Source organism: Peribacillus sp. FSL E2-0218 (genome assembly GCF_037992945.1).
Lineage (GTDB): Bacteria > Bacillota > Bacilli > Bacillales > DSM-1321 > Peribacillus > Peribacillus simplex_B.
This window is the reverse complement of record NZ_CP150304.1, coordinates 3,375,670-3,432,797: the sequence shown is the minus strand read 5'-3', so window position 1 is coordinate 3,432,797 and position 57,128 is coordinate 3,375,670. Positions and strand designations below refer to the sequence as shown.

At 44.5% G+C, this 57,128-nt stretch carries 60 protein-coding genes and 1 pseudogene; 50 read left to right on the top strand and 11 right to left on the bottom strand.

Translation table 11 applies throughout. The features are described from left to right. Positions 1 to 696: 696 nt before the first annotated feature. The 3 genes from MHI53_RS16560 (at position 697) to MHI53_RS16550 (ending at position 1,663) form a co-directional block, all read left to right on the top strand. The gene (locus MHI53_RS16560) at positions 697 to 834 is read left to right on the top strand and encodes a hypothetical protein (protein WP_155645548.1); all 138 of its coding nucleotides are present in this window, start codon (positions 697 to 699) and stop codon (positions 832 to 834) included. Between the two features lie 215 nt (positions 835 to 1,049). Continuing rightward, positions 1,050 to 1,178 carry a hypothetical protein gene (locus MHI53_RS16555; protein ID WP_260320309.1) on the top strand — a complete coding sequence of 43 codons (129 nt, stop codon included), beginning with the start codon at positions 1,050 to 1,052 and terminating at the stop codon, positions 1,176 to 1,178. After that, on the top strand, positions 1,175 to 1,663 hold the full coding sequence (locus tag MHI53_RS16550; protein WP_081092519.1) for a VanZ family protein: 489 nt from the start codon (positions 1,175 to 1,177) through the stop codon (positions 1,661 to 1,663). The genes MHI53_RS16555 and MHI53_RS16550 overlap by 4 nt, the downstream gene beginning before the upstream one ends. Before the next feature lie 571 nt (positions 1,664 to 2,234). On the opposite strand, the gene MHI53_RS16545 is transcribed toward MHI53_RS16550, so the two are convergent. After that, positions 2,235 to 3,164 carry a LytR family transcriptional regulator gene (locus MHI53_RS16545; RefSeq protein WP_061143669.1) on the bottom strand — a complete coding sequence of 310 codons (930 nt, stop codon included), beginning with the start codon at positions 3,162 to 3,164 and terminating at the stop codon, positions 2,235 to 2,237. Positions 3,165 to 3,548: 384 nt separating this feature from the next. On the opposite strand from MHI53_RS16545, the gene MHI53_RS16540 reads away from it, so the two are divergent. From MHI53_RS16540 to MHI53_RS16530, 3 genes are all read left to right on the top strand, one after another. Further along, entirely contained in the window at positions 3,549 to 4,838 is a 1,290-nt protein-coding gene (locus MHI53_RS16540) for a hypothetical protein (protein WP_340371753.1), read from the top strand. A 365-nt stretch (positions 4,839 to 5,203) separates the two neighbouring features. After that, on the top strand, positions 5,204 to 6,187 hold the full coding sequence (locus MHI53_RS16535; protein WP_061143666.1) for a hypothetical protein: 984 nt from the start codon (positions 5,204 to 5,206) through the stop codon (positions 6,185 to 6,187). Positions 6,188 to 6,517: 330 nt separating this feature from the next. Beyond that, positions 6,518 to 6,652, top strand: a complete 135-nt coding sequence (locus tag MHI53_RS16530) for a hypothetical protein (protein ID WP_340371752.1) — start codon at positions 6,518 to 6,520, stop codon at positions 6,650 to 6,652. A 60-nt stretch (positions 6,653 to 6,712) separates the two neighbouring features. On the opposite strand, the gene MHI53_RS16525 is transcribed toward MHI53_RS16530, so the two are convergent. Together MHI53_RS16525 and MHI53_RS16520 are read right to left on the bottom strand one after the other, a co-directional pair. Next, a complete protein-coding gene (locus MHI53_RS16525; RefSeq protein WP_340371751.1) occupies positions 6,713 to 7,984 on the bottom strand; it encodes a replication-associated recombination protein A in 1,272 nt (423 codons plus the stop codon). A 552-nt stretch (positions 7,985 to 8,536) separates the two neighbouring features. Continuing rightward, a complete protein-coding gene (locus MHI53_RS16520) occupies positions 8,537 to 8,962 on the bottom strand; it encodes a nuclease-related domain-containing protein (protein ID WP_340371750.1) in 426 nt (141 codons plus the stop codon). 529 nt (positions 8,963 to 9,491) lie between these two features. Between MHI53_RS16520 and MHI53_RS16515 the strand changes: the two genes are divergently transcribed. The 14 genes from MHI53_RS16515 to MHI53_RS16450 all read left to right on the top strand — a co-directional run bounded on the left by MHI53_RS16515 (position 9,492) and on the right by MHI53_RS16450 (position 23,086). Then, a complete protein-coding gene (locus tag MHI53_RS16515) occupies positions 9,492 to 9,911 on the top strand; it encodes an Rrf2 family transcriptional regulator (protein ID WP_057911634.1) in 420 nt (139 codons plus the stop codon). Positions 9,912 to 9,971: 60 nt separating this feature from the next. Further along, positions 9,972 to 11,117 carry a cysteine desulfurase family protein gene (locus MHI53_RS16510; protein ID WP_340371749.1) on the top strand — a complete coding sequence of 382 codons (1,146 nt, stop codon included), beginning with the start codon at positions 9,972 to 9,974 and terminating at the stop codon, positions 11,115 to 11,117. Between the two features lie 30 nt (positions 11,118 to 11,147). Then, positions 11,148 to 12,263, top strand: a complete 1,116-nt coding sequence (gene mnmA / locus MHI53_RS16505) for a tRNA 2-thiouridine(34) synthase MnmA (RefSeq protein ID WP_061143662.1) — start codon at positions 11,148 to 11,150, stop codon at positions 12,261 to 12,263. A 124-nt stretch (positions 12,264 to 12,387) separates the two neighbouring features. Next, the gene (locus tag MHI53_RS16500; protein ID WP_061143729.1) at positions 12,388 to 13,053 is read left to right on the top strand and encodes a tetratricopeptide repeat protein; all 666 of its coding nucleotides are present in this window, start codon (positions 12,388 to 12,390) and stop codon (positions 13,051 to 13,053) included. A gap of 37 nt (positions 13,054 to 13,090) precedes the next feature. Continuing rightward, positions 13,091 to 15,499 carry an ATP-dependent RecD-like DNA helicase gene (locus MHI53_RS16495; protein ID WP_340371748.1) on the top strand — a complete coding sequence of 803 codons (2,409 nt, stop codon included), beginning with the start codon at positions 13,091 to 13,093 and terminating at the stop codon, positions 15,497 to 15,499. Positions 15,500 to 15,601: 102 nt separating this feature from the next. Then, positions 15,602 to 16,168 carry a LemA family protein gene (locus MHI53_RS16490; protein WP_340371747.1) on the top strand — a complete coding sequence of 189 codons (567 nt, stop codon included), beginning with the start codon at positions 15,602 to 15,604 and terminating at the stop codon, positions 16,166 to 16,168. Continuing rightward, on the top strand, positions 16,168 to 16,938 hold the full coding sequence (locus MHI53_RS16485) for a TPM domain-containing protein (RefSeq protein ID WP_340371746.1): 771 nt from the start codon (positions 16,168 to 16,170) through the stop codon (positions 16,936 to 16,938). The genes MHI53_RS16490 and MHI53_RS16485 overlap by 1 nt, the downstream gene beginning before the upstream one ends. A gap of 163 nt (positions 16,939 to 17,101) precedes the next feature. Beyond that, complete coding sequence (locus tag MHI53_RS16480; protein ID WP_185113133.1) at positions 17,102 to 17,560, top strand: PRC-barrel domain-containing protein; 459 nt, start codon at positions 17,102 to 17,104, stop codon at positions 17,558 to 17,560. After that, the gene (locus MHI53_RS16475) at positions 17,550 to 17,765 is read left to right on the top strand and encodes a hypothetical protein (RefSeq protein ID WP_061143657.1); all 216 of its coding nucleotides are present in this window, start codon (positions 17,550 to 17,552) and stop codon (positions 17,763 to 17,765) included. Before MHI53_RS16480 ends, MHI53_RS16475 begins: the two co-directional genes overlap by 11 nt. A gap of 229 nt (positions 17,766 to 17,994) precedes the next feature. Then, complete coding sequence (locus tag MHI53_RS16470) at positions 17,995 to 19,071, top strand: AI-2E family transporter (RefSeq protein WP_061143656.1); 1,077 nt, start codon at positions 17,995 to 17,997, stop codon at positions 19,069 to 19,071. Between the two features lie 312 nt (positions 19,072 to 19,383). Next, a complete protein-coding gene (gene alaS / locus MHI53_RS16465) occupies positions 19,384 to 22,020 on the top strand; it encodes an alanine--tRNA ligase (RefSeq protein ID WP_340371745.1) in 2,637 nt (878 codons plus the stop codon). Between the two features lie 66 nt (positions 22,021 to 22,086). After that, the gene (locus MHI53_RS16460; RefSeq protein WP_057911835.1) at positions 22,087 to 22,356 is read left to right on the top strand and encodes an IreB family regulatory phosphoprotein; all 270 of its coding nucleotides are present in this window, start codon (positions 22,087 to 22,089) and stop codon (positions 22,354 to 22,356) included. Then, positions 22,356 to 22,781, top strand: a complete 426-nt coding sequence (gene ruvX / locus MHI53_RS16455) for a Holliday junction resolvase RuvX (protein ID WP_064463555.1) — start codon at positions 22,356 to 22,358, stop codon at positions 22,779 to 22,781. Before MHI53_RS16460 ends, ruvX begins: the two co-directional genes overlap by 1 nt. Before the next feature lie 11 nt (positions 22,782 to 22,792). Next, a complete protein-coding gene (locus MHI53_RS16450; RefSeq protein WP_061143654.1) occupies positions 22,793 to 23,086 on the top strand; it encodes a DUF1292 domain-containing protein in 294 nt (97 codons plus the stop codon). Positions 23,087 to 23,477: 391 nt separating this feature from the next. On the opposite strand, the gene MHI53_RS16445 is transcribed toward MHI53_RS16450, so the two are convergent. Then, positions 23,478 to 23,663 (bottom strand): hypothetical protein, encoded by a 186-nt coding sequence (locus MHI53_RS16445; protein WP_100532127.1) that lies wholly within the window; start codon positions 23,661 to 23,663, stop codon positions 23,478 to 23,480. A gap of 295 nt (positions 23,664 to 23,958) precedes the next feature. On the opposite strand from MHI53_RS16445, the gene mltG reads away from it, so the two are divergent. The 8 genes from mltG (at position 23,959) to MHI53_RS16405 (ending at position 32,290) form a co-directional block, all read left to right on the top strand. Then, entirely contained in the window at positions 23,959 to 25,101 is a 1,143-nt protein-coding gene (gene mltG, locus MHI53_RS16440; protein ID WP_100532128.1) for an endolytic transglycosylase MltG, read from the top strand. A gap of 255 nt (positions 25,102 to 25,356) precedes the next feature. Next, a complete protein-coding gene (locus tag MHI53_RS16435; protein ID WP_061143728.1) occupies positions 25,357 to 26,025 on the top strand; it encodes an O-methyltransferase in 669 nt (222 codons plus the stop codon). Continuing rightward, the gene (locus MHI53_RS16430; protein WP_061143651.1) at positions 26,012 to 26,941 is read left to right on the top strand and encodes a peptidase U32 family protein; all 930 of its coding nucleotides are present in this window, start codon (positions 26,012 to 26,014) and stop codon (positions 26,939 to 26,941) included. Before MHI53_RS16435 ends, MHI53_RS16430 begins: the two co-directional genes overlap by 14 nt. Positions 26,942 to 26,972: 31 nt before the next feature. Beyond that, a complete protein-coding gene (locus MHI53_RS16425; RefSeq protein ID WP_340371744.1) occupies positions 26,973 to 28,244 on the top strand; it encodes a U32 family peptidase in 1,272 nt (423 codons plus the stop codon). A gap of 1 nt (position 28,245) precedes the next feature. Then, the gene (udk, locus tag MHI53_RS16420) at positions 28,246 to 28,884 is read left to right on the top strand and encodes a uridine kinase (protein ID WP_061143649.1); all 639 of its coding nucleotides are present in this window, start codon (positions 28,246 to 28,248) and stop codon (positions 28,882 to 28,884) included. A 290-nt stretch (positions 28,885 to 29,174) separates the two neighbouring features. Next, positions 29,175 to 29,651 carry a transcription elongation factor GreA gene (gene greA, locus MHI53_RS16415; protein WP_061143648.1) on the top strand — a complete coding sequence of 159 codons (477 nt, stop codon included), beginning with the start codon at positions 29,175 to 29,177 and terminating at the stop codon, positions 29,649 to 29,651. A 129-nt stretch (positions 29,652 to 29,780) separates the two neighbouring features. Beyond that, positions 29,781 to 31,520 (top strand): penicillin-binding transpeptidase domain-containing protein, encoded by a 1,740-nt coding sequence (locus tag MHI53_RS16410; protein ID WP_340371743.1) that lies wholly within the window; start codon positions 29,781 to 29,783, stop codon positions 31,518 to 31,520. A 101-nt stretch (positions 31,521 to 31,621) separates the two neighbouring features. After that, a complete protein-coding gene (locus tag MHI53_RS16405; protein ID WP_340371742.1) occupies positions 31,622 to 32,290 on the top strand; it encodes a YrrS family protein in 669 nt (222 codons plus the stop codon). A gap of 55 nt (positions 32,291 to 32,345) precedes the next feature. Here the strand turns inward: MHI53_RS16405 and MHI53_RS16400 are convergent, their stop codons facing one another. Further along, positions 32,346 to 32,558, bottom strand: a complete 213-nt coding sequence (locus MHI53_RS16400) for a DUF2536 family protein (protein WP_057911652.1) — start codon at positions 32,556 to 32,558, stop codon at positions 32,346 to 32,348. A 269-nt stretch (positions 32,559 to 32,827) separates the two neighbouring features. On the opposite strand from MHI53_RS16400, the gene MHI53_RS16395 reads away from it, so the two are divergent. From MHI53_RS16395 to MHI53_RS16370, 6 genes are all read left to right on the top strand, one after another. Next, complete coding sequence (locus MHI53_RS16395) at positions 32,828 to 33,466, top strand: class I SAM-dependent methyltransferase (RefSeq protein WP_340371741.1); 639 nt, start codon at positions 32,828 to 32,830, stop codon at positions 33,464 to 33,466. A 17-nt stretch (positions 33,467 to 33,483) separates the two neighbouring features. Then, on the top strand, positions 33,484 to 34,179 hold the full coding sequence (mtnN, locus tag MHI53_RS16390) for a 5'-methylthioadenosine/S-adenosylhomocysteine nucleosidase (RefSeq protein ID WP_340371740.1): 696 nt from the start codon (positions 33,484 to 33,486) through the stop codon (positions 34,177 to 34,179). Between the two features lie 93 nt (positions 34,180 to 34,272). Next, positions 34,273 to 35,196: a cysteine synthase family protein gene (locus MHI53_RS16385; RefSeq protein WP_061143643.1), complete on the top strand. Its 924-nt coding sequence runs from the start codon at positions 34,273 to 34,275 to the stop codon at positions 35,194 to 35,196. A gap of 1 nt (position 35,197) precedes the next feature. After that, entirely contained in the window at positions 35,198 to 36,334 is a 1,137-nt protein-coding gene (locus MHI53_RS16380; RefSeq protein WP_340371739.1) for a bifunctional cystathionine gamma-lyase/homocysteine desulfhydrase, read from the top strand. Positions 36,335 to 36,449: 115 nt separating this feature from the next. After that, on the top strand, positions 36,450 to 36,716 hold the full coding sequence (locus tag MHI53_RS16375) for a YrhC family protein (RefSeq protein ID WP_061143641.1): 267 nt from the start codon (positions 36,450 to 36,452) through the stop codon (positions 36,714 to 36,716). Between the two features lie 1,007 nt (positions 36,717 to 37,723). Then, positions 37,724 to 37,864: a YrzI family small protein gene (locus MHI53_RS16370; protein ID WP_081092517.1), complete on the top strand. Its 141-nt coding sequence runs from the start codon at positions 37,724 to 37,726 to the stop codon at positions 37,862 to 37,864. A 209-nt stretch (positions 37,865 to 38,073) separates the two neighbouring features. Here MHI53_RS16370 and MHI53_RS16365 read toward each other — a convergent pair whose 3' ends face one another. After that, entirely contained in the window at positions 38,074 to 38,256 is a 183-nt protein-coding gene (locus MHI53_RS16365) for a hypothetical protein (protein ID WP_081092516.1), read from the bottom strand. A 191-nt stretch (positions 38,257 to 38,447) separates the two neighbouring features. On the opposite strand from MHI53_RS16365, the gene sigK reads away from it, so the two are divergent. Further along, a complete protein-coding gene (gene sigK / locus MHI53_RS16360) occupies positions 38,448 to 39,170 on the top strand; it encodes an RNA polymerase sporulation sigma factor SigK (protein WP_034308596.1) in 723 nt (240 codons plus the stop codon). A 309-nt stretch (positions 39,171 to 39,479) separates the two neighbouring features. On the opposite strand, the gene MHI53_RS16355 is transcribed toward sigK, so the two are convergent. Continuing rightward, the gene (locus tag MHI53_RS16355) at positions 39,480 to 39,782 is read right to left on the bottom strand and encodes a hypothetical protein (RefSeq protein ID WP_340371738.1); all 303 of its coding nucleotides are present in this window, start codon (positions 39,780 to 39,782) and stop codon (positions 39,480 to 39,482) included. A 156-nt stretch (positions 39,783 to 39,938) separates the two neighbouring features. Between MHI53_RS16355 and MHI53_RS16350 the strand changes: the two genes are divergently transcribed. Then, complete coding sequence (locus MHI53_RS16350; RefSeq protein ID WP_061143637.1) at positions 39,939 to 41,729, top strand: M3 family oligoendopeptidase; 1,791 nt, start codon at positions 39,939 to 39,941, stop codon at positions 41,727 to 41,729. Positions 41,730 to 42,059: 330 nt separating this feature from the next. Continuing rightward, positions 42,060 to 43,428: pseudogene (locus MHI53_RS16345) on the top strand (IS1182 family transposase). Positions 43,429 to 43,572: 144 nt separating this feature from the next. Here the strand turns inward: MHI53_RS16345 and pssA are convergent. Next, on the bottom strand, positions 43,573 to 44,112 hold the full coding sequence (gene pssA, locus MHI53_RS16340; RefSeq protein ID WP_061144528.1) for a CDP-diacylglycerol--serine O-phosphatidyltransferase: 540 nt from the start codon (positions 44,110 to 44,112) through the stop codon (positions 43,573 to 43,575). A gap of 136 nt (positions 44,113 to 44,248) precedes the next feature. On the opposite strand from pssA, the gene MHI53_RS16335 reads away from it, so the two are divergent. Then, the gene (locus tag MHI53_RS16335; protein ID WP_340371737.1) at positions 44,249 to 45,034 is read left to right on the top strand and encodes a phosphatidylserine decarboxylase; all 786 of its coding nucleotides are present in this window, start codon (positions 44,249 to 44,251) and stop codon (positions 45,032 to 45,034) included. A gap of 48 nt (positions 45,035 to 45,082) precedes the next feature. Here the strand turns inward: MHI53_RS16335 and MHI53_RS16330 are convergent, their stop codons facing one another. Beyond that, a complete protein-coding gene (locus MHI53_RS16330) occupies positions 45,083 to 45,223 on the bottom strand; it encodes a sporulation histidine kinase inhibitor Sda (protein ID WP_061144530.1) in 141 nt (46 codons plus the stop codon). A gap of 454 nt (positions 45,224 to 45,677) precedes the next feature. Here MHI53_RS16330 and MHI53_RS16325 point away from each other — a divergent pair, with 454 nt between their 5' ends. From MHI53_RS16325 to MHI53_RS16290, 8 genes are read left to right on the top strand one after another with little or no spacing between them, the layout of a single operon-like run. Then, positions 45,678 to 46,199 carry a YqeG family HAD IIIA-type phosphatase gene (locus MHI53_RS16325; RefSeq protein ID WP_061144531.1) on the top strand — a complete coding sequence of 174 codons (522 nt, stop codon included), beginning with the start codon at positions 45,678 to 45,680 and terminating at the stop codon, positions 46,197 to 46,199. Next, positions 46,181 to 47,305 carry a ribosome biogenesis GTPase YqeH gene (yqeH, locus tag MHI53_RS16320; protein WP_061144532.1) on the top strand — a complete coding sequence of 375 codons (1,125 nt, stop codon included), beginning with the start codon at positions 46,181 to 46,183 and terminating at the stop codon, positions 47,303 to 47,305. Before MHI53_RS16325 ends, yqeH begins: the two co-directional genes overlap by 19 nt. Before the next feature lie 20 nt (positions 47,306 to 47,325). Then, on the top strand, positions 47,326 to 48,168 hold the full coding sequence (gene aroE / locus MHI53_RS16315) for a shikimate dehydrogenase (RefSeq protein WP_061144533.1): 843 nt from the start codon (positions 47,326 to 47,328) through the stop codon (positions 48,166 to 48,168). Then, positions 48,162 to 48,452 carry a ribosome assembly RNA-binding protein YhbY gene (yhbY, locus tag MHI53_RS16310; protein ID WP_061144534.1) on the top strand — a complete coding sequence of 97 codons (291 nt, stop codon included), beginning with the start codon at positions 48,162 to 48,164 and terminating at the stop codon, positions 48,450 to 48,452. The genes aroE and yhbY overlap by 7 nt, the downstream gene beginning before the upstream one ends. A gap of 12 nt (positions 48,453 to 48,464) precedes the next feature. After that, a complete protein-coding gene (locus MHI53_RS16305) occupies positions 48,465 to 49,034 on the top strand; it encodes a nicotinate-nucleotide adenylyltransferase (protein ID WP_061144535.1) in 570 nt (189 codons plus the stop codon). Next, positions 49,024 to 49,596, top strand: coding sequence for a bis(5'-nucleosyl)-tetraphosphatase (symmetrical) YqeK (gene yqeK / locus MHI53_RS16300; protein WP_061144536.1), 573 nt, complete (start codon positions 49,024 to 49,026; stop codon positions 49,594 to 49,596). Before MHI53_RS16305 ends, yqeK begins: the two co-directional genes overlap by 11 nt. Then, positions 49,596 to 49,952, top strand: a complete 357-nt coding sequence (gene rsfS, locus MHI53_RS16295; protein WP_061144537.1) for a ribosome silencing factor — start codon at positions 49,596 to 49,598, stop codon at positions 49,950 to 49,952. Before yqeK ends, rsfS begins: the two co-directional genes overlap by 1 nt. After that, positions 49,949 to 50,692: a class I SAM-dependent methyltransferase gene (locus tag MHI53_RS16290; RefSeq protein WP_061144538.1), complete on the top strand. Its 744-nt coding sequence runs from the start codon at positions 49,949 to 49,951 to the stop codon at positions 50,690 to 50,692. Before rsfS ends, MHI53_RS16290 begins: the two co-directional genes overlap by 4 nt. Before the next feature lie 93 nt (positions 50,693 to 50,785). On the opposite strand, the gene comER is transcribed toward MHI53_RS16290, so the two are convergent. Further along, the gene (comER, locus tag MHI53_RS16285) at positions 50,786 to 51,616 is read right to left on the bottom strand and encodes a late competence protein ComER (protein WP_340371736.1); all 831 of its coding nucleotides are present in this window, start codon (positions 51,614 to 51,616) and stop codon (positions 50,786 to 50,788) included. Between the two features lie 112 nt (positions 51,617 to 51,728). On the opposite strand from comER, the gene MHI53_RS16280 reads away from it, so the two are divergent. From MHI53_RS16280 to MHI53_RS16270, 3 genes are all read left to right on the top strand, one after another. After that, positions 51,729 to 52,349, top strand: coding sequence for a helix-hairpin-helix domain-containing protein (locus MHI53_RS16280; protein WP_061144539.1), 621 nt, complete (start codon positions 51,729 to 51,731; stop codon positions 52,347 to 52,349). 81 nt (positions 52,350 to 52,430) lie between these two features. Then, positions 52,431 to 52,991 (top strand): ComE operon protein 2, encoded by a 561-nt coding sequence (locus MHI53_RS16275; protein ID WP_061144540.1) that lies wholly within the window; start codon positions 52,431 to 52,433, stop codon positions 52,989 to 52,991. A 16-nt stretch (positions 52,992 to 53,007) separates the two neighbouring features. Next, the gene (locus MHI53_RS16270) at positions 53,008 to 55,314 is read left to right on the top strand and encodes a DNA internalization-related competence protein ComEC/Rec2 (protein WP_340371735.1); all 2,307 of its coding nucleotides are present in this window, start codon (positions 53,008 to 53,010) and stop codon (positions 55,312 to 55,314) included. Positions 55,315 to 55,383: 69 nt separating this feature from the next. Here the strand turns inward: MHI53_RS16270 and MHI53_RS16265 are convergent, their stop codons facing one another. After that, a complete protein-coding gene (locus MHI53_RS16265) occupies positions 55,384 to 55,518 on the bottom strand; it encodes a YqzM family protein (protein WP_034308559.1) in 135 nt (44 codons plus the stop codon). A 342-nt stretch (positions 55,519 to 55,860) separates the two neighbouring features. Between MHI53_RS16265 and holA the strand changes: the two genes are divergently transcribed. Continuing rightward, positions 55,861 to 56,868, top strand: coding sequence for a DNA polymerase III subunit delta (holA, locus tag MHI53_RS16260; RefSeq protein WP_061144542.1), 1,008 nt, complete (start codon positions 55,861 to 55,863; stop codon positions 56,866 to 56,868). Positions 56,869 to 57,128 lie beyond the last annotated feature (260 nt).

The following is a 57,128-nucleotide window of genomic DNA, read 5'->3' as shown; positions in this document are numbered from 1 at the left end:
GGTAATATAATTATTTAAGAAAAAGTAATAAATAAAACAATAAAATGAAATCGCTTACAAAAAAGAGTAGAGAAAGAGAAATTAAATCTGAGATGTACTTTCACAATAACACGTTTACAAACGGAACAACAGGGAACCAATAAAAATAAAAATCCTAAAATAAATGAGGGATAATTATTATGATTGATGTCAGAAATGTTGTTTTGGGAATGATTTGGGGAACGCTTTTAAGTATACCTTTATGGTTATCGTTTTTTGGATGGGTGAAAATACTTTTTAGCTTTTTCTCATAAATTATTTGGTTTATGTTGTTTGAATTTTATTCTTAGGCATATAAAATGGTTCAAAGTAAGTCTCCTTTTCCTCAAAACCAGTTAGATTCTTCGTATACCTCCTAAATATCAGAAATAAAATAAATCATTTAAACATCCATTTCTTTTATTACATACCAATAATAGATTTTTAGGATTAATTACAGATGGAATAAGTAATATAGAAATTTCTATAGTTTGTATTGAATTAATGAAAAGTATATTAACAAACTGTTTTATGAAATTTTACTTATCCAAAAAAAATAGGTAATAATACCTTAAAATTTTTTCGCCGTGTGCCGATACTATATATATAGATTAAGCAAAGGGACTTCGCGGAGGGCGATGTCAGTTAGCTGCCATCAAAATTAAAGGAGATTATTTGATGACAAAAAACAAATTCATTACGTTCGAGGAAGTTTATGAAAAGAAACAGAGAAGAAAGAAGCTGTTTATCGGGTCTTATGTTGCTATTATGTTGGTTTTAATTTCAGTCATGACTTATTTTCTAGGTCAATCATAATTGGGGAATGTTGGGGCTGAGGAATCGGTCCTTTTTTTGTTTTGAATATACTAGAGGAAATAGTTAATAATGGAATATTTACAGTAATTTAACTTGCCATAACCCACCAAATATGTGATTATCAAATAAATGAGCTATATTCCTTATATTTCAATAATAGGAATGGGGAAACAGTAGGAGACGGCGGCTCGACTATATGGGAGTGGGAGTTTGGAATGGAATTTTTAGAAATCTTAAAGGATACATACGCAAAAGGGGAGTTTGGCGAGGATATTACCATAACGGAGCTGGTGGAGGAGCTTAAGGGAAAATTAAGTGCAATCATCGAGGATTCTGATCGTTGATAATCCAAAAATACCTATTCCCCATCCTGTTCGTGCTTTGGGCGATGGTGATTTTCTTTTTTTCGTCGCAGACGTATGAGGAGCAGAGCATTACGCCTTTTTTGGCGCAGTTCAATACGCCGTATTGGTATGATCGGTTGGAGGGCCTATCATTCATGTATGGCGGGGTTGAGGTGAGTGCCCATACGGCGGGGGTTAATGGGTTTCTGGAGTTTTTCATTCGGAAGGGGGCCCATCTTTTTATCTTTTTCGTGTTTGGGTTGTTGACGTTGGGTGTTTGGCGCAGTTTTGTAAAGCATGCTGTTCTGGCGTTTGCAGGGGCTTTGGTTTGTGTCCTGCTTTATGCGAGTGCCGATGAGCTGCATCAAATGCTTACGGGCGGGCGCACTCCTTTGCTGCAGGATGTGGTGCTTGATACATTTGGCGGTTTGCTGGGCATTTTTTGCTTTCTAATGTTTAACCGTTGGAGAAGGCGTCGAACGTGAAGAAATATGTCTGATACCGATACATATAGGGAAGGAGCATGTCCAACCACATGCTTCTTTTTTTGTCATGTAGCTGAAAATGGCGAATGGCGTTAGCGGTTTGAATGGGATGCCTCTCCTTTTTCTGGCATCAGAGCATGTTCATTGAAAAAAGAGAGGGGATGCCTATGGGGAAGGATGGCGATTCATTCCTCATGAGACATATTTCATTCTCGAGCGATCACTGATGGCTTTCAGAATGAACATTTTGTCCTGTTTGCTTAGCATAGCCCAGCTGCCTGCTTTGATTTTCATACGATTACACTCCTTTTGTTTGGGATCATTTATCATAGGCAATGAATGGCGGTTGATGGGTTCCGGGTCCAGAGATTAATAGAGTCGTTTGGTGAAAGGGGCAGGGGGAAGTTGGTTTTTTATTGGCTCATACTAGATTATACCGTCTTTTACCGTCTAATAAACAACAAAAATTCCAACAAATCTCTACAATTGACGTCCATTTTTTGTCAGAATATTGGACAGGCAAAAAGAAAAAGCTGTCAGAATGCGGGTTCCGGCAGCTCTTTCTTTTTGCTTATTTGATGTCCAATTGTTCTTTTAATTCAGATCGGACCATTTCTTTTTCTTCATCCGACACGATATTATAGTAGATTCCGTCGATTTTCTTTCCATCGCCAGGAATGGTTGATTGGGTAATGCTTTTGCTTGCGTCCCGGTAGTGCTTCTGGATATCCATCATGTCATCGAACGTCAGATTCGTCTGGATGTTTTTGCTTAGGGCATCGAAGACATCATCATATTTTGTCAAAGATGAGACGCTTGCGCCTTCTTTAATGACGGCTTCGATGATGGCACGTTGTCTCGATTGACGGCCATAGTCGCCATTCGGATCGTCATGTCTCATTCGTGCATAGGCCAGCGCTTCTTTTCCATTAAGGTTGATGCTTCCCTTCGCGAAATGGACGCCCTCGTATGTGAAGTCCAAATCGTTTTGTACCGTTACGCCGCCGACGGCATCAACGATATCCTTGAAGCCTTCCATATTGATCTTCATATAATAGTCGATCGGGATGTCGAGGAAGTTCTCGACGGTATCCATCGACATTTTTGCGCCGCCGAATGCAAAGGCGTGATTGATTTTATCCTGTGTTCCATGGCCGACGATCTCGGTCCGTGTATCACGGGGGATGCTTAGCATTTTAACGGATTTTTTCTGAGGATTGACGGTCAAAACGATCATCGTATCCGAGCGGCCTTTGTCGCCATCACGTTCATCGACCCCAAGCATGAGCATCGAGAAAGGCTCCCGATCGGATAGGGCAAGGTCCTTCGTTCGTTTGTCCGTATTGCGGTCTATGGGCGTATGCATCGAATCAACGGTTTTATTTAGGGAATTCCAGACGGAGTAGGCAAAAGCGCCTCCTGCTAATATGAAAAGTAGGACAATTATCCCGACTACCTTCAGCCAAGTCCGTTTCTTTTTTTTCTTTTTTTCGTGTCTCATAGATTACTTCCTTCCTCTTTTTGTTGCCACATTCTCTATTATATTTAATTTTTCGCGAAAATAATAGTATAATTTACTATTTTATCATAGATTTTCCATTTTTTGGTGTATCGGTGTGCGAGATGAATAGAACGGTAGTGAAGAAGGTGGAATGTGAAATTGTTTAAAGGTTTAGTCCAAAAGGAGTGGTTGGTGGGAATATCGACGCTGTTTCCAATGTTTCTTCTAAAACGGCAGGTCGGTCTATTGATTTTCATGCACTGCAGTGATTTGGAGTTTTTTCACGTTGAAACAAAAAAAGCTTGATGAGGTGAACGGTGTGTAGGAATATATAACTAGTGATATTATACTATCGTTTTTAAAATGAAGGGGTAAGGTGTGCGAATGAGAGAGCTGAGAAATGGTGTAGGGGTGTTCATTCTTCTCCTGACATGGGGTGTCGGTGCTGAGGTTCAAGGCTCTACCTTGAATGAAGGCGCAACTATTAAAGTAAATGCAATCAACAAAGGAGCATTAGCCAGCAGTACGGACAAGAAGGTCTATAAGGCTGCATTGCCGGAGGCTGGAGTTGTGACGTTATCGATCAAGCGTAATGCCAAGGCTTCCTGGGAAGGTATCATCCAAAACGGTAAAGGATTCAACTATACATACATGTATACGAGCAGTCAAAAGGGCAGTTCGGATTTCGAGGAGGTGCAAGTCGGGCTTCCGAAAGGGACGTATTATATCACGATTGGTGATAATGGGGGGGCTTCCAGGGTTCCGTTTCAATTTTCGGTAAAGTACACGAAGGATCATCATTTTGAAAAAGAGGCGAATGATACGGTAGCCGCAGCTAATGGCATTCACTTGAATGAGACATACAAAGGGGTGATCAGTACATCCGATGATCATGATGCATTCAAGTTCACCGTTCCGCAAAGCGGCAATGTGGTAATGTCAGTTAAACAAAGAGCGGGGACGAATTGGCACGGTGTGATTCAGGATCGATCAGGTAAGAAGGTGGGTGAGATATATACGAGCGAAAAGCAGGCCGTCACCTCTTACTTGAAAAAGGGCAGCTATTCCTTAATCATGGACAACGCTGAAGAAACGATCGATGTTCCATACGCGTTCGCGATTTCGGATACCTCGCCTTCATTAAGGTCAGTCCAGATCGGAGTGTCCAATGAAGCGGGAAAGACGGATGTTATGAAGCTGAGCGGTCTGAAAAAGGGAACCATCATCAAAGTGTATGACGCGAAGAGCAGAGGGAAAGTGTTAGTGAAGGCGACAGCAACGGAAGCGTCATTGAAGGTAAAGGTGAAGCAGCTTGGGAAGAAAGCGGGGAATGTCTACGTTTCGGCCACACAGCCGCCATTGAGGGAAAGCGACCTTGTCGCTCGATCCTATCAAGGTGAAATCTCGCCTTCCTTGAAAAAAAGCCAGGTTAAGGTAACGAATGGTAAAGGAAAAGCCGACCTCGTTAAAGTGGGCAGCCTGACTAAAGGGGATGTCATCAAGATTTACAGTGTCAATGGAGCCGTTTTGGCTAAGACCACCTCCAAAGGGAAACGGGCGAATGTGTCGATGAAGCAGCTTGGAAAAAAAGCAGGCAAGTTTTCTGTGACGGTGACCAAGCATCGGCAAAGGGAAAGCGCCCGTGTGGCAATAACGTTCGGTAAGGAAAAATGATTCAATGAATGATGGATGAAATATTGAGATTTTCATGGTTTGGACTTAGTCCGTTGTTTTCCATTCAGCTTAAAAAACGATTTCGCCTATGATGGATGATAGGGATTTTGTATAAGCAAGAAATGGCGCTTATATCCATACACAGGACTCCGGGAGAAAAATCCCGGAGTTTTTCCGTAAAAAGAAGGGCGCTTTTTAGAATGATGAATAGACTGGAAAAAGGGATGCTTCATATGATATTTCTGGGCGTTCGACGATTTACTGCAAAATGGGTGATTGGAAGAGTCCGTAATAGAAACAAGGCGCATATATATGCAGTACGGATATCACTAAAGTATAAATAACTATTGGAGGCTAAAGGAAAAATGGCAGAGACTGTTAGTTTACCGTACCTTGAAGCTTTAAAGGGAAAATTTGTGAGGGTATATAAAGGCGGCCCAGAATCTAGAGAAGGCAGGCTTGTAGAAGTCCGGAGTGATTACATCGTTCTTCATACGGAAGAAAATCAACTCGTATATTACGCCATTGAGCATTTGAAGATCGTCGTCGAAAATGCGAAGAAGGCGCTTGATTTATGTCCGATCAATGATGGGGAAATTGTATATCCGGGAACTTTTTTAGGGGCACTGGAAACATTAAGGGATAGCTGCATCCAAGTGAATGGCGGCGGTCCGACTTCAAAAGTTGGCCGGGTTGTCGATGTGAAAGAAGAATTCTTGGTTCTATCCACGGAGAAAGAAGGGTTGGTTTTATTCCCGATTTCCCATATCAAAAGTGTAACGGTCGTGGAATTTGCGTGCCGTGAGATCCCATCTCAAGACCTATATGACGGTATCGATTCACTTAATGGCATTCTTTCAAGATTGATCCACAACTGGGTATCCGTAAGTGCAGGCGGCCCTGAGCGGGTTGAGGGAATCCTGATTGAAGTGGCTGAAGCGTACATCGTTGTTGTGCATAATGAAGAATTATTTTATGTGACAACGGAACATATCCAATTCATCGCTTTATCGGTTAGGATAGTTGAAACATGTTGTGAAAGCTCAAGCAGTTCTTCTTGTGAGAGCTCATCCAGCAGCTCATCATGTGAGAGCTCATCAAGCAGCTCATCATGTGAAAGCTCATCAAGCAGCTCATCATGTGAAAGCTCATCAAGCAGTATCGTTTTTGAGAGCTCATCCAGCAGCTCATCAGATGAAAGTTCATCCAGCAGTTCGTCAGAAGAGAGCTCATCCAGCAGCTCATCCAATGAGAGCTCAGGCAGAGGTCAGAGACGTGTCCGCTCAAATGCATTCAAGCAAATATGGCTTGAGAATTTGATTAAAGCAGCTAATCAAAACACCAAGTAAAAGGGAAGACCAAACAGGCACAGCAACCAAATGGAGTTGTTGTGCCTTCTTATTGCAATTGGACACGCTCTTTTTTGAGTTGTTTGATTTTCTGGAAACGAGCTCGGACTTCATCATCCTGCATACAGGAAAGCTCTAGGCGAAAGGGATGCTTGTTGAAATACTGCTCAAAAAATATGGTTTGTGGCTTCATGGGATTGATGAACAACTATCTCATCTGTTACTCACCTGTTTGTAAAACGATGTTCATCCTGAAGGAGCTATGAAGTGGTTTCGGTTTGTAATGACCATTCTGCTTATAAATATTGAGATCGCACATTGGGGGAAAAGGTGAAAAAGATTTCCAATCAAATGGTGGCGGCAGGCTTGTGGCTCCATCCGAAACATATTGGATTTTCAAGGGCGGTCAAAGGTAAGCTCATCGAAATGATGGCGGCCGAGGGGGAGGCGTTTTTGTCGATATGAGGTATGTATATGGCTTTCACTTTCCAATGAAAGAACTCCGGGTCTAAGACTGATCCGGAGTCATTTCTTTTTCTCGATATTTTCATAGACGGAGGCAAGGGCTTGTTCGAATTTCCCGCTCTTTTTCGGCTTGTAATATTTCTTGCTGCGCAGTTTGTTTGGCAAGTATTGCTGCTTCACCCAGCCATTTTCGTAGTCATGCGGATAAAGGTAACCGATGCCGCGACCGAGCTCAGCGGCCCCTTTGTAATGGGCATCCTTAAGGTGATCAGGTACATCTCCGCTATGACCGCTGCGGATGTCGGAAAGAGCCGAATCGATCGCGGTGATGGCCGTGTTCGATTTGGGTGAAAGGCATAGCTCGATCACCGAGTTGGCAAGCGGAATACGGGCTTCAGGAAACCCGAGCCGTTCTGCGGCTTCGACTGCCGCGAGGGCCCTGGGACCAGCCTGAGGATTGGCAAGACCGATGTCTTCGTAGGCTATGACAACCATTCGGCGGGCAATGCTGACAAGATCGCCGGCTTCGACCAAGCGCCCCAAATAATGTAGAGCTGCATTCACATCACTGCCGCGAATCGATTTTTGGAAAGCTGACAGGACGTCATAATGAGCATCTCCATCCTTATCATGTGAGAAGCTTTTTTTCTGCATGCACTCCTCGGCAATATGTACATCTATCTTGATCGTACCGGATTCATCAGGTTCGGTGGAAATGACGGCAAGCTCCAGAGCATTTAGCGCACTTCGCACATCTCCGTTCGAAGCAGTTGCGAAATGGGTAAGGGCTTCAAGGCCGACTTCCGTATTATATGTACCGAGCCCGCGCTCCTCATCATGAAGTGCCCGTTCCAAGGCTTTGATTAAATCAACGGTCTCCAACGATTTTAATTCGAAAATCTGACACCGGCTGCGGATTGCCGGATTGATGGCATGATAAGGGTTGCTCGTCGTTGCACCAATCAAGGTGATCATGCCGTTTTCCAGATAAGGCAAAAGGAAATCCTGTTTCGCCTTATCGAGCCGATGAACCTCATCCAGCAGCAGGATCACCTTGCCGGACATTTTTGCCTCAGCTGCGACAATCTCCATATCTTTCTTGTTATTGGTCACGGCATTAAGCGTCCGGAAGGCAAACTTCGTACTCCCGGCAATCGCGCTTGCAATCGATGTCTTCCCAATTCCCGGAGGACCATACAGGATCATCGAGGAAAGCTGCTTGGCTTTAACCATTCTCGCGATTATTTTCCCTTCACCAACCAGATGCTCCTGCCCGATGATCTCATCAATCGATCGAGGCCGCATCCTGTAAGCCAGCGGTTTAATATTCATTGCGCACCTCTCCTTTTTATATAAGGTATCACAAGTCATGGGTGAAATGCGCTGATTATGCTGTTCGTGACAGTAAAAATCATATTTAATCCTCCCATTACGAAGGCTGATTCGTCCCAAGTAGGAAAAAATCGACCATCCAGCGCGCTAATTCGTCCCAGTCAGGGATAAATCGACCAACCAGCGCGCTAATTCGTCCTTGCCAGAAATAAAACGGCCTTCCAGAAAAACTTAATTTGTCCTAGCCTTCTATAAGAGAATGTAATAGATAAACTCTGCCTTTGGTATGTCCGGAATGTTTCAGTTTCAATGAAGTTAGTAAATTTTTTGCGCTTGATGGAGAATGGAGTTGAAGGAAGTTTCGAAATTCGCTGTTGGTAATGGAAGGTTTTACGAGATATACATAATCTAAAAGTGCGGAAATATGAGCATCATGGGAAGTATCCAGACAAGTACGGCAAATCCACTTTCCATGCCGCTCCATGGAATATGCCTGACAATTTTGACAGAAGACACCAGTTTGAAGGGCGGAACTTGGTATTCCATACGTTTTTAAAGTTTAGGAATAAAAGCAGTATGCCCATCAAGCCATACATTCGATAAACGTTTTATAGCTCTTCTTGAAAGGATCTCTTCGGTATGCGTATTATTTAATTCCGCAATTTGCAGAAGAATACGATCCTTGCGTATTACTTTTCCACTAATCTCTTTATTGGCCGCACGAATGATAGTTGAAGAATTGGCACTGACTACGAGGGTTTCAACTGGAAGGTTATTGATCTTTCTTGTTTTTAACCAATCTAACAGGTGCTTGCGCTGCATGCTCACCTGCAATATTGGATCGTCAAAAGCTTCGGTTGTTCCATCTGGATTTGTACGGATAAGTTGATTGAATGTGTTGTCAAAAAACATTTCACCAGCGATGTTTTTAACTTCAACGATCAAGAGGAAGAAGGGTGTGAGGATGAGGATGTCCATTTGGAACGGAAAAAAGGTGAACCGCTTAGTCGGAGGTCATGAAAGAGTAAATAGTCTTTTTGAGGAAGGGCTTTGAGTAAATTGAAGACTCTGTATTCGCCTTTGTAGCCTGCCCGGATTTTTTTGATGTCTTCGTTTATTGCTGGCTGCCTTTCATGCCCAGGAGGTAAACGCCTCATCAGGGATTCTAGCATGTTGATCTTTAAAGGCATTTTGCAATCTTTAATGATCATTGTAATCACTCCTTTTAGTTTTAAGTAAAGTATTCTCCATTAATAAATGAGTTTCCTGTAATCTGGAGAAATAAATGAATCATAAAATCAAACTTCCCTTTAATCCGTCCGTCCCAAGGAAAATCCGACCCAGCGAGCGGGAAATTCGTCTGTCGTGATAATTGGTCCTTTCTCTTTTCCGACCTTTCCAATTAGGATAATTTGTAAAATTGGAGGTGGTTGAATGCATTTCTGGCGGGAATATGCTATAATTTCATAAGAATTTAGAAACGGATAAATAATTTGAGGTGTATTATATGAAGATATCTACAAAAGGTCGTTATGGTTTAACGATCATGATCGAGCTTGCGAAACATTATGGAGAAGGTCCGAAGAGTTTGAAATCGATTGCGCAGACGCATAATTTGTCCGAGCATTACTTGGAGCAGCTGATTGCGCCGCTTCGTAATGCGGGGTTGGTGAAGAGTGTGCGTGGTGCTTATGGCGGGTATGTCTTGTCTAAGGACCCTCAGGAGATTACTTCGGGTGATGTTATACGCGTATTGGAAGGGCCGATCACTCCGGTTGAAGGAATCGAGGAGGAAGAGCCGGTGAAGCGCCAGCTTTGGATTCGCATCAGGGATGCCGTGAAGGATGTATTGGATAATACGACGCTGATGGATTTGGCGAATTACAAGGATACGGGTGAAATCGATTCTTATATGTACTATATTTAAGTGATCAGCGATGCGCCTATTTTGTAGGCGCTTGCGTTTTTTAATGGAGGGGACAAGAAAGTGGAGAGAATATACTTAGATCATGCGGCGACTTCACCGATGCATCCAAATGTAATCGATAGGATGATGACCGTCATGAGCCATGACTTTGGTAATCCTTCGAGCATTCATGCTTTCGGTCGGGAGGCGCGTCATGTTTTGGATGAGGCACGTTCAAGCATTGCCAAAAGCATCGGTGCCGGACGGAATGAAATCATTTTCACGAGCGGTGGAACAGAGGCGGATAATACGGCCATCCTTGGGGTTGCGAACGCCTATAAAGAAAAAGGGAAGCACATCATCACGACGGAAATTGAGCATCATGCGGTTTTGCATACTTGCCAATATCTTGAGAAGTCTGGCTTTGAACTCACTTATTTGCCTGTGAATGAAGCGGGGCTTATTTCCGTTGCCGATTTAAAGGCGGCTTTGCGCGAGGATACGATTTTGGTTTCGATCATGTTTGGCAACAATGAGGTCGGATCGGTCCAGCCGATTGCCGAAATCGGGCAGCTGCTTAAAGGACATCCGGCCATTTATCATACGGATGCGGTTCAAGCATATGGTTTGATGTCCATTGACGTTCATGAGTTGGGCGTGGATTTACTGAGTGTATCAGCTCATAAGATTAACGGTCCGAAGGGAATCGGCTTTCTATATATCCGTGAAGGGTTGAAGCTGAGTCCGCATCTTTATGGCGGGGAGCAAGAACGCAAACGCCGGGCGGGGACGGAGAGTGTGCCGGCCATTGCTGGTTTTTCAGAAGCCGTGTTGATCGCACAAAATACGATGGAACGTAAGTCTGCGGAATATAGGCGCTTTAAAGACGTATTGCTTGCCGTCTTAGATGGGGCAGATGTACAATATGAAATTAACGGATCTAGCGAACATTCGCTGCCGCATGTGCTGAATCTAAGTTTTCCCGGCACGAATGTTGAATCGATGCTCGTCAACCTGGACTTGGCAGGTGTTGCGGTGTCGAGCGGATCCGCTTGTACGGCAGGGTCCATCGAGCCCTCGCATGTACTTGTCGCAATGTTCGGCAAGGATTCTGAGCGGACGAAAAATTCGATTCGCTTCAGCTTCGGTTTGCACAACACGGAACACGTTGTCAGGTCTGCGGCCGAAACGACCGTGAAAATCATTAACAGATTAGTGGGAAGGTAATCCTTCCTTTAAAATAAAAGAGGTGACAGGATGAATAAAGCACCACAGGATACCCGCGTCGTCGTAGGTATGTCAGGAGGCGTGGATTCCTCTGTGTCAGCCCTGCTGTTGAAGAATCAAGGCTATGATGTGGTCGGGATCTTCATGAAGAATTGGGATGATACGGATGAAAACGGAGTTTGTACGGCAACGGAGGATTACAATGACGTCATTGCCGTTTGTAATCAAATCGGCATCCCCTATTACGCAGTCAATTTCGAAAAGCAATATTGGGACAAAGTGTTCACTTATTTCTTGGATGAATATAAAGCGGGCCGTACCCCGAATCCGGATGTCATGTGCAATAAGGAAATCAAGTTCAAGGCATTTCTTGAGCATGCGGTAAGCCTTGGAGCGGACTATGTGGCCACAGGGCATTATGCGCAGGTCGAATATCGTGACGGAGAATACAAAATGCTTCGCGGTGTCGATAATAATAAAGATCAAACGTACTTCTTGAATCAGCTTACGCAAGAACAATTGCAAAAAGTCATGTTTCCACTCGGGCATATCGATAAAAAAGAAGTCCGTGAAATGGCGAAAGAAGCGGGGCTTGCAACGGCAACGAAAAAAGATTCGACTGGGATATGTTTCATCGGCGAACGCAATTTCAAGGAGTTTTTAGGCAATTACCTTCCTGCCCAACCAGGTGATATGGTCACGATGGACGGCAAGGTCATGGGCAAGCATGATGGGTTGATGTATTACACGATCGGTCAGCGTCACGGCCTTGGGATCGGCGGCAGCGGCGATCCTTGGTTTGTTGCGGGAAAAGACTTGAAGCGTAACGTTTTATATGTGTGCCAAGGCTTTGATAATGATGTGCTGTATTCCAATTCTCTTCTTGCGGTGAACGTCAGCTGGGTGGCTCAGCATATTCCTGCAGGGGAATTTACCTGTACGGCAAAATTCAGGTACCGTCAAGAGGATAGCGGTGTAAAAGTGAAGGTCTTGGAAAATGGTGATGTCGAGGTCATCTTTGACGAGCCTGTCCGTGCAATCACACCAGGACAAGCGGTCGTATTTTATGATGGTGAAGTATGCCTTGGCGGCGGTACGATCGATGAAGTATTTAAAAAAGGTGAAAAGCTGACTTACGTAGGGTAAAATAAGCATGTCCCCAGCTGTGTTTGCGGTTGGGGACTTCTTTTGGATTGCGGGGGTGGCCCGCCTGAAATGGACCGCTGGCTTATGCTATACTTTTTATTATGAAAATGGAGTGTGAATGAATATGGATAAAAATCAACAAGGCATCGAATTTATGCAACAAGGAAAATACGAAGAAGCGGCGAAGGTCTTCAATGAGGCCATCGAGGAAAATCCGAATGAGCCTGTTGCCTACATAAACTTTGGAAATGTACTGACTGCAGTGGGTGAAACGGATAAAGCGGTCAAGTTTTACAAAAAGGCGATAGAGCTGGATGAAAACGCAGCTGCAGCATATTATTCATTAGGGAACTTATATTATGAAACCGATTCTAAATTAGTTGAGGCGAAGGACATGTTTGAGAAAGCAATTCGATTGGGATTGGATAACAGTGATGCATACTTCATGCTTGGATTGACTTTGATGGCATTGGAACAGCCTAAATTGGCAATGCCTTATTTACAGAGAACGGTGGAGCTGAGCCCGGAGGATGTTGATGCGAGATTCCAATATGCGCTATGCCTTGCGAATGCTGAACTGTATGATGAATTGATCAATCAGCTGAATATAGTAGTGGAACAGGATCCAGGCCATGCCGATGCGTATTATAATTTGGGTGTCGCGTTTGCCGGATATAAGGAAGATGCGCAGGCGGCGATCGCTTACTTTGATAAGGCGCTGGAAGCACAGCCTGACCATATGCTGGCAGGGCACGGTAAAAAACTGATGGAAGAAATGAATGCCGAGTAAATAGAAGGCATATGCATGGAAAAGGTGGGGAGTAGCGTTGAGCCAGCAAGATTCGTTGGATTTGTTTGCAGAAGAGAAAATGTTCATGAAGGGTAGCCATTTGGTGACGATCTTTCATAATGAAGAAAATATGTACTCGGTTATAAGAATTCGCGTGCATGAAACGAATCTAAGTTATGAAGAGAAGGAAGCTGTCGTAACCGGTTATTTTCCAAGGATGCATGAGGATGAGATTTATATTTTTTATGGGGCCTTGAAGGAACATCCGCGTTTTGGGCTTCAATTTCATGTTGAGCATTTTCGCAAGGATTTGCCTCAATCCAAGGAAGGCATCGTCAGTTATTTGTCCGGTGACCTGTTTAAAGGGATTGGGAAAAAAACAGCCGAAAGCATTGTTGATACGCTAGGGGAAAAGGCAATTTCCAAGATTCTGGCTCAGCCATCGTTACTTGATGATATTCCGAAGCTATCTGGTGAAAAAGCGAAAGGCCTCTATGATACGTTAGTTGAGCATCAAGGCCTGGAGCAGGTGATGATTGCCCTGAATCAATATGGCTTCGGTCCGCAGCTCTCGATGAAGATTTATCAAATGTATAAGCAGGATACGATTTCCATGGTCCAGGGCAATCCGTATAAGCTTGTGGAGGATATTGAAGGGATTGGTTTTGGTCGGGCGGATGAACTTGGGCATCAGCTTGGCATTTCCGGCAGCCACCCCGATCGGATCAAGGCTGCTTGCTTGTATACGCTGGAATCCCAGTGCCTTCAGGACGGAAATATCTACATAGAAGCCGAGCAGCTATTGGAAGCGGTAAAAAAGCTGCTGGAGGAAAATAAGCGGGATCGGATCGAGTTCACGAACATTTCCTCGGAAATAATCGAATTGACGGAAGAAGGCAAAATCGTTGTCGAAGATCAACGGATTTATCCGCCATCCTTATTTTATTCCGAAAAGGGAATCGTGATGAACATCAAGCGGCTTCTCGACCAAACCGAGTATGAAGACCAATTTCCGGAATCGGAATTTTTGCTTGCACTTGGCGAGCTGGAGGAGCGGCTTGGTGTCTCCTATGCTTCAGCCCAAAAGGAAGCGATTCAGACAGCCCTGCAATCACCCATGTTAATCTTGACGGGGGGTCCGGGTACCGGTAAGACGACGGTCATCAAGGGAATCGTCGAGCTTTATGCCGAGCTGCATGGGGTATCAATGGACTTGAATGATTATAAAAAAGAAGGAAGCGATCCATTCCCATTCGTCCTTGCGGCTCCCACTGGGCGTGCGGCGAAGCGTATGGCTGAATCGACCGGTCTTCCCGCCGTCACGATTCACCGTTTGCTGGGATGGAATGGGAGTGAAGGCTTTTCGCATGATGAGGATAATCAGCTGGACGGGCGGATCGTGATCATAGATGAGGTATCCATGGTGGATACGTGGCTCGCCCATCAATTATTCAAAGCTCTGCCGGAAAATGTCCAGGTGATATTGGTTGGCGATGAAGATCAACTGCCATCAGTCGGTCCTGGACAGGTTCTGAAGGACTTGCTTGCATCGAATTGTGTACCTACTGTCAGTCTTGAACATATTTATCGTCAAGCGGATGGCTCTTCGATCATTGAATTGGCTCATGATATCAAAAAAGGAAGGCTGCCAGATGATGTGACGAAGCAGCAAGAAGATCGCTCGTTCATTCGCTGCCAGACGGGCCAAATCGCCCAGGTTATCGAGAAGGTGGTCGCAAATGCCCGGACGAAGGGCTTCACGGCCAAGGATATACAGGTGTTGGCACCCATGTACAGAGGACCTGCCGGCATCGATGCCTTGAATAAAATGCTTCAGGAAGTGTTCAATGGCAATACTGATGAAAAACGGCGGGAAATCAAATTTGGCGATGTGATTTACAGGACGGGAGATAAGGTGCTGCAGCTGGTGAACCAGCCTGAGGAAGGGGTCTTTAACGGCGATATGGGAGAAATCGTATCGATATTGTTCGCTAAGGAAAATACCGATCATGTCGATAAAGTCATCATATCGTTCGAGGGGATCGAAGTGACCTACACGAAGCAGGATCTGAATCAGATTACACATGCGTATTGCTGCTCCATCCATAAGTCGCAGGGAAGTGAGTTTCCCATCGTCATTTTGCCAGTGGTGAAAAGCTATTATCGGATGCTCCGACGCAATTTATTGTATACCGCGATCACCCGCAGCAAGAATTTCCTGATTCTTTGCGGGGAAGAAGAAGCATTCCGTCTCGGGATCGAACGGAATGATGAAATGCGCCGGAAAACGACACTGCGTGAAAAGCTGCGCGAGGTTTTGAGCGAAGAGGATGCTCCGGTTGAAAAGGGCATGGTGCGTGAGCAGGAGGCAAGCTATCTGGATATCCTCATGCATGCCGACCCGATGATCGGGATGGAGAATGTTACTCCTTATGATTTTATGTAACATGTTTTGTTCATCAAATTGCTGAATTTTGTTTTATGATCATAGTTTTGGTGGAATGACTATAAAATATAACTTGTATATGAAAGAGCAGGGGGGATCAGATTGAAAAAAGGATGGATAATAGGGATAGTCGTTGTCGTTTTACTAGTGATATATGGGGCAACCTCATACAACGGCCTTGTCAGTGCCAATGAAGACGTCGACAATAAGTGGTCACAGGTGGATAATCAATTGAAGCGGAGAGCGGATTTGATTCCGAACCTCGTCGAAACGGTAAAGGGATATGCGAAGCACGAAACGGAAGCCATTAAAGCGGTGAGTGATGCCCGCTCCAAGCTGGCAGGTGCCAATTCCACGGAAGGTGCGATCCAAGCCGATCAGGAGCTGAGCGGGGCTTTAAGCCGCCTTTTAGTTGTTGTCGAGAATTATCCGGATTTAAAGGCCAATGAGAACTTCAAAGGACTCATGGACAGCCTGGAGGGGACGGAGAATCGTCTGACGGTGGCCCGTAAAGACTATAATGATGAAGTCACCACTTATAATAAGACGATTAAACGCTTTCCGAAGAATTTGATGGCGGGCGCGTTCGGTTTCGAGACAAAGCCGTATTTTGAAGTGACCGATCAAGAAAAAGAAACGCCAAAGGTTGATTTCGGGAGCGATAAATAATGAAAAGACTCGCTGTGTTTGCGCTATTCTTCATTTTCACATTACAATTTGCAAACGTAGTCGCAGCACAACCGAACATCCCGAAACCAGTTGGGGATATCTATGTCCAGGATTTTGCCGGAGTGCTGGATGATCAGGAAAAATCGGAACTGATCGAACTTGGGAAACGCTTGGATGACGCTACGAAAGCACAGATTGCCGTATTGACCGTGGATTCGATGGAAGGATCCGAAATCGAGGAGTACTCGGTCGACGCATTTAGATCATTCAAGCTTGGCGATGCCGAGCTGAACAACGGCGTCCTCATCGTGCTTGCCAAGGAAGAACAGAAAATCCGCATCGAAGTGGGGTACGGTCTGGAAGGGGCCATAACCGATATAAGAACGGGACAGATTTTGGATAATGTTGCCATTCCGGAGCTGAAAAAAGGGAATTATGATGCTGCACTGACTGAAACGTATAAGGCCGTCTATAACGATGTCACGAAAGAATATCAATTGGGCGAAGAGTTTCATCAAGATCTTTCCGTCCAGCCGGAGCCAGATACCTTTCAGCCATCCGGTTTACAGATAGTTCTCTTTATCATCGTCATCATCATCGTTTTCATTCTCGATGCCAAATTTTTTAAAGGATTTTTCCTTCAAACGCTCCTTAATATCCTCTTGATATTCATCAGCCGCGGAGGCGGTGGCGGAGGAGGCCGCGGCGGCGGCCCACGCGGAGGAGGCGGAGGGAGTTCCGGTGGCGGAGGCTCGAGCAGAGGGTGGTAAAATGAAATGACCGGGTCTAGCGACACCCCGAACAATTTGGGGTGCTTTTTTTTATGCCGTGGCATCAACGGTATGTGTAACGAATCGACAATGGAAAACCTTTCAGCACATCTATTTTCATGATGAAAGAAATAATAAAAATGTTCGGAAAGGCGGGATGACCTTGCGGACGTTTTCTTTATTGAAAGGGATGCCGGTTTTTACGCTTAGAGGAGAACGTATCGGCACCGTCCATGATTTAACGATTTCAGAATCGGGTCAGGTAACCGGCATGGTCATTCATCAGCAAGCATTGTTCAAGAGGGCCTTCCACTTGCAATTGGCCGATATATCATCTTATGGACAAGACGGGATCGTCATCAAGCTCAACGATACAACCACGAGGAAAATGCCTGCGGATTCCATTTGCCTGACAAAGGACGAACTATTGGGGCGGATGCTTTTTTCGGAAATGGGTGAGGAGCTTGGTTTACTGCAGGATGTATATTTCAAGGAACAAATGGGCACGATTATAGCGTATGAAACAACGGATGGGTTTTTCTCGGAGTCGACAGTGATCCAATCAAAACAGCCGCCTACGTTTGGGAAGGATACCATCATTGTTTCAGTTAATGAACAGTGAGGTGTCCATTTTGGAAATTAAATGCCCGAATTGCCGCAGTAAAGATGTAGGGAAAATTGGCGTAAACCAATATTATTGTTGGAATTGTTTTATTGAGATGACCTTATCCGAAGGGATCATTAATACGCACCAGGTCGAGGAAGATGGAAGTTTAAGCTCATTGGACGATTTGTTTGAAGAAAATGACCGCCGCTTCAGTATGTGATAATCGGAAGAGGTGTTTGAAATGGCTAGACGTTCACGCAATAGTGTTATGAACTTCGGTTCGGACATGTTGAATTCAAAGAGGCTCAAACGGAGCATGAAGAAAATCCGTAAAAGATTAAAGTCAATATTATAACGTGTGGCTTTAGTGTCCTTTTCACAGGACACTCTTTTTTATGTATGAAAACCGGCTGCCTTTCGAAGAATAAACGAGCGGGAGGTGTTCGGAAGTGAGTATTCGTGTAAAATGGTTTTATCGCCTCGGGTTTTTATTGCTTTTATTCTTCGTCATATATATCTTCATGAAACTCCAACCCTTGTGGGGACCGGTTGTCACTGTATGCGTGACAGTCCTGATCCCTTTTTTGATCGGTGCGTTCATCAGTTACTTGCTGCATCCGGTAGTCGAATATTTAAATGAGAAAGGGATGCGCCGCTGGCTTTCGATTACGATCATCTATTTAGTATTTTTCGGGGGAATCGGCTTTGCCGTGTATAAAGGAATACCGGTGATTGTCAGTCAGGTACGGGAACTTTCGGAAAGCGTGCCGGAATTGGTCGAACAATACCGGAGCCGGATCGACAAGCTCAATCACCAAACCGCAGCCTGGCCGTTCGGAATTCATGAAAGGGTGGAAGAAGGCATCCTTCTATTCGAGGGCTGGTTGAAGCGTATGCCTGAAAAAGCGATGGGGTATGCCGTGAAAATGATCGACTTCATTGTCCTGATTGCCTTGATTCCATTCATCGCCTTTTATATCCTGAAGGATTTCACCGCATTGAAAAAAATGGCCTGGTATATGACCCCGAAAAAATGGCGCAAGCAGGGGCGGGCCTTCGTCCGTGATGTCGATGCATCGCTTGGCAGTTACATTCGCGGGCAAATCATCGTCTGTGCCGTGATCGGCTTGTTATCCTCGCTGCTTTTTTGGATCGTCGGAATGGATTATCCGCTGCTATTGGGCGCAATCATCGGGATAACGAACGTCATACCGTACTTCGGTCCGATCATCGGCGCCATTCCCGCCGTGATCATCGCTGCGACGATATCGGTGAAAATGGTGGTGATTATTGCGGTCATCGTACTCGTCCTTCAATTTCTCGAGGGAAATGTCCTGTCCCCGCTAATTGTCGGAAAAAGCCTGCATATGCATCCGCTTTTCATCATGCTGGCATTATTGGCCGGTGGCGAAATCGGCGGCATCACGGGGATGGTCCTGTCCATTCCGATTCTGGCTGTGCTGAAAGTTTTTGTATTGCACGCGCGCGTTCACTTTAGAAAGAAGCCGCCGCTTATTGACAAATAAAAGTCTTGTGAATATAATCCATTACATAAGATAATTCGTTGAAGGATGAAGTATGCTGAAGTCCACCAAAAAGAGAGGGGTCCCCTAGGCTGAGAGGGATTGCCAGGTGAAGAGCGGCAGAAAGCTAGTCCCGAGAGCAGCTAATACCTGCCGTCATGCCGCGTTAAGGCTTTTATGAAGGTGATGGGCATAGGATTTTCCTGCGTCCGTAATCAGGGTGGTACCGCGAGTTGACTCTCGTCCCTGTTTTTGGGATGGGGGTTTTTTGTGTGCTCAAAAATTACATAATCATTTTTAAAGGAGGATATATATATGAAGTATTTAACTGGTGCTCAAATCCGCCAAATGTATTTAGATTTTTTTAGTGAAAAAGGCCATAACATCGAACCGAGTGCGTCTTTGGTTCCTCATGAAGATCCATCCTTGCTTTGGATCAACTCCGGGGTTGCGACGTTAAAGAAATATTTCGATGGACGGGTGATTCCCGAAAATCCGCGGATCACGAATGCACAAAAGGCGATTCGTACAAACGATATTGAAAACGTCGGGAAGACGGCACGTCACCATACGTTTTTCGAAATGCTGGGCAACTTCTCGATTGGGGAATACTTCAAAGAAGAAGCCATCACATGGGCATGGGAGTTTTTGACTGATGAAAAATGGATTGGGTTCGACAAAGATAAATTAGCCGTGACCATCCATCCTGAAGATGATGAAGCATTTGAACTTTGGAATAAAAAAATCGGTGTTCCTGCTGAAAGGATCATTCGCCTTGAAGAAAACTTCTGGGATATCGGTGAAGGTCCAAGCGGTCCCAACACAGAAATTTTCTACGATCGCGGACCTGCATACGGGGATGATCCGAATGATCCTGAATTATATCCTGGCGGGGAAAACGAACGTCATCTAGAAGTCTGGAATCTTGTGTTTTCTCAATTCAACCATAATCCGGACGGTTCTTATACACCGCTTCCGAAGAAAAACATCGATACGGGCATGGGTCTCGAGCGTATGGCTTCCGTCGTTCAAGATGTGGCCACGAACTATGATACCGATCTATTTATGCCAATCATCCGCGCTGTGGAAGAAATCGCGGATGTGAAATATGGTGTCGACACAGAAAAGGATGTTGCCTTCAAGGTCATCGCCGATCATATCCGTACGGTGGCATTCGCAGTTGGTGACGGAGCTCTTCCATCCAACGAAGGCCGTGGATATGTATTGCGCCGCTTGCTCCGCAGGGCAGTTCGATATGCGAAGCAAATCAACATCAATCGTCCATTCATGTTCGAGCTGGTGACTGTCGTTGGTGAAATCATGAAAGACTTCTACCCTGAGGTCCTCAATAATAAGGATTTCATTGCAAAAGTAATCAAGAATGAAGAGGAACGCTTCCATGAAACCCTTCATGATGGATTGGCCATCCTTTCCGAGGTCATTAAAAAGGAAAAGGAAAAGGGGAACTCGACCATTCCTGGCAGTGATGCTTTCCGTCTATATGACACATACGGCTTCCCGATCGAGTTAACGGAAGAATATGCCGAGGAAGAGGGCATGACGGTCGATCAAGCTGGATTCGAAAAAGAAATGGATGCCCAGCGTGAACGTGCACGGTCAGCACGCCAAGATGTGGATTCGATGCAAATCCAAGGCGGAGTGTTGGGAGATATTAAGGTCGAAAGTGAATTTGTCGGTTATGATCAAGTTGCGGTCGATGCCAAGGTTGCGGCCATCATAAAAAATGGCGAACTTGTAACAGAGGCACAGGAAGGTGAGGACGTGCAGGTCATTCTGGACAAAACTCCTTTCTACGCGGAAAGCGGCGGACAAATAGCGGATAAAGGCACGATGGCAAGTGAATCCGTGAAAGTGGAAGTCCATGATGTTCAAAAGGCGCCAAATGGTCAAAACCTGCACCGGGTAACGGTCGTTGCCGGCACTTTACTGACCGATTCCGATATCGTAGCTGCGGTCAATCAAGAAAACCGCATCCATATCACTAAAAACCATACAGCGACACATCTGTTGCATCAGGCATTAAAAGACGTTCTCGGTACACATGTCAATCAGGCTGGTTCACTCGTACAAGCTGAGCGCCTTCGCTTCGACTTCTCTCATTTCGGACAGATAACGGCCGAAGAAATAGAGCGCATCGAAACGATTGTAAATGAAAAGATCTGGCAAAGCCTGCAAGTGAATACCGACTACAAAAATATTGAAGAAGCAAAAGCGATGGGCGCGATGGCCTTGTTTGGCGAAAAATACGGCAAGATTGTCCGTGTCGTTCAAATCGGCGATTATAGCCTTGAGCTATGCGGGGGTGTACATGTCCCGAATACCGCTGTTATCGGGCTGTTCAAAATCGTTTCCGAAAGCGGAATCGGTGCAGGCACGCGCCGGATCGAAGCGGTGACGGGTGCCGGTGCATACCAATTGATGACTGATCAAATCGGCATCTTGAAAGAGGCATCAGCTAAATTGAAAACGAATTTGAAGGATGTGCCTTCAAGAATTGAAACGGTCTTGGCTGAGGTGAAGGACCTTCAACGTGAAAATGAAAGCTTGACTGCCAAATTAAGCAATATTGAAGCAGGAAGCCTCGTTTCTAACGTGAAAGAAATCAATGGGGTACAAGTATTGGTGGCCAAGGTTCAAGCTACGGACATGAATAACCTGCGGGCCATGGCGGATGATTTGAAACAAAAGCTTGATTCTGTCATTATCGTATTGGGATCGGCCCAAGGTGATAAAGTAAATTTGATTGCAGGTGTCACGAAAGATTATATCGATCGCGGTTTCCATGCAGGCAAATTGATCAAAGAAGTGGCTTCCCGCTGCGGCGGCGGCGGCGGCGGACGTCCGGATATGGCCCAAGCCGGCGGAAAAGACCCGGAAAAATTGGATGCAGCACTTAATTTTGTTGAAGAATGGGTCTTAACGATTTCATAATCCATGAAAAGTGTTGTACAATGTAGGTAATAGTGGATTCTGGACGCTGAGGAGAGGTGCATGTCAATGAGTTCGTTTGATAAAACGATGAAATTTAATTTTCCCGAAGAACCATTCGAAAGAGATGTACAAGAAGTATTGTCTCAAGTGTATGTTGCACTTCAGGAAAAAGGGTATAATCCGATCAACCAAATCGTCGGTTATCTATTATCTGGTGACCCGGCTTACATCCCGCGCCATATGGATGCTCGAAACATCATCCGTAAGCTTGAACGCGACGAAATCATCGAAGAATTGGTCAAGTCGTATCTTAAGAAACATCGAGAGGAATACTAATGCGCACAATGGGGCTTGACTTAGGTTCAAAAACCATCGGCGTCGCCGTAAGCGACGCGATGGGCTGGACTGCACAAGGTTTGGAAACGATCAAAATTAACGAAGCTGGAAATGACTTCGGCTTTAAACGTCTCAATGAAATTATAAAAGAGCATGAAGTTTCTAAAATCGTCCTCGGTTTACCTAAAAATATGAACGGGACTGTAGGACCGCGAGGCGAGATCAGCCAAGATTTCGCTAAGCGATTAGAAAAAAAATTCAAGCTGCCGGTGTTTCTCTGGGATGAACGGTTGACAACTATGGCGGCTGAACGTGTCCTTCTTGAGGCGGACGTGAGCCGAAGCAAACGTAAGAAAGTCATTGATAAAATGGCTGCTGTCATGATCCTGCAAGGTTTCTTGGACAGACAAACAAATTCAATATGAGGTGAATGCAAATGGAACACGGCGAAAACAACATTACAGTAGTAGATGAAAACGGAAACGAGCAGCTTTGCGAAATCCTTTTCACATTCGATTCAGATAAATTCAACAAATCTTATGTCCTTTACTATCCGATGTCTGCAGAAGATGAAGAGGAAGAGATTGAAATCCACGCTTCTTCATTCGTACCGAGCGAAGATAATAAAGATGGTGAGCTTACTCCGATCGAAACCGAAGAAGAGTGGGATCTAGTCGAAGAAATGTTAAATACATTCCTTGACCAGGAAGAAGCCGAAGAAGAAGAATAAACAAACGAAAAAACTGACCTGGTTTTTTAATGTATCCCTTGTAAAGGACCATTAAATAAAACCAGGACCTGAAGGAGATGCTGCCTGTATGTTACAGGCGGCATCTTTTTTTTGCGGTTTTCTGGTGTGGTTGATTTCCCCTCCAGGTCTTGGCGCTGAGCCCCTGGCAAGAGCTTTTCCTTGATAAAATGGGTGATAGTATCATGACTTCGCGTTTTCACAGCTTTCATGCCAGTATATAAAGTAACCTTATCGGATGCTACATAGGCAAATAGGCAGCTGTTTTCTGGGAGGTTATGCACTTGACCCGCGAGTTTGGTGCTCGACTCGCCAAATCGGCAACACAATCATATTGGTTTTAATGCTTTTTCATTTATGTACCAATGAAGCTTTATCTTTTCTCAGCGAACAAAAGGATAAAAGTCGCTAAAGGACCTAAAAATAAAGAGAGCAAGAACCAATTCAACGCCGTTCTATTTTTACCTTGAGCGAGTCCTGCATTTATGAGTGCCAACGTCCCCCACCCGACAAAATAAGAATTATCCAATTCCTTTACACCGCCTTCCCTTTCATTCAAATATGATCCTATCTAAGATTATTCCGTTTCGGGGATGATATGTCTACCATAAAAGTGGAAATTCGTATAACCCTCATTCAAATGGAGCTGGAATCATATCACTATTTTCCTGGTTAAAAACTCCCGGGATTGACAAAACTAGTGCGATTTTGCCATAAATAGATGAATTATGAAGGTAGTTTCACAAAAAACATGTAATTTTTTGTTGGTTTTAGTATAATGTTCGAAGCAAAGTCTAATTAGAGAAAGCATCATCTAGAAGCCATTCTGTAGTTGGTGTGAGTTTGCAGGGGGAATGAAAATGGATGAAAAAGATCATAATTTATCTAAAAAGGAACATATTCAAATGAAATTGTTGGAACGGCAAGGAGAAGCCAGGCTTGTTCGTAAGATCATCATGATTACGATAGCTTCGCTTATTTTACTAATCGGGATTGTTGGTCTCGTGGGCTTCTTATATATTAATTCGGCCATGAAACCCGTCGACCCTGACGATGATACCATCAAGAAAGTGAAAATCCCGATCGGTTCTTCCGTGAACGGAATTTCTACATTGCTTGAAGAGCAGGGAATCATCAAGGACGCACGCGTATTCAAATACTATATTAAATTCCGCAATGAATCCGGATTCCAGGCAGGTGAGTATAAATTATCACCTTCCATGCCGATTGAAGATATCGTCACAAGCATCAAAACCGGGAAACTGATGAAAGAAGCGGCATTGAAGATTACGATCCCTGAAGGGAAGCAGCTCGTCCAAATTGCCGATATCATTGCCGTAAAGACGGGACAAGAACCAAAAAAAGTCTTTAAGGAATTGAATGATAAGAAATTCGTTAAGTCCATGCAGGAACAATTCCCGGAGCTATTGACTTCGGAAATCGAAAATGAAAAGGTTTTATATCCGCTCGAAGGGTATCTTTTCCCGGCAACCTATGATTTCTATGAGGAAAAACCAAACTTGGAATCGATCGTCGTCGAGATGCTGAAAAAAACCGATGAAACGCTTCAGGCATATAAACCGCAGATGGAAAAAGATGATTATTCCGTGCACCAGATGCTGACCTTCGCTTCGCTTGTGGAAGAAGAAGCGACGGCGCAAGTCGATCGGGGAAAAATTGCCTCCGTCTTCTACAACCGTATCAAGGAGGATATGCCGCTTCAAACGGATCCTACCGTGCTGTATGCAAAGGGGTCCCATAAAAGCCGGGTGTATTATAAAGACCTGGATGTGAAGTCCCCATATAATACGTATAAGAATAAAGGGCTGCCGCCAGGACCGATTGCCAATGCTGGAACGACATCGATCGAAGCGGCATTGAAACCCGAAAAAACGGATTTCCTATACTTCTTGGCCACACCGGAAGGAGAAGTCCTATACTCCAAAAACCTGGAGGACCATAATCTTAAAAAGGCAGAGCATATTTCCAATAAATAAAAGCACAGCAACGAAGGGGGAGAGATATTACTTTCCCCTTGTTTTTATGATAGAATAGTACAAGTGAATTTTCGGATCCGTTTTAGCGGTGATCAGTGACTCGGCGAATGCCGGGTTTTATTTTGAAAGATAAGGAAATGCAGCTCATCAAGCATATTTGCTTCAGCCCATGGTGATAACTTGCAGGCATTCGAACCTGGCTTGTACGGCATGGACTGGCTAAGTGCTTTCGTTTTTCTTATCATTGGAGGAAACATCTTGAACGGAAAAATAGAACAATATCTTCATTCCTTGATTCCGGAGCGTACGGGGCTGATCAAGGAGATGGAAGATTTCGCATTGGAAAATAATGTGCCGATCATGGAGCCGGAAGGCATTGAGGTACTGCTTCAGATATTAAGGCTCCATCAGCCGCAGGCAATATTGGAGGTCGGATCGGCAATCGGCTATTCCGCCATAAGGATGGCCGAAACGCTGCCAGGAGCCAAAATCGTGACGCTTGAACGCAATGAAGCTCGTATTGGGCAGGCAAGGGCCAACATCGAGAAAGCTGGACTGAATAATAGAATCGCCCTCATTGAAGGGGATGCGCTTGAGGCAGGGCCGAAAGTAGCCGAACACGGACCATTCGATATCATCTTCGTTGATGCCGCCAAGGGGCAGTATAAGCGATTCTTTGAACTGTTTGAACCATTCCTTGCCGAAGCTGGAGTAATCATTACTGATAATGTATTATTTAAAGGCTTGGTCGCAGAAAACATCGAAGACATGGAAATGACGAGACGTAAGCGAGCTCTCATCAAAAAAATCAGGGACTTTAACATGTGGTTGCATGACCATCCTCATTTCGATACCGTAATATTGCCGATTGGCGATGGTGTAGCCATAAGTAAACATAGAGGTGACAAAAATGAAAAAGCCTGAATTACTCGTGACCCCGACAAGTGTCAATCACATCGCGGAGCTTATTGAAGCTGGCGCTGACGCATTCGTCATTGGCGAGCAGCGTTACGCTCTTAGGCTGGCAGGGGAATTCACAGTTGAGGATGTCAAGAAAGCGATAGAGATGGCCCATGCTGCAGGCAAGAAGGTGTATGTGTCCATGAACGCCATCTTTCATAATGAAAAGGTGGACGAGCTTGAAGACTACGTCACCTTCCTTAAAGAAGCCGGTGCAGACCGGATCGTGTTCGGTGATCCGGCAGTCTTGATGGCAGTCCGTGCCGTTGCCCCCGATATGCCGTTGCACTGGAATACGGAGATGACGGTGACGAACTGGTACACTTGTAATTATTGGGGGAAACGCGGTGCAGTCCGTGCCCTCGCTGCCCGTGAAATAAGCTTGGACGAGATAATCGAAATGAAGGAAAATGCCGAGGTAGAACTTGAAGTGCAGGTACACGGCATGACTTGCATATTCCAGTCCAAGCGTACGCTTCTCGGAAATTACTTTGAATACCAAGGCAAGGAATTGGCAGTGGAAAACCGTCAGGAAAGCAGAAATATGTTCTTGCATGATAAGGAACGAGAAAACAAATATCCGATTTATGAAGATGAAAATGGTACACATATCATGAGCCCGAACGATATGTGCATGATTGATGAACTGCAGGAATTGATTGAGGCGGAAATCGATTCATTAAAAATCGAAGGATTGCTGCAAACCCCTGAATATATTACGGAAATGACAAAGTTATACCGGGAAGCGATAGACTTATGTGCAGAGGAGCCCGACCGGTATGAAGAGTTGAAAATGGATCTTTACGAAAAAGTCAAAGCGATCCAGCCGGTTAGCCGGGAGTTGGATACAGGATTCTTCTTCAAAGAGTCGGTTTATTAAGAAAAGGGTACGAGAAAGAGGAGGAATAGCCTTGAATGCTATTGCTGATAAAATTTCCAAGATCGTGGATGGAAAAAGAGTCATTGTAAAAAAACCTGAATTGCTGGCCCCGGCTGGCAACTTGGAAAAGCTAAAAATAGCGGTCCATTATGGCGCAGATGCCGTTTTCATTGGCGGACAGGAATATGGCCTTCGTTCCAATGCCGGGAATTTTACGTTCGAGGAAATGACCGAAGGCGTCGAGTTCGCGAAGAAGTATGGTGCGAAAGTATATGTAACGACTAATATCTTCGCGCATAATGAAAATATCGATGGTCTTGAAGAATACTTGGAAGGCCTTCAGGAGGCTGGCGTTCATGGAATCATCGTCGCTGATCCCCTGATCATCGAGACGTGCAAAAGAGTCGCCCCGAAAGTGGAAATCCATTTGAGCACACAGCAATCCCTTTCGAACTGGAAGGCTGTCCAGTATTGGAAAGAGGAGGGCTTGGAGCGTGTCGTGCTGGCCCGTGAGACAAGTGCCGAAGAAATCCGTGAAATGAAGGAAAAGGTCGATATTGAAATCGAAGCCTTCGTTCATGGTGCGATGTGCATTGCTTATTCAGGACGCTGCACGCTTTCGAATCATATGACGGCTCGCGATTCAAACCGCGGCGGCTGTTGCCAGTCATGCCGTTGGGATTACGATTTATATGAGCTGGATCAAGACGGGGAAAAGCCTTTATTCGAAAAAGAAGATGCTCCATTCGCCATGAGCCCGAAAGACCTAAAGCTGATTGAATCCTTGCCAGGCATGATCGAAATCGGCATTGATAGCTTAAAAGTCGAAGGAAGAATGAAATCGATTCATTATATTGCGACTGTAATCAGCGTCTATCGCAAGGTCATTGATGCTTATTGTGCCGATCCCGATCATTTCACGATCAAGCAGGAATGGCTGGAAGAGCTTGATAAGTGTGCGAATCGTGAGACGGCATCATCCTTCATGGAAGGGGAAATTCCTGGGTATAAACAGCAAATGTTCGGGAATCATACCGTAAAGACTCGCTTCGACTTCGCTGGATTGGTGCTCGATTACGACGAGGAAACGAAAATCGCGACCATGCAGCAGCGTAATTTCTTCAAGCCTGGAGATGAAGTCGAGTTTTTTGGGCCGGAAATCGAAAACTTTACGCAAAAAATCGGAACGATCTGGGATGAGTCAGGCAACGAGCTGGAGGCAGCTCGCCATCCGCTTCAAATTGTCCGCATTCAGGTAGATGATCGAGTATATGTGAACAATATGATGCGGAAGGAGAATTGACATGACAAGAAAAAAACCAGTGGTCATCGGAGTTACAGGAGGGTCGGGATCAGGTAAAACAAGTGTTACCCGTTCCATTTTTGAATTCTTTCAAGGACACTCGATCTTGATGCTCGAACAAGATTATTACTATAAAGATCAAAGCCATCTGCCGTTTGAAGAGCGGTTGAAAACGAATTATGATCATCCGCTGGCATTTGATAATGATTTGCTTATCGATCACATTAACGCATTGCTGCGCTATGAAACGATAGAGAAACCCGTTTATGATTATTCGATCCATACTCGTTCCGAGGAGGTCATCGCCGTTGAACCGCAGGATGTCATCATCCTTGAGGGGATTTTGGTGCTGGAGGATGAACGTCTCCGTGATTTGATGGACATGAAGCTATATGTGGACACGGATGCGGACCTGCGAATCCTCCGGAGGATGACCCGTGACATTAAAGAACGCGGCCGTTCCATAGAATCGGTCATCGATCAATATATCAGTGTCGTCCGCCCGATGCACAACCAGTTCATCGAACCGACGAAACGCTATGCCGACATCATCATTCCTGAAGGCGGACAGAACCATGTTGCGATTGACCTGATGGTGACTAAAATTCAAACAATCCTTGAACAAAAGTCTTTTTTGTAATAACATAGCATAAATAATGATAGGTGCCATTTTCCTCCGTTTTTGAAAGAATCCCATTTATTTAGGGGGAAATACTGGACAAATGTTGGAAAACGCAATACTCTATTCTTGATACAGAATGAACCGGCTGCTAACCGCAGTCGGTTCATATACTAAAGAACGGTTGTTTCTTAGTATCGGTTGTGCGTGCTTTTTAAGTCGCGCACTAATATAGTTTGACTCGAGATTTTAGAGTTAAGTCCTGTATAGTACATAAACTTGGCATAAAGAATTTGAAGGAGTGAAGGGTTTTGGCAATTGAAAAAGAATATCCAATGACTAAAGAAGGTAAGTTAAAACTTGAACAAGAACTGGAACAATTAAAAACGGTTAAACGGAAAGAAGTAGTGGAGAGAATCAAGATCGCCCGCAGTTTTGGTGACCTTTCCGAGAACTCCGAGTACGATTCGGCAAAAGAGGAGCAAGCTTTCGTTGAAGGCCGTATCACAACGATCGAAAACATGATCCGCAATGCGAAAATCATCGAAGGCGATGATTCGAATACAGATACCGTTTCACTTGGGAAGACGGTAACATTCGTTGAACTTCCTAATGGTGACGAAGAGACCTATTCCATCGTTGGTAGCGTTGAAGCGGATCCATTCGAAGGGAAGATCTCCAATGATTCCCCGATCGCGAAAAGCCTAATGGGCAAAAGAGTCGGTGACAAGGTATCGATCATGACACCTGGCGGCGAAATGAGCGTCAAAATCGTATCCATCAGCTGATCCACTTACAGATTAAAGAGGATGTCCATATGGGCCTCCTCTTTTTTGCGGGAAAAAATGTTGCGGCAAAGTTGTTCATAATTGTTTAAAAATTCGCACCTCGTCAACAATGTTTACGAGGTGTATTTTATGAAAAAGAAACGATTGAGGTTGCTGGCTATTTTTTTGACCACTTGCATGCTGATACTCATAGGCAGGCTTGTTTACATTCAGCTTGTATCGACAGAATCTTTTTCAAAGCATGATGTGAACCTGATAGAAGCAAGCGTGGAGCAGCGTTCCCAAATATTGAAGATTGATGATGGACGCGGAAAGTTTTATGACAGGAATGGGGAGCCGCTTGCTCATGAAGAAATCCCCACGCTCGTGCTGTTTCCATTTCTGAAAAAAATGACATGGCCTATAGATGAGATTGCTTCGATTATCGGCAGATCGGAAAGTGAGCTGAAACGGGCAATCGAACAAGCGGATGAACCATTCATATTCGGCGGGGATGACCCGATCGAGTTGACGGCGAGCCAATCGAAGGCGATCAATCAATTGAAGATACCCGGCGTCTTTGCCGTGAACGAAAAGCTGTATCACAATCAAACACCCGCAGCGCAATTGATCGGCACGACGAATATATCGGATGCCGAGAAGAAAAAACGTTATCCGGACTTGAATTTGTCCCCCGAAACGAAAATCGGCAATACAGGACTGCAAAGGACCTTTGATGAGTTTTTGCTTTCGGCAGGGGAATCGAAGCTCGTTTTTCATGTGGACGCAAGCGGCGGCCCGATGTTTGGTGTCGATGTTAAATACGTGGAACCGGCCAACCCCTTGTATCCTGTGAAGGTCGTGACGACGATTGATAAACAAATACAGGAAAAGGCGGAAAAGCTGGTTGATGAACGCGGCATAAAAAAAGGCGGACTCGTGCTGATCGATATTAAAAAAAGTGAAATCGTCGCGATGGTATCGCGTCCGGCCCTAAATATTAAAGACCCGAATGGAGCAGGAGCAGTCAATATGATGCTGACTCAAAAAACGCCAGGGTCCGTCTTTAAAACGGTCACGGCCGCAGCCGCCATCGATCATAAGGCGGCGAGTCCCTCCAGGACATTCAATTGTAACTTGACGATTGATGGAAGGACGGATAAGCAGAGGGAATTGGGGATGCTGAATTTTGAAAGCAGCTTTGCCCAAAGCTGTAACAGGACATTCGCCGAATTGTCACAGGAAATTGCCGAGAAGGATCCTGACTTTCTGGAAAACTATGCGAAGAAGTTAGGGTTGATAGGTGAAACGGGCTGGAAAGGTGATGTATATCATACGAAAGTCACTCAGTTGTACCATGAACAAACCGGAAAGGTCTGGCACGACGATGATTTAAAGAAAGATCCCAAGATGATTGCCAAAACCGCCATCGGCCAGCAAGACGTCCAAACGACACCCCTGGCGATAGCGAACATGATGGCCACGATCGCCCGCGGCGGCAAGAAGGAACAAGTCAAAGCCGTTTCCAAGGTTGAATTCAACAATAGTACGACTGTGGTCGACTTTAAGAATCAAAGCATGGGAGGGGAGACACTTTCTCCGTATACGGCGATGAAGATGCAGCAGCTCCTAAGGAAGGTTGTGACCGAAGAAAAAGGGACCGGTGCTTCCTTGAGAGATTTGCCTGTGGAGGTTGCGGGTAAATCAGGAACAGCTCAGACGAATATAGAAAAAGGGGAGCTCAATAAATGGTTTGCTGGCTACTTCCCTTATAAAAATCCCGAATATGCGCTCGTTGCCGTGAATTTTGAAACGAAGGAGAATAGCTCCAGCATGACGCCGCTTTTTTCAGATATTGTAAAAGTTATATACGCCAAGGACCAGGACTGATACGAGATATGACGAAAAGTGTAGGAAACCCTTCCCTTCTATCTGTCGCTGAATCATGTTAAAATGGGGGCAGTAATGAAATGGTAAGGGAGGAATGGACCTTGGGCTCACGATTCAATCAGCGAGATCAAAAAAGAAAAGTAAATAAAATATACAATATCGCAATAACCATCGTTTCCATTTTAATCGTCATTGTCGCCATCACCATTTTCTTAAGTGATGGGGGTACAGAAGCTAATCCAACCACGACGGAACCGAAGCAAATTACCGATAAAGATAAGGGCAAATTGGACAAGCCTGCTGGGAAAGTGGAAGAAAAAGATTCAGAGAAGGAAGCGGACGAAGATCTTAATGCAACGGAGGAAGAGGAAGAAAAGGCAACAGAGGATGAAGAAGCTTCGGATAAAGCGGGAGATGCCGAGCTTGTGGAAGTGGAAGGAAGCGGAGATGGCAATGTTGCGGCCACCTATAAGAGTGAGGGCTGGAAACCAGTCGGGACCGAGCAATCCGGTGAGCATACGACAAGCTTTCAAAAGGGCTCCGTCGACTGGAACGAAATGAGTAAAGCCATTGCGCTTGGAGCTGGGATCGATCAAGGCGGCATGAGGCTATGGTGGCTTCAAAACGGCGGTTCGCCCAACACGGCAATCGGTACCGTATCTGAAGGGGACAATCCAAAAACCTATCGGGTCCATATTGAATGGGTCGACGGCTCTGGCTGGAAACCTGTAAAAGTAGAAGAATTGAAGGTTAATGATAAACGCAAATAGTCCCAAACTAGTAAGCCCCCGGAAGGAACACTCCTCCCGGGGGCTTTTTGCTTGGTCATTTTTTTGCCTTGAAATGAACGACAGCACTATAAAAACGTCTGCCTTCCTCGCTTACATACATTTGATGTGAGACCGAATGAACCTGGAGCATGATCGCTTTATTGATTTCGATTTGCGCCTGGATTTTTTCTTCGAGATTCTTGATGCTTTCTGCCTCGAAAAACTCTATTTTATCTTCGAATAAATTTAAGTCGAGCTGAAAATTCATTAAGGCTTCCCTCCAACATAGTAGATAATGTTAGTTTAACACACCATTTTAGCCGAATCTAAAACGGAATGAGGGTTTGCCTAAAAAAACGGCACGGTTTTTCATATTATTTCATATTATACTTATAGGTTTTATTGTATTATAATAAAAGAGTGCTTAGGCAAATCTTTGCTGCATGGTGAATTTGCCTAAATAAACAGCACTTTTTTGTGTTTAATTCATATTATACTTATAGGCTTTATTATATTATAATAAAAAGGTGATAAAAAATGGGCAGAGAATTTTTGGATTTATTTGAGGAATGGTCGAAATCGTATGATGATACTGTCGGTGGACACGATATTGAATATCAAGAGGTATTTAAACACTATGATAGGATCTTGGATAGCGTGACGAATCGGGCTCATGGCCATGTTCTGGAGTTCGGAGTGGGCACCGGGAATTTAACGGAGAGGTTATTGAAAAAAGGCCTTAAGGTTACGGGAATCGAGCCTTCACCTGCAATGAGGGAAATTGCGGTCGGGAAGCTTGGCAATGTAACGCATATAGCCGATGGCGATTTCATGGATTTCCCGGAGCCGGAAAGTGTGGATTCGATCGTCAGTACGTATGCATTTCATCATTTAACGGATGAAGAAAAAGAAAAAGCGATAGCCAGCTATGGAAAGTTACTGAATACTGGTGGTAAAATAGTGTTTGCGGATACGATGTATCAATCAAAGGAAGCGCATGAAAAAGCGATTTCCGATGCAAAGCAGGCAGGCTTTCATAATTTGGCGAACGATTTGCAAACGGAATATTATACAACCATTCCTTTTTTGGAAAGTGTTCTTGAAAAGCATGGGTATTCTGTGAACTTCGAGCGCTGCAATCAATTTGTCTGGATTATGGAGGCGGAAAAATTATAGGAAGAGGTTTTTTACTAATGAAAGTAGCCATAATCGGAGCAATGGAAGAAGAAGTTACGATTTTACGTGATAAATTGGAAGGTTTGGAGCAGGTGACCATTGCCGGTTCCGAATTCAATACAGGAAAACTGGACGGTGTCGAGGTCATATTGCTTAAATCCGGCATCGGTAAAGTGAATGCCGCTATGTCAACGGCGGTGCTCTTGGAAAAATTCAAACCGGATGCGATCATCAATACGGGTTCTGCCGGCGGATATCATCCCGCACTTAACGTAGGGGATGTTGTCATTTCTACCGAAGTTCGCCACCATGATGTCGATGTAACTGTTTTTGGATATGAGTATGGCCAGGTTCCTCAGCTGCCGGCTGCCTTCATTCCGGATGAGAAGCTTTTTGCCCTTGCAGAAGAAGCGGCAAAGGAAATCCAGGATATACAAGTGGCGAAAGGATTGATCGTAACGGGGGATTCGTTCATGAATGATCCTGTCAGGGTTGAATTCGTCAGAGGCAAATTCTCGGATCTATATGCCGTGGAAATGGAAGCGGCAGCGATTGCACAGGTGGCCTACCAATTCCAAACACCATTTGTCATCATACGTTCCCTTTCGGACATCGCAGGTAAGGAGTCCAATATTTCCTTTGATAAATTCCTGGAAACGGCGGCGCTTCATTCAGCTGATCTGATCGTGAAAATGGTTGGGAAAATGAAATGAATGAGCAGTGATCAGCGTGAGATTCTCCGCTGATTACTCTTTGGTTTCATTACTCACTAAATTGGTAGGGAAACTATGAAAGGATGTACGAATATGAAGGTCTTTCAAAACATACATGAGTTGGTCGGAAAGACGCCGCTGATGGAGATCACCCATTTCCCGCTTCCTGATGACGTCCGCATCTTTGCCAAACTGGAATACTTCAATCCGGGAGGCAGTGTGAAGGACCGTCTCGGCCAGGAGCTTTTGGCACAGGCGTTGCAGACAGGGAAAGTGAAAAAGGGCGGGACCATCATCGAACCGACAGCCGGGAACACCGGGATTGGACTGGCGCTTGCGGCGATAAACAGTGGAGTCGATGTGATATTTTGTGTGCCAGAGAAATTCAGTGCCGAGAAGCAGGAATTGATGCGCGCTCTTGGAGCAAAAGTGGTCCAGACCCCGACTGAGGAAGGAATGACAGGAGCGATTGCCAAGGCGAAGGCCTTGCTTGCCGAAATTCCCGGGTCATATTGTCCCGAGCAATTTGCCAACCCAGCCAATCCCGATGCCTATTATAAAACGCTGGGACCTGAAATTTGGGATCAGATGGATGGAAGAGTCGATGTATTTGTTGCCGGTGCCGGGACGGGTGGGACTTTCATGGGCACATCGCGTTATTTAAAAGAAAAAAAGGCTGCTGTCAAAACGGTCATTGTCGAACCAGAAGGGTCGATATTGAACGGAGGCGAAGCGGGACCCCATAAAACAGAGGGCATAGGAATGGAATTCTTACCAGCTTATATGGATGAATCGTACTTTGATCAAATTCATACGATAAGCGATCGGCAAGCGTTCGATATGGTCAAGGAATTGGCTATGAAGGAAGGCCTGTTGGTCGGCAGTTCTTCCGGCTCGGCATTTGCTGCGGCCATGGATGAAGCGGCCAAGGCTTCCCCAGGGACGAATATTGTCGTTGTATTCCCCGATTCCAGTGAACGTTACTTAAGCAAGAAAATTTATCAGGGAGGTATGTAAAATGAGAAAGAAAACACAATTGATCCACGGTGGCATTTTTGGAGATGAAGCAACTGGTGCCGTCTCGGTGCCAATCTATCAAGTAAGCACTTATAAACAGGATGGTCCGGGGGATCATCGCGGATATGAGTATTCCCGTACAGGCAATCCTACCCGCCATGCGCTTGAGGAATTGATCAAGGATCTTGAAGAAGGAAAAAGAGGATTCGCCTTTGGCTCCGGGATGGCAGCGATGACCGCCGTCATGATGCTGCTGAGCAGCGGAGATCATGTCCTGATGACCGATGATGTTTATGGGGGTTCTTTCCGGGTGATGACGAAGGTGCTGAATCGCTTTGGAATCGAAGCTTCATTCGTCAATACGAGTGATATCGATTCGATTCAAAACGAAATCAGGGACAATACGAAAGCGTTGTTCATCGAAACCCCGACGAATCCATTACTGAAGATCACGGATCTGGAAGCCGTAGCAAAAATAGCGAAGGCAAACGGGATCCCGACGATCGTCGATAATACCTTCAGCACGCCATACTGGCAGAATCCGCTTACGCTTGGTGCGGATATCGTCCTGCATAGCGCTACGAAGTACCTGGGGGGTCACAGCGATGTTGTAGCGGGCCTTGTCGTGGTGAATGATGAAAAAATCGGCAATGACCTTCACTTCATCCAAAACTCTACAGGGGGCGTGCTAGGGCCTCAAGATTCATGGTTGCTGATGCGAGGCATTAAAACGCTGGGAATCCGGATGGAAGAACATGAAAAAAACACTTCCCGGATCGTTGAGTACTTATCCGCCCATGAAGGCGTTTCGAAAATCTATTATCCAGGTCTGGAAAGCCATCCAAATCACGAAATAGCGAAAAAACAATCACGTGGCTTCGGCGGCATGGTTTCATTCGATGTCGGCAGTGCCGAAAAAGCCGCAACCGTCTTGAATAAGGTGAAATACTTCACGCTGGCTGAAAGTCTTGGAGCAGTGGAGAGCCTAATTTCCGTGCCGGCTTTGATGACGCATGCTTCCATTCCGGCAGAACGCCGTGCCGAGCTTGGAATAACCGACGGGCTCATTCGCATATCCGTAGGCCTGGAGGACGCGGAAGACTTATTGGAAGACTTGGAGCAAGCACTAAAGGGGTAAAAGGGGACCATTCCGCATTTTAAGCTGACTGCCATTATTTACTTTCTGTCATTTGGAATAAATATGGTAGAATGAGATATCGATAACTTAACAGCTTGAAAGAAGGTGGAATGGCATGAAAAAACGTACAAACCAAACGGCGGCAATGCTTAATTCGAAAATGGCCGATTTTAAACAATTTGGAATCACTTTGCTATGTGTAGGTTCGTTTTTCTATTTAGGAACCATCCTTCCCTCTGGCGGCAAAACGATGATTGACACATATGCCTATATGGGAGCGACGATCATGTTCCTTGGCGTATCCATATTATTTTTCCGTTTATCCAATAAATACAAAAAGATCTTGGCAGAAATGGATGACCAGGATACTTTACAACAATAGAATCAGGATACAGGCTGCAGGCAAACTCGGGCGTTAAGGGAGTTTGCCTGCAGCTTTTTTATTTCTTGAATATTTTTCCCTTACCCTGCATGAAGTTAGTTTCTGAGCCCGTCGTATCGGAGGATTTGGACTGGGGGGCGAGTAACGCGCCGAAATGGTGAAAGATAGCGGTAACTATACGGAGAATCCTGATCGGATTCGAGAGTAACCCATGAAATTGACGAGAAACGGCTCCAATTGCCTGTGAAAAGGGCAATTTTTATGAGAATTCACCTCAAATTCGATGTAAACTCCTTCAAACCCGCGAGTAGCTTGTACCTTAGCCCGTTTCATTGCTCTGCAGGCACTCCCTATCCAGAGGGATCCGTTAGCCTCTTTGGCGCACGCGCCTGCGGGGCCTCCCTTAGCCGCGTATTTCCTAAGCGGAAGGCCACACACACCCTCCGTTCCAGTGTGCCTGAAGCCTATATGAGCACCCTCCTTGCCGATAGTATTGGGACTTGGGTCGTGTCATTGACCTGCACGGGCTGAATTTTTGAGCGGCCAAGGTAGGGCTGTTTAATTTCGAAATCAACAGCATGGGGATTTGTCATTCCTATTGCCTTCACTTTCTATAAATTCTGTTTGAAAATGGGTAAAAAGAAAGAATTTTAAAAAAAATAGGCAAAAGCCGTTTACAAATTCCGAAATTGTGGATATACTTACCAAGTAATAAAAAATATTCCAAGGGAGGTCGAAGAAAATGAATTTGTATCTATATGGAGTCGTCACTAATCAAATTGGCTTGACTTATTCAATTGACAATCAAATACCATTCGACCTGTGCCACGCGGAATATTTCTAAAGCAAATGGGCTTTATTAATCATTCAAACATAGCGGCCGCAGGGAGAAGTCTTTTATCCTGCGGCCTTTTTATATTTTTTTGAAAAAGCTGCAGGAGGACATAACTTTCTGCGGCCTTTTTATGCCTTTTTGCGGGGCCGCACCCTAAAAGGAGGTGATACTTATGACACTGAATATGCTTTTTTTCACAATTACGATCAAAATGAAAAAAATGACTGCCGAGGAATGCATGCAGCAGGAGAGAATCAATAAAATTCGTGAAGAACATTTAGACAAAGCGATGAAGCATCGTCCTTTTTTCTAAGATAGATGAGGTTTGGTTTCCCAAAAATTCAATGAAAGGTGGAGGTTAATATGATGAACTTAGTCTATGTAAAGGGAGCAAAGCGTTGCTGGTGGCAGGAGAAGGATACCGGCTAACGGACTTTGCCCATAACGGATCCCAGTCGGAAAATCGCTCAGGTGAAAAGGAAAAAACTCGGAAAACTCGGCCAAATGCCGAGTTTTTTCCTTTTAGCAGCACGAACTTTGTCCGCCATATCCATATCCCGGGAACCAGCAGAACCCGAAGATAAGCAATACAATCAACAGCACTATAAACAGGCCATAACCGTATCCGTAACCGCCGCCATAATTTGGCGGCGGAGCCGGATACCCATAGTTGCCGCAACCGTATGGTCCATAGTTATATCCCATTCCAAGACACCCCCTTTCCTTAAAAATTCACTTGTATTATATGATTGAATGGTTTTGTCCGATTGGGAATTCATCCATTGGCGATACAAACATTTCATCCTTTCATGATTTCTTTTATCGGGACAGACACGAACAAGCCCACTCCTGCATAGGTATGAATGAGGGGACCAAAGAAACGGGGGATGAAACCAATGCCCGGAATACTTACAGTTGTCGGATATATCATCAAAGAATTTTACTTATTTGTTTCCTATGTAAAAAACAATGCTTTTCCCCAGCCTTTATCATCTCAGGATGAAAAGAAATATCTGAAGCTCATGAGTGAGGGGGATGGGGATGCCCGTAACATCTTAATCGAGCATAACCTTAGGCTTGTTGCCCATATTGTCAAGAAATTCGAGAACACGGGCGAAGATACGGAGGATTTGATTTCGATCGGGACGATCGGTCTGATAAAAGCGATTGAAAGTTATTCGGATGGGAAAGGTACAAAGCTCGCTACGTATGCGGCGAGATGTATCGAGAATGAAATCCTGATGCATTTACGCGCCACAAAGAAAACGAAAAAGGATATTTCCTTGCATGATCCAATTGGCCAGGATAAAGAGGGAAATGAAATCAGTTTAATCGATGTACTGAAATCGGAATCTGAAGATGTCATCGATACGATCCAGCTTAATATGGAAATTGAAAAGGTGAAAAAATATATTGATATATTGGATGAACGGGAAAAGGAGGTCATTGTAGGCAGGTTCGGGCTGGACTTGAAAAAGGAAAAAACCCAACGGGAAATCGCCAAAGAGCTAGGGATTTCCCGCAGTTATGTATCAAGGATCGAGAAACGCGCGTTAATGAAGATGTTCCATGAATTTTACAGGGCGGAAAAAGAGAAGGAAAAGAAGGCTAAAGGTTAAACGCAAAGGCTATTTCCGCATAATGCGGTTTGGGTGGATTCCCCGCGATGCTCGCTTCGCTTGGGCGGGCGGTGAGTCCGCAACTCCGCTTTAAAAAATATCAATCTTTACGAAAAGAACCAACGTAAAAAAAGAGTGCCGGCACATTTCCCGGCACTCTTTTTGCTTTAGTATTTACTTCTGATCATATCAGCGAATGCATGATAAATCTCGATTCCCTGAAATAGGAACAGACGTGATGCGGTTAAAGAAAAGATCCCTATCATAATAAAACGAAACAACATATGAATCACTCCTCGATTTTATTTTTTATAAAATGTCGGAGTGGGCGGCTACGTTATTCGCCTGGAAAAACACGGGACTTAGATACCTTTGTCGCAGATTTGTATGGAAATAAAGAAAACTTAAAATCGAAAATTCAACTAACAGAATTATGATGATCGCCTGCAACGAACTTAAGGCAGGAATGAGAGGCACTTTTTTATCGGCCTTATCCCAATGGTGAACATCGGTATGTTCTTCAAGGGCTAGCTGTTGTGCATGCTGATGGAACTGCGCGGGCACGGTCCATAAAAGGAGTATGATGGCAGACAGCTGGATGATGAATTTCATATGAACCACCCCTTTCTTGAAGAATATATTCATCATAACACTATTTTAATCTTAGATATAGAAAAATGTTTTAAAAAATACTGAAAATTCGTTTTAGTTAGAAAAATGCAGGCTAAACCCCTATAATGAACTTATTGATAAAAGGGGGCATGCAAAATGGGATATTCTTTAACATGGGATTTGGACATTTTTTTTAAAGGAGGAAGCTCTTCCATAGAGTTCCTGAATTTTTTGGATGAAATCAAGGATGAGGTGCAGGAGCTCGACTTGCTTATAAGTACTATCAAACCAGAAGAAAATGATGAAGGCCCATTGATCGAGGCATTCGACCTATTGAAAAACACCAATATGAAGTCCACGCAGGCAGGCGCCTTCATCGGATGCCTGGAAGCTCAAAACTCGCAGGATAAAAAGGCAGGGCAGCTGCGGATCAAACAAATGAAAATCGTTGCATCGCTCAAAATGGCTATCAGCAAGCTTGATGAAAAGCTGATCCAGCTTGATGATTCGTTTTTTCAAAGCATGCTCGGCAAAGAACCGTTGGATGAAGTGAAATTCGTATTGAATGAACGTCGCGAGAGGGCTAAGGAAAGGCTCTCGGTGAAGGAAGAGGCATTGATTACGCAATTGTCCTTGGACGGATTCGAAGGCTGGAGCCAAATGTATGATACGATCGTCGGTTCCATGACCATTCCGTATAAAGGGGACAAGCTGTCGGTAGGACAAGCGGCGAATAAATTTTCCGAGCCAGATCAAGAGGCGAGAAAAGAATTGTTAGCTGCATGGGAACAGGCTTGGGAAGAAAAAAGTGATCTTTTTGCCCGGACGTTGAACCACCTTGCTGGATTTCGTCTCAGTGTGAATGAAAAAAGGGGCTGGGATGATATTTTGAAAGAGCCGCTTGAAATCGGGAGGATGAAAAAAGAAACCCTCGAGAGCATGTGGGATGTCATTGCCGATCATAAGGAGCCGTTGGTGAGGTTTTTACAAAGGAAAGCGGAGTTACTGGATATGGATAAATTGAGTTGGGCCGATCTGGATGCGCCGCTCGCGGTGACCGCGGAGTCCAAAGTGATGGATTATCAAGAAGGCGCGGATTTCATCGTGCAGCAATTCTCTAAATTCGGCACGGAGTTAGCTAGCTTCACTCAAAAAGCCTTCGATGACAGCTGGATTGAAGCGGAGGACAGGCCTGGTAAGAGGCCTGGCGGGTTTTGTACGGGGTTCCCATTAAGCAAGCAGTCCAGGATATTCATGACATATTCAGGTACACCCTCGAATGTATCGACATTGGCCCATGAATTGGGGCATGCGTTCCATTCTTATGCCATGAGGGATATCCATCCGTTGAATCGATCATATGCGATGAACGTGGCTGAAACAGCCTCTACCTTTGCTGAAATGGTCGTTTCCGATGCTGCTGTGAAGGAAGCGGGCAGTGAGGAAGAAAAGCTGGTTCAATTAGAAGATAAAATTCAGCGTTCGGTGGCATTGTTAATGAATATTCATGCCCGCTTTTTATTCGAGACCAAATTTTATGAGGAGAGGAAACAGGGCTATGTCAGTGCTGAACGATTGAATGAACTGATGCTTGACGCCCAAAAAGACGCCTATGGGGACGCCTTAAGTGATTATCATCCAACGTTCTGGGCTTCAAAGCTTCATTTCTATATTACGGGTGTACCATTTTATAATTTCCCGTACACATTCGGATACTTGTTCTCCTTGGGGATCTATGCGAATGCCCTGAAGGAACCTGCAGGATTCGAAGAAAAATATATCGCTTTATTAAAGGATACCGGTTCGATGAAAGTCGAGGATTTGGCGAAGAAGCATTTGGGTGTCGACTTGACGACACGTGATTTCTGGGAAGAAGCGGTTCTTGCCTGCATGGACGATGTCGAGGAATTCATGAACCTGACCGATCCGCTTGTCAAAAAAGCATAGGGGAGCTTTCAGGGTGAATAGGAACAAAAAGGCGGATGTCCGGTTTAGGACATCCGCTCAGACTGTAGACAAACTCGATGAAAATCGAGTTTGTCTATTTTTATGGCCTGTACAATTTAGACGTTGATTTCCACTCCAGGCACTCGCTTTCCGCGGGCGGTCGGGGAGCCTCCTCGGCTTTGCCTGCGGGGTCTCCCCTAGACGCGCTTTTCCCGCAGGAGTCTCGTACCTTCCGTTCCAATCAACTTTGTCTTACCTTTTAGATAGAACACTTTTGACTGGAGTCATTTTTGTTTTAAAATTGAAGGATTAAAACTTGAGGTGATGAGGATGCTTTCTAAACATGATTCTATTCAGCGAGATCAACTTGAAATGATTACTTTAGATCAACTGGTGCCACCGAACCATTTGGTTCGTAAAATGGAGGCTGCCATTGACTTCACTTTCATTTATGACTTGGTGAAAGATATGTACTCAGAGGTAGGACGCCCAAGTATTGATCCAGTTATTTTAGTTAAACTGACTTTCATTCAATATACCTTCGGTATTCGTTCCATGCGTAAAACGATTGAAGAAGTTGAAACCAATATGGCTTACCGTTGGTTCTTAGGCTATGGTTTCCATGATAAAGTACCTCATTTCTCTACGTTCGGAAAAAATTATGAGCGACGCTTTAAAGATACAGACCTGTTTGAACAGATTTTCTGTCGCATTTTAATGACAGCTGCTAATAAAAAGTTAATAAGTGTAGAACACGTTTTCGTGGATTCCACACATGTGAAAGCCAGTGCGAATAAACGGAAATTTGAAAAGAAAATCGTTCGTAAAGAAACACGAGCGTATCAAGGACGTCTTCAAGAAGAAATCAATCAAGATCGTGAAAACCATGGAAAGAAGCCTTTTCCACCAGATAAATTTGATAAGGAAGAAACCAAAGCAATTAAAGAAAGTACTACGGATCCTGAGAGTGGCTACTATGTGAAAGATGAACGAACAAAACAGTTTGCCTATTCATTCCATGCGGCCGCAGACGGCAACGGTTTTGTATTGGGAACGATTGTAACACCTGGTAATACACATGACAGTCATATTTTGGAGCCACTTGTTGAGCAAGTGATTGAGAAAGTTGGAAAACCAGAAGCAGTTGCCGCAGATGCAGCTTATAAAACACCAGCGATTACAAGCGATTACAAGCTACCTATTTAACAAAGAAATCACACCTGCTTTACCCTATACACGTCCTCGTACAAAAGAAGGATTCTTTCGCAAACATGACTATGTTTACGATGAACACTTTGATTGTTACCTTTGCCCTTCGGGAGAAACTTTAAAGTACTCAACAACAAATAAAGAGGGCTATCGCGAGTACAAATCGCCCAAACAAATTTGTGCAACATGCTCATTTTTATCACGGTGTACGGAAAGCAAAGACCATCAAAAAGTAGTGACACGGCATATCTGGCAAGCATATGTGGAAGAAGCAGATCATCTGCGTCATCATCAAGAGGTAAAACCTATATATGCGAAACGCAAAGAAACGATTGAGCGTGTATTCGCAGATGCAAAAGAAAAGCATGGTATGCGTTGGACTACTTTAAGGGGACTTAAAAAATTGTCGATGCAGGCGATGCTTACTTTCGCTGCCATGAATTTAAAGAAGATGGCCACTTGGACATGGCAAGGTCCTAAAATGGCTTAACATAGTGGCTCGAAGAGCCCAAATCTCGTAACCTTTGGTCAAAATTTCAAAGGAATTTCAAAAGGGGTTCGGAATTTTTTAATTCCGAACCCCTTTTGTCTACAAACTGGGCGGATGTCCGGTTTAGGACATCCGCTTTCGCCATTAAACTTTCTTCATTTTAAATGGACTGACCATAAGCAATGATAATATAATCATGAGGGATAAGAAAAAGGCCGGATGGAAATACGGGATGGCCAGAAAGCTTACCGTTGCGATGCAGCCGGCAACCGTAATGGGCACCCCTGTAAAGTAACCATTGCTTTCGCTGATATTGAAGCGTGCGAGGCGGAAAGCGCCGCAGCCGATGTAGAAAACGGTGAAAATGGTGCCCGGAGCACCGAATTCTATTAAAATTCCTTGGTATAATAATAGAGCAGGTGCGACGCCGAAAGAAATGATGTCACACATGGAATCAAGTTGCTTACCCAATTCCGATTCAATGTTGAACTTCCGTGCAACCATTCCGTCAAAGCGATCTGCAAGGGCAGCCAGGAATATCAATAACAGGCTCAAATTCAATTGGCCGTGCATCACGGCAATTATTGCGAATCCACCGAGGGATAAATTCATTAAAGTAAGTATATTTGCTGTTTGAGCTTTCACTTTTTTAATGGTTTGATCTAGGGCGTGTAGTAAAAACATCTTTTCACTCCTTTCAAATGAAACAAAATAAAACAAAAATATAGTATTCATAAGGGTTTATTATATAATAATATTTTATTTAGCACAATTTATGCAAGGTATTTTTGAATAATTTTACAATTTGGAGTGGATTTATTTGTATCAATCTTTGTATCGCATATTGATCGAACTGACGAATGGAAGGCATTCTTCAGGTTTATTAAAGCATTTTAGCCAATCTCGCTGGAGCAGGCCCTTGATTTTATTTTATGTAAAGACATTTAACCTCAATCAACAAGAATTTGGAAAGGAAATAAAGGCATATTCCAATCTGCACGAGCTATTCACGAGGAAGCTGAAGGCGGGGGCCAGGCCGATTACGGCTGCCGCATCTGCGGTGGCGTGTCCCGTGGACGGCGTTCTCGAGGACTCGGGTGAAATAACGGCAGATAAAAAAATCGTCGTTAAGGGAAAGGTATATTCAATGGATGAGATGCTCGAGGATGAGCTTGCTTTGGAAAAGTACTTAGGCGGCAAATACCTCGTGCTGTACTTAAGCCCAAGTCATTACCATAGGATTCATGCACCGATCAAGGGGGCCGTAATCAAACGTTGGACGCTTGGGAGGAAATCGTACCCCGTTAATAAATGGGGGATGAAATATGGAAAAGAGCCTTTGTCAAAAAATTATCGTACAATAACTGAACTGCAAAATGAGGCGGGAAGTTTGGCGATGGTGAAGGTCGGTGCCATGTATATCAACTCAATCGTCATTACCGATCAATCGAAACAATTGGAGCAAGGCCAGGAGTTTTCTTATTTCAGCTTTGGTTCGACTGTGGTCCTTCTTTTTGAGAAGAACAAGTTCGAGCTGGAAGGAAGCTTGTCCATTCCCGCTAATGTCCGTGTCGGTGAAGCCATTGGCTATATGAAAGCCGTTTAAAACTAAAATAAGAAGGCTGACATATGATGTCAGCCTATGTATGCCATATTAAATTAAGGCTCGGATTTTATGTGTCAAGGCTCTTCGATGAATCTCCGTTTCTATGAGGCGGATGAATTCGGTACTAAGCTTTAAATTCTGTGCTTTAAAATAGGATTCCAGCAACAGGTCATCAGATAGTTTTTGCATCAGGTCGCCATTTACGGCTGCTCACCTCCAGTAGGAATTGCGAGGAATAATTCTGTGTTTTCTTACATATATTGATAAGTCTTCCTTGCTGTACCCCTACTGTATCAGAAATAAACACGGAGAACAATCGTTCTGTTATCCACAGTTAAAAGTGGATAACCTGTGGTTAAGATGTTTACAAAGTGGACGAAATGGTGCCACTCAGCATGGAAAATGTTAGTAAAGTTATCCACAGGCTGAGGGAATGAAATTTTTGTCGAAATCTTTTCGGAATAATTAGGTCTTTCGTTCGCCTAATTTTCCTGTCTTTCTTAAAAATGCCTTCCCATATCCGAAAACTTACATTATGATGATTTTTTACCGTAAGCACGCTTTCCGAAATTTTTTTGAAAGTAAGCCGAAAATTCGATATGATGGAGACGGTAAATTTTAATGAAAATATAGAGGTGCCCATATGCTTAAATTATTTTTGCCGAGTGAACATGTTAAAAGCATTTTTAATATAGATCCTCAAGAATTGAAAAAAAGAGGGATAAAGGGAGTCATCACCGACTTGGATAATACCCTTGTTGAATGGGACAGGCCTACAGCGACACCAGATTTAATCAAATGGTTCGATAACATGCGGGCCCATGGCATTTTAGTGACGATTGTGTCCAATAATAATGAAAATCGGGTTCGGTCTTTTTCCGATCCGCTTCACATTCCGTTCATCCATCAGGCCAGGAAGCCGATGTCGCGGGCTTTCCATAAAGCGCGTAAGGCGATGGGATTGAAGTTAGAGGAGACGGTTGTGATCGGCGATCAGTTATTGACGGATGTATTGGGAGGGAACAGAGGTGGGTTCCATACGATTTTAGTGGTTCCTGTCGCCCAGACTGATGAATTCAGGACGAAAATCAATCGTTATTTCGAAAGAAAGATCATGGCCTTTTTCAAACGAAAAGGGATGATAGAATGGGAGGATCACAATTGAACAATCATCAAGAATTAGTGTGCATCGGCTGCGGCGTGAAGGTCCAGACGGAAGATCCGAAGGAATTGGGCTTTGCCCCTAAATCAGCTCTGGAAAAAGAGACGATCGTTTGTCAGCGTTGCTTTAAATTGAAGCATTATAACGAGGTTCAGGATGTATCCTTAACAGACGATGACTTCTTGAAAATCTTGAATAAAGTCGGCGAAACAGATTCCTTGATCGTCAAGGTCGTCGATATTTTTGATTTCAATGGAAGCTGGCTGCCGGGCCTTCATCGATTTGTAGGAAGAAATGATGTTCTTTTGATCGGGAATAAAGTGGATTTATTGCCGAAGTCCGTGAAACCGAATAAATTGATCAATTGGATGAAGCAATCTTCGAAGGAATTGGGATTGAATCCGGTTGATGTCTTACTTGTCAGTGCAGACAAGGGAAAGCACATCCTTGAAGCGGCCGATGCGATCGAACGGTATCGCAAAGGAAAGGATGTCTATGTTGTGGGCTGTACGAATGTGGGTAAATCTACTTTCATTAACCGCCTGATTAAAGAAGTGAGCGGAGAAGGCGATATCATCACGACTTCCCACTTCCCGGGCACGACTTTGGACATGATCGAAATTCCTTTGGATGATGGACAGGCACTGATCGATACGCCAGGAATCATCAATCACCACCAAATGGCCCATTATGTGGACAAGCGGGATTTCAAGGTGATCATGCCGAAGAAGGAAATCAAGCCAAGAGTGTATCAGTTGAATGAGGAGCAGACGTTATTTTTTGGAGGACTGGCCAGGCTGGATTACGTCTCGGGCGGAAGGCGTTCCCTCACTTGCTACCTTTCGAATGAATTGAACATCCATCGTACGAAATTGGAAAAGGCTGATGAGCTGTACAAAAATCATGCCGGAGAATTATTGACGCCGCCACGGCCTGAACAAATCGAGGAATTCCCGAAGTTGATTCCGCATGAATTCTCTTTGAAAGATGGTAAAATGGATATTGTGTTTTCTGGCCTTGGCTGGGTGACAGTCAATGAGCCGGGAGCAAAAATCGTTGCACATGTCCCAAAAGGGGTCAATGTCATCGTTCGAAAATCATTAATCTAATATAGGGGTCGTCAAAGACTATGAAAAAGATCTATGGGGTAATGGGAGATCCAATCGCACATTCGATGTCACCGGACATTCATAATGATGCATTCGAAAAAGAAAATATAGAAGCGGTTTATCACCATTTTCATGTGACGAAAGAAGGATTGAACGATGCTGTTAAGGGCATGAAAGCCCTTGGTATAGAAGGGTTTAACATCACGATCCCGCATAAGGAATCCATCATCCCCTTCCTTGATGAAGTGGATGAGCTGGCCCTGGCAATCGGGGCTGTAAATACGGTTGTTAACAAAAATGGTCGCTTTATAGGGTATAATACAGACGGAAAAGGATTTTTCAAATCCTTATGCGATGAAATATCAGGTGACATGAAGGCTAAAAAAACGTTAGTGATCGGAGCGGGCGGTGCTGCGCGTGCGATTTATTTTACTCTTGTGAAAGAAGGGGTAAAGCAAGTCGATATTGCAAATCGGACGAAGGAAAGAGCGGCTGAGCTTGTTTCTGATTGCCCATATGATAAAATATCGAAGGCACTCTCGATTATCGAAGCGGAACAAAGCTTATCACAATATGATTTAATCATCCAAACGACATCATCGGGAATGAGTCCTGAGTATGATCATTCACCGTTGAATGTCGACCGGCTTAAAACCGGCGCAATAGTCAGTGACATCATCTACAATCCCCTGCAGACCAAGCTGCTGCGCGAAGCTTCCGAAAAAGGGGCGAAAACGCAAAATGGCCTGGGAATGTTCATCAACCAGGGGGCGCTCGCTTTTGAGATATGGACGGGCATTATGCCGGATACAGCAAGAATGACAGATATTGTCTTGAACAAACTAGGAGGTAACACATGTTAACAGGAAAACAAAAAAGATTCTTACGATCGAAGGCCCATCACCTCAACCCGATTTTTCAAGTCGGGAAAGGCGGGGTCAATGATAATCTCATCAAGCAAATTGGTGAGGCTCTTGAAGTACGTGAATTGATCAAGGTCAGCATCCTGCAAAACTGTGAAGAAGACCGCAATGATGTGGGTCTTTCTTTATCAAAAGGTGCGCGGGCGGAATTGGTTCAGATCATCGGCAATACCATCGTCCTGTATAAAGAATCAAGAGAAAACAAACAACTTAAACTACCTTAAGGGAACCTACCTATGAAAAAAATTGGAATTCTTGGCGGTACATTCAATCCACCGCACATCGGCCATTTAATTATTGCGAATGAAGTGCTGGACGCTCTAGAGCTTGATGAAATCAGATTCATGCCAAACCATGTTCCTCCCCATAAGGAAAAATCGGAGGAAGTAACCGATATGGACAGGCTGGCTATGTTGGAAAACGCGATAGCCACCAACCCATCTTTTTATATTGAGGGTATTGAAATAGAAAGAAAAGGCACATCTTATACGTATGATACGATAAAGCTCCTGAAAGAACGTGAGCCGACCAATGAATTCTATTTCATAATTGGCGCAGATATGATTGAGTATTTACCAAAGTGGCATCGAATCGACGAATTGGTGGAGTTGGTCCATTTCGTCGGGGTGAAGCGTCCTGGCTATGACGAGAAAACCCTATACCCGATCACGATGGTGAAAGTCCCGCAGATGTTCATTTCCTCTTCCATGATCCGAAGGAAGTTAAGAACGGGGAAAACCGTGAAATATTTAATTGCAGATCCTGTGGTGAAGTATATTAAAGGGAATGGTTTATATGAATCGTGAAAGAGCGCTGGCGCTTGTCAAAGAACAAATCACGGAGCGCAGGTACATCCATACTCTAGGCGTGATGGAGTCGGCCATTGAACTTGCCGAGCTCTATGGCGCTGATACAAAAAAAGCCGAACTGGCAGCCATATTCCACGATTATGCAAAGTTTCGTCCAAAAGAAGAAATGGAGCAAATCATCATCGCCGAAAAGATGGCGCCGGATCTACTCCGCTACAATATGGAGCTGTGGCACGCTCCAGTCGGGGCTTACCTGGTGAAAAAGGAAGCAGGCATCACGGACGCCGAAATTTTGGATGCAATTGCCTATCACACGTCAGGCAGGGTCGGCATGAGCCTTTTGGATAAGGTCATTTATCTTGCTGATTATATTGAGCCGGGACGTTCCTTTCCAGGTGTCGAAGAAGTCAGGCAGACAGCCAAGCAAAACTTGGATCATGCTGTCATACAGGCTTTAAGGAATACCGTTGCTTTTTTAATGAAAAGAAATCAGGCCATTTACCCTGATACATTTAACACATATAATGATTTGATCATGAATTTGAAGGAGAAGATGTAATGACTGAACGTGAACTTCTTGTAATTGCAGCAAAAGCGGCGGATGATAAAAGGGCGGAGGATATCGTGGCTTTGAATATGCAAGGCATATCCCTTGTTGCGGATTATTTTTTAATCTGTCATGGTAATTCCGAAAAACAAGTGCAAGCCATCGCTCGTGAAATGAAGAGCAAAGCCGATGAATCAGGTATCGCTGTAAAGCGTCTTGAAGGATTTGATGAAGCGAAGTGGGTGCTCGTCGATCTTGGCGATGTAGTGGCGCACATTTTCCATAAGGATGAAAGAAACTACTATAACCTCGAACGTTTATGGGGAGATGCACCTTTTGAAGATTTAGAGAGTGAACTGACTCCATGACCTACGAACGCTTTGCCTATGTATACGATGAACTGATGAAGGATGCACCCTATGAAAAATGGCTGATGATCCTTACGGCGAAGCTGGAACAGTACGGAATTGGCGGAAGGAAGGTTCTCGACTTGGCATGTGGAACCGGGGAAATGACCGTTGAATTGGCGCAGCACGGATTTGAGGTCACAGGCGTGGACCTCTCAGATGAAATGCTTCTGGTTGCCAATGAAAAAGCGGTGAAGCTCGGATTAACGATTCCCTTATTCCAACAGAATATGGCAGAACTTGAGGGGCTTGGTCGTTTTGACTGTGTCACGATTTTTTGTGATTCGTTGAACTACCTACGAGATGAGGCGGATATTGCCAAAACGTTCACCCGGGTGTACGAGCATTTAGAGGATGGCGGGTTGTTCTTGTTCGATGTCCATTCCCTATATAAAATGGAAGAAGTGTTCCATAACCATACGTTTGCCGTCAGCGATGAAGAAGTTTCCTATATATGGGATTGTTTTCCTGGTGAAGAACCTTACAGTGTGGAACATGAGTTGAGTTTTTTCGTGAAGGACGAGCGAAGTGGTCTGTATGACCGCTTTGATGAGTTGCATTATCAACGGACTTATCCGGTTGACCAATATAAAAAATGGTTGCAGCAAGCAGGGTTTACCGTGACGGAACTTATGGCGGATCTTGAAGAAGCCCCGCCTGCATCGGAAACTGAACGGGTATTATTCGTAGCCAGAAAATGAATCAAGAGGTTAGGGCCCCCCTCGCATATGCGAGGGAGGTCCCTGGCCTCTTTTTTTTATTTTTAGCAGGAAATGAGAAAGACGTTACGAATATTAATAAGGATGGCCAAACTGCTTTTCAACCTCATGCAGATCTTCTGCAAATTTTTCATGCGTCGCTTGAAAAAGATGGTGGAACATTTCCCCTGTCTCCGCTTCCAATACCTTGATCCCTTCTCCCGTTATCCCACCTTTCACGCACACCTTTTCCTGTAAGGCCGGCAATGTATAAACGCCCTTACCAAGTAATTCCCCCAATCCGATCAGCATGTTTTCAGTGAAAGTCGTAGCGGTTTCTTTATCTATTTTCGTCGTCTGGCAGGCCGCGTCAATAAAAGCTTGTGCTAAGTAGCTAAAGAAGGCGGGACCGCAGCTGACGATATCGGAGGCTACCCGGGTGATATCATTTTCAATGACGACGGGCGCCGATATCGCCGAGGCCAATACCTGCAAGGCGGACCTCGCTTCCTTGCCGCATCCTTCACCGAAGCTTAGCAGCGATACCCCAGAGCCGACCCGATTGGTTATGCTGGGGATGAATCGCGCGCAAGGGGCCTTTACGGCCGACTCAAGCTGCGCCACCGAAAGCGGGCTCGTGATGGAGATGACCAATTGTTCCTTGTTTATATGATGTTTGATGTCTGAAAGCAAGCCGTCGATTTGTAATGGCTTTACACAAAGAAAAATAAAATCCGCTTGCTGGGCGATTTCGGCCGCGCTTTCCGCAACCTTGATACCCGGATGTTTTTCTTTCAGTGTTAATGCTTTGGATAGTGTCCGGTTTGTAATCATTAGATCTGCCGGATTCAAAACTTTTGCCTCCAGCCATGCCTCGATTAAAATGGTGCCCATATTGCCTGTTCCAATTACACCGATTTTCTTCAAAGCCGATCAACTCCTCTCCCTTGAAAAACGATTGATTCTTCTAGAAACACTATGTATTTATGATCTGTCCTATGACTATGTATGCTGCAAAAACCAACTAGGAGGCAAATGAATGGATAGGATTTTAAAGGATAAAAAGACGATGATTGCCCTCGCAGTGGCGATGGGGTCCGTGGTCATTTTCTTATTTTGGCAAATTGGGCATGATCACGAACCCGTTGAGCCGGACGATATCTTTGCTGAGGCCGCAAAAGAGGGTGGAATGGAAAGTGAAACGAATGTCTTGGAAGACCATGTCATTATAGTCGATTTGAAGGGAGCGGTACAAAATCCTGGTGTTTTTACGGCTCAGGCAGGTGACAGGATCAATGATCTTATTTCGGCAGCAGGCAGTTTTACGGACAAGGCCGATAAGGATAAAGTGAATCTTGCCCAACTAGTGGAGGATCAAATGGTCATTTATGTTCCGGAAATAGGGGAAGAAGACAAGGGAAACTTGGAATATAACCATCTCGTTCCTTCAGGAGGGATGGCGGAGGGGCAGGTGAATTTGAATACAGCGACACAGCAAGAGTTGGAGACGCTTACCGGAATAGGGCCATCCAAAGCGGCTGCCATTTTGGAATATAGGGAGTCCGTAGGTCCATTCAAGCAAATTGATGAATTGAAGAAAGTGACGGGGATCGGTGATAAAACGTTTGAAAAACTACAGGACTCCATTTCTGTGCGGTGATTGTTGGAATGGACTACACAAATGGGCAGCAAGAGGGTAAAATTGAGGAAAACAATTTACTGAATGAGGGGATACAACAACATGAACAGGATAAGCTGGGATCAATACTTCATGGCGCAAAGCCATTTATTAGCGTTAAGAAGCACATGTACGCGCCTGACAGTAGGGGCGACGATCGTAAGGGATAACCGGATCATTGCAGGAGGATACAATGGCTCCATTGCCGGAGGGACGCACTGTATCGATGATGGCTGTTATGTAATCGATAACCATTGTGTCAGGACGATACATGCTGAAATGAATGCACTGCTGCAATGTGCGAAATTTGGGGTGCCAACGGATCGAGCTGAGATCTATGTGACCCATTTTCCATGCTTGCAATGCTGTAAATCTCTCATCCAAGCTGGAATCAAAGCCGTTTTTTATGCTGAGGACTATAAAAATCATCCATATGCACTTGAGTTATTCAGGCAGGCTGGTGTCAAAACAGAAAAGGTTGAAGCAAAAGGGGCCATCGATGTCAACGGAAAGGAAAAGAAGGACTTCGTGCTTGCCTTGCTAGCCAAACTGGAACAAACAGGGTTGGAAAAAGAAGCGGTATTGGAGCTGGAGAGGAGGGCAAAGCAAATATTTGATCATTAAATGACGGAGGACAGGCATGGAAAGACACCTTCTTTTATTGGCCCTATCTGCCACTTTTGGAGTTGCCGCCCATTCATCGCCCAGTATAACGCAATTAATCATCATCACGATCTTTCTCTGCTTCCTCCATTTTACGCTGGGGCTGGATGTGAAGGCCTATAGCCTTCATCTAGTGGTGATGATGATTTTTTTTGGGGCGGCTTCCTACTCCGATCATCGAAGCCAAACCATTTATCAAGGGACGGAAAGCCGGTTTGCAATCACATTCACCGACCAGCCGAAGATAGATGGGCATTCATTGAAAGGCTTCATCGCCAGCGAGAAGGGTGAACGGCTTATGCTTCGTTATAAAATCGATTCTGAGCAAGAAAAGGAAAATCTGGGCAGACTTTTGCAAATCGGCTTATCTTGCCCTGCCGAGGGGAGCTTGTCGATCCCCGACACACAGAGAAATGAGAACGGTTTCGACTATCAACGCTATCTTAAGCGCAAAAGCACGCACTGGATATTGAAAGCTGATTCCATCACTTTTCAAGAATGCATCGAAGGAGGAAACTCGATTGTCCATTCGATACGTAATTTGCGAATGAAGGGAATTGCGTATATCGGGAGAAACTTTCCAAAAGAATCAAGCGGCTTTGTCACAGCACTCATTTTCGGTGACCAAGGCTATATTGATGAAGATGACCTTACTAATTATCAAAGGCTCGGCCTGGTGCATTTATTGGCGATATCCGGCCTTCATGTCAGCTTCTTGACAGGGATGTTATTTTACTTGGGTATCAGGATTGGGATTACCCGGGAAAGGATGACCATCGTCCTCCTGATCTTCCTCCCCGTTTATATGTTACTTTCCGGCGGCAGCCCATCAGTCGTGCGATCATGTTTAATGGCGATGCTCTTTTTTTTTCTATTGTTATTCAAGCATCGTGTCTCCGCAGCTTCCACCATTGGACTTGTTTACATCGCACTTTTGTTATTTCAGCCCAATATGCTATATGATATCGGCTTTCAACTTTCGTTCGCCGTCACTTTTTCCATTCTCATGTCTTCGGGCATCTTCTTACGCTATCCCCAAAAAACGCTGCAGTTGCTTATCATAAGCTTGATCTGCCAATTGACAGCCCTTCCCATTTTGCTTTTTCATTTTTATGAAGCCTCTTTCCTAGGAGTGTTCCTGAATGTCGTGTATGTTCCGCTTTATTCGATCTTGTTGCTGCCTTTTTCTTTAATTGCCCTCACTTGTCATCTGCTATTCCCGCCGCTAGGAGAGCCCCTAATATCGATATTGAACTTCACCTTCATCCTATGCAATAAGGCCGCCGATGCAGCCTCGAATTTGCCTTTAGCTTCCATTGTATTTGGAAAGCCCCATTTTTTCGTGATGGCGTTACTTGTGACGTCCCTTCTCGGGCTATACCTGACCTGGGAGGGGTCTTTTAAGAAAAGTAAATGGTGGTGCGGGATGCTGATTGTACTATTGCTTTTTCAATATAATATACAAAAGCTGTCACCTTTTGGCGAAGTGCAGATCATCGATGTTGGGCAAGGTGACTCCATTTTAATTATCCTGCCTTTCAACCGCGGTAATTATTTGATTGATACGGGCGGGCAGATTACATTCCCCATCGAGCCGTGGGCGCAAAAGCGCAAGAAGTTCAATACAGCGGATGATATCATCATTCCGTTATTGAAAAGTAAGGGCATCCATCAATTGGATAAACTGATTTTGACTCATGCTGATGCCGATCATGTAGGGAGTGCAAAAGAATTGATCGAACATTTCAAAGTGGAAGAAATCATCATTGGAGGCGGCAGTGAAGAGCAATATCGCGATATGGACTTTGTCTCGATTGCAAGGGATAAAAAAGTGCAGCTGTCAGTCAGTAAAAGGGGGGACAGCTGGGTAGCGGGCGGAGCTCTGTTTTCCGTGCTGCATCCTCATGAAGAAGAAGAAAATAAAAATGATTCGTCGATCGTTTTATACTCGGAGCTAGGGGGCTTATCATGGATTTTTGCCGGAGATTTGGAGGAAGAGGGGGAAGGGAAGCTGATGAACGCCTTTCCACGGTTGCGGGCGGATATCCTGAAGGTCGGCCACCATGGCAGCAAGACATCTACTTCGGCACCCTTCCTTTTGCAGCTGCAGCCGAAAGCCGCATTGATTTCAGCCGGAAAAGATAACCGATACGGTCATCCCCATAAAAGCGTCTTAGGGAATTTGGAAACAAATCAAATTCATGTGTTCAGGACGGATGAAGATGGTTCGATCATTTATAAGTATTACAAAAGGAAAGGAACCTTTCGGAAGACTATCCCATAGTATGTTGTAGAAATAAAAAAGAAAGAGACTGCAAAAGCAGTCCCCTTCCGAAAAAAATAAGTGCAGAAATCAGGATCCGACAGCTTTAATGACGACAGCTATGGTGAACATGGCAGCGAAAAATACAAAAGATCCGATGAAACCGATTGCGGAATCAGCGACGTCATCTGTCTTTGACTGGACATTCTTTTCGAATTCGTTCATGATTTACCCCTCCTATTTCTGCTAATAGTATAAAACATTACCAGTGAAAAATCTACAGGTCGCATTCTTCATTTCCTATACTGACAAGAGTTGTCACAAATAGTTTGCGGTTATGGGGTCAAAATAAAAGTACAAACAAAGCAAGCGAAAAAGAAAAGCTCGATATTTGTTCTGCATGAATACCTCACCCGCTTTCAAGGGAGATTACCCGGGCCTTCCTTGAAAGTGTTCATATAGATCCGGAATTAGTCCTTTAGGGGGCTAGTTCCCTTTATAGCTTGTCAAATGGTCCATCCACCTATACCATTAGAGAAGAATACATAAAAAAAGAGGCGGATTCTATTGGTATTAGACGTTTGGAAGAGCATAAAAAAAGGGCAATTCGCGCCGGTGTACTTGTTGTATGGAACGGAAGCCTATCTTATTAATGAAACGAAGCAGCTGCTGATCGAGAATGTCCTTCATGAAGATGAGATGGATTTCAACTTTTCTCAATTTGACTTGGAAGAGACACCTGTTGAGACGGCACTTGAAGATGTTGAAACTCTGCCCTTTATCGGGGAACGGCGTCTAGTTTTCATGCAAAACCCCTTTTTTCTGACTGCTGAAAAAACGAAGTCGAGAGTTGAACACAATGTGAAGAGACTTGAAGCGTATTTAGCAGATCCCGTCCCTTATTCGATCGTCGTTCTGACTGCTCCCTATGAGAAGTTAGATGAACGAAAAAAAATCACCAAGGAACTGAAGCGAAAAGCGGTCCTCGTTGAAGCGAAGAAGCTTGGTGACCATGAGTTGAAGGGATGGGTGAGGGAACGGGTAGGTTCTGGCCGCATAGATGATCAGGCGACAGAACTATTACTTGAACTTGCAGGAACGAATTTGATGATGCTGACGAATGAATTGGATAAATTGGCACTTTATGTGGAGGAAGATCAGCCTATCACCGCCGAGATTGTCGAAAAGCTGGTCGCTAAATCACTTGAACAAAATATCTTCACGCTTGTAGATCATGTGTTACAGCGGAAGATGGAGAGTGCCATGACGATTCTGCACGACCTCCTCCGTCAGAATGAGGAGCCGATCAAGATATTGAGTGTGATGGCAGGACAAGTCAGGCTCATGTACCAAGTGAAGGAGCTATCCCGTCAAGGATACAGCCAGCAAAAAATTGCGGGGCAATTAAAGGTGCATCCTTTCAGGGTAAAGCTGGCACTTGAGAAGACGGGGAAGTTCCAGGAACGCGAATTGCTGGGCATCATGAACGACTTGGCAGAGGCGGATTATAAAATGAAAACGGGCCAAGCGGACAAGGCGATAACGCTTGAATTGCTGCTCTTGAAAATTAGGTGATTAAAAAGGTGACAGAAGCGCTGTCACCTTTTTATGTTTTAGTATTAGAATGTTTTATTTTGCTGCGTTGAATGGGTATCTCCTTGCCCTTATTTGCTTGTTTCATTCCACTTTGTGCGAGAACGAAGATGGCCTTTCGATTGCCGGGAGTGCTTGGACTTTGTCCGTTTCATGCACTGCAGGCTCGCTTTCCGCGGGCGGTCGAGGAGCTTCGGCTTAAGGGACTCGCGTACCTGCATTTCCAAAGCGGAGTCTCGCAC

What these genes read in the sequence shown, in the direction of transcription:
- MHI53_RS16560 (WP_155645548.1), top strand. Translation starts at nt 697, where the DNA reads ATGACAAAAAACAAATTCATTACGTTCGAGGAAGTTTATGAAAAGAAA.
- MHI53_RS16555 (WP_260320309.1), top strand. Translation starts at nt 1,050, where the DNA reads ATGGAATTTTTAGAAATCTTAAAGGATACATACGCAAAAGGGGAGTTT.
- MHI53_RS16545 (WP_061143669.1), bottom strand. Translation starts at nt 3,164, where the DNA reads ATGAGACACGAAAAAAAGAAAAAAAAGAAACGGACTTGGCTGAAGGTA.
- MHI53_RS16540 (WP_340371753.1), top strand. Translation starts at nt 3,549, where the DNA reads ATGAGAGAGCTGAGAAATGGTGTAGGGGTGTTCATTCTTCTCCTGACA.
- MHI53_RS16535 (WP_061143666.1), top strand. Translation starts at nt 5,204, where the DNA reads ATGGCAGAGACTGTTAGTTTACCGTACCTTGAAGCTTTAAAGGGAAAA.
- MHI53_RS16525 (WP_340371751.1), bottom strand. Translation starts at nt 7,984, where the DNA reads ATGAATATTAAACCGCTGGCTTACAGGATGCGGCCTCGATCGATTGAT.
- MHI53_RS16520 (WP_340371750.1), bottom strand. Translation starts at nt 8,962, where the DNA reads ATGGACATCCTCATCCTCACACCCTTCTTCCTCTTGATCGTTGAAGTT.
- MHI53_RS16515 (WP_057911634.1), top strand. Translation starts at nt 9,492, where the DNA reads ATGAAGATATCTACAAAAGGTCGTTATGGTTTAACGATCATGATCGAG.
- mnmA (WP_061143662.1), top strand. Translation starts at nt 11,148, where the DNA reads ATGAATAAAGCACCACAGGATACCCGCGTCGTCGTAGGTATGTCAGGA.
- MHI53_RS16500 (WP_061143729.1), top strand. Translation starts at nt 12,388, where the DNA reads ATGGATAAAAATCAACAAGGCATCGAATTTATGCAACAAGGAAAATAC.
- MHI53_RS16485 (WP_340371746.1), top strand. Translation starts at nt 16,168, where the DNA reads ATGAAAAGACTCGCTGTGTTTGCGCTATTCTTCATTTTCACATTACAA.
- MHI53_RS16475 (WP_061143657.1), top strand. Translation starts at nt 17,550, where the DNA reads ATGAACAGTGAGGTGTCCATTTTGGAAATTAAATGCCCGAATTGCCGC.
- alaS (WP_340371745.1), top strand. Translation starts at nt 19,384, where the DNA reads ATGAAGTATTTAACTGGTGCTCAAATCCGCCAAATGTATTTAGATTTT.
- MHI53_RS16460 (WP_057911835.1), top strand. Translation starts at nt 22,087, where the DNA reads ATGAGTTCGTTTGATAAAACGATGAAATTTAATTTTCCCGAAGAACCA.
- ruvX (WP_064463555.1), top strand. Translation starts at nt 22,356, where the DNA reads ATGCGCACAATGGGGCTTGACTTAGGTTCAAAAACCATCGGCGTCGCC.
- MHI53_RS16450 (WP_061143654.1), top strand. Translation starts at nt 22,793, where the DNA reads ATGGAACACGGCGAAAACAACATTACAGTAGTAGATGAAAACGGAAAC.
- mltG (WP_100532128.1), top strand. Translation starts at nt 23,959, where the DNA reads ATGAAAATGGATGAAAAAGATCATAATTTATCTAAAAAGGAACATATT.
- MHI53_RS16430 (WP_061143651.1), top strand. Translation starts at nt 26,012, where the DNA reads ATGAAAAAGCCTGAATTACTCGTGACCCCGACAAGTGTCAATCACATC.
- udk (WP_061143649.1), top strand. Translation starts at nt 28,246, where the DNA reads ATGACAAGAAAAAAACCAGTGGTCATCGGAGTTACAGGAGGGTCGGGA.
- MHI53_RS16410 (WP_340371743.1), top strand. Translation starts at nt 29,781, where the DNA reads ATGAAAAAGAAACGATTGAGGTTGCTGGCTATTTTTTTGACCACTTGC.
- MHI53_RS16400 (WP_057911652.1), bottom strand. Translation starts at nt 32,558, where the DNA reads ATGAATTTTCAGCTCGACTTAAATTTATTCGAAGATAAAATAGAGTTT.
- MHI53_RS16395 (WP_340371741.1), top strand. Translation starts at nt 32,828, where the DNA reads ATGGGCAGAGAATTTTTGGATTTATTTGAGGAATGGTCGAAATCGTAT.
- mtnN (WP_340371740.1), top strand. Translation starts at nt 33,484, where the DNA reads ATGAAAGTAGCCATAATCGGAGCAATGGAAGAAGAAGTTACGATTTTA.
- MHI53_RS16385 (WP_061143643.1), top strand. Translation starts at nt 34,273, where the DNA reads ATGAAGGTCTTTCAAAACATACATGAGTTGGTCGGAAAGACGCCGCTG.
- MHI53_RS16380 (WP_340371739.1), top strand. Translation starts at nt 35,198, where the DNA reads ATGAGAAAGAAAACACAATTGATCCACGGTGGCATTTTTGGAGATGAA.
- MHI53_RS16375 (WP_061143641.1), top strand. Translation starts at nt 36,450, where the DNA reads ATGAAAAAACGTACAAACCAAACGGCGGCAATGCTTAATTCGAAAATG.
- MHI53_RS16370 (WP_081092517.1), top strand. Translation starts at nt 37,724, where the DNA reads ATGACACTGAATATGCTTTTTTTCACAATTACGATCAAAATGAAAAAA.
- MHI53_RS16365 (WP_081092516.1), bottom strand. Translation starts at nt 38,256, where the DNA reads ATGGGATATAACTATGGACCATACGGTTGCGGCAACTATGGGTATCCG.
- sigK (WP_034308596.1), top strand. Translation starts at nt 38,448, where the DNA reads ATGCCCGGAATACTTACAGTTGTCGGATATATCATCAAAGAATTTTAC.
- MHI53_RS16355 (WP_340371738.1), bottom strand. Translation starts at nt 39,782, where the DNA reads ATGAAATTCATCATCCAGCTGTCTGCCATCATACTCCTTTTATGGACC.
- MHI53_RS16350 (WP_061143637.1), top strand. Translation starts at nt 39,939, where the DNA reads ATGGGATATTCTTTAACATGGGATTTGGACATTTTTTTTAAAGGAGGA.
- pssA (WP_061144528.1), bottom strand. Translation starts at nt 44,112, where the DNA reads ATGTTTTTACTACACGCCCTAGATCAAACCATTAAAAAAGTGAAAGCT.
- MHI53_RS16330 (WP_061144530.1), bottom strand. Translation starts at nt 45,223, where the DNA reads ATGCAAAAACTATCTGATGACCTGTTGCTGGAATCCTATTTTAAAGCA.
- MHI53_RS16325 (WP_061144531.1), top strand. Translation starts at nt 45,678, where the DNA reads ATGCTTAAATTATTTTTGCCGAGTGAACATGTTAAAAGCATTTTTAAT.
- yqeH (WP_061144532.1), top strand. Translation starts at nt 46,181, where the DNA reads ATGGGAGGATCACAATTGAACAATCATCAAGAATTAGTGTGCATCGGC.
- aroE (WP_061144533.1), top strand. Translation starts at nt 47,326, where the DNA reads ATGAAAAAGATCTATGGGGTAATGGGAGATCCAATCGCACATTCGATG.
- yhbY (WP_061144534.1), top strand. Translation starts at nt 48,162, where the DNA reads ATGTTAACAGGAAAACAAAAAAGATTCTTACGATCGAAGGCCCATCAC.
- MHI53_RS16305 (WP_061144535.1), top strand. Translation starts at nt 48,465, where the DNA reads ATGAAAAAAATTGGAATTCTTGGCGGTACATTCAATCCACCGCACATC.
- yqeK (WP_061144536.1), top strand. Translation starts at nt 49,024, where the DNA reads ATGAATCGTGAAAGAGCGCTGGCGCTTGTCAAAGAACAAATCACGGAG.
- rsfS (WP_061144537.1), top strand. Translation starts at nt 49,596, where the DNA reads ATGACTGAACGTGAACTTCTTGTAATTGCAGCAAAAGCGGCGGATGAT.
- MHI53_RS16290 (WP_061144538.1), top strand. Translation starts at nt 49,949, where the DNA reads ATGACCTACGAACGCTTTGCCTATGTATACGATGAACTGATGAAGGAT.
- MHI53_RS16280 (WP_061144539.1), top strand. Translation starts at nt 51,729, where the DNA reads ATGGATAGGATTTTAAAGGATAAAAAGACGATGATTGCCCTCGCAGTG.
- MHI53_RS16275 (WP_061144540.1), top strand. Translation starts at nt 52,431, where the DNA reads ATGAACAGGATAAGCTGGGATCAATACTTCATGGCGCAAAGCCATTTA.
- MHI53_RS16270 (WP_340371735.1), top strand. Translation starts at nt 53,008, where the DNA reads ATGGAAAGACACCTTCTTTTATTGGCCCTATCTGCCACTTTTGGAGTT.
- MHI53_RS16265 (WP_034308559.1), bottom strand. Translation starts at nt 55,518, where the DNA reads ATGAACGAATTCGAAAAGAATGTCCAGTCAAAGACAGATGACGTCGCT.